Annotated in this window: 50 protein-coding genes and 1 tRNA gene (1 of these 51 cut by a window edge); 25 read left to right on the plus strand and 26 right to left on the minus strand. The window is 68.3% G+C overall.

Translation table 11 applies throughout. The features are described 5' to 3' along the window. The 6 genes from ACWGI2_RS26735 to ACWGI2_RS26760 form a co-directional block, all read left to right on the plus strand. A protein-coding gene (locus ACWGI2_RS26735) for a SpdD-like protein (protein WP_453698070.1) crosses the window boundary here: on the plus strand, positions 1 to 128 show its 3' portion. It extends 199 nt beyond the left edge of the window; the window shows 128 of its 327 coding nt (coding positions 200-327); its start codon lies off the left edge, out of view; it ends in the stop codon at positions 126 to 128. A gap of 91 nt (positions 129 to 219) precedes the next feature. Further along, a complete protein-coding gene (locus ACWGI2_RS26740) occupies positions 220 to 402 on the plus strand; it encodes a hypothetical protein (RefSeq protein WP_453698071.1) in 183 nt (60 codons plus the stop codon). Continuing rightward, the gene (locus ACWGI2_RS26745) at positions 402 to 599 is read left to right on the plus strand and encodes a hypothetical protein (RefSeq protein WP_453698072.1); all 198 of its coding nucleotides are present in this window, start codon (positions 402 to 404) and stop codon (positions 597 to 599) included. The genes ACWGI2_RS26740 and ACWGI2_RS26745 overlap by 1 nt, the downstream gene beginning before the upstream one ends. Continuing rightward, complete coding sequence (locus ACWGI2_RS26750) at positions 596 to 2,080, plus strand: replication initiator (RefSeq protein ID WP_453698073.1); 1,485 nt, start codon at positions 596 to 598, stop codon at positions 2,078 to 2,080. The genes ACWGI2_RS26745 and ACWGI2_RS26750 overlap by 4 nt, the downstream gene beginning before the upstream one ends. After that, entirely contained in the window at positions 2,077 to 2,265 is a 189-nt protein-coding gene (locus ACWGI2_RS26755) for a helix-turn-helix domain-containing protein (RefSeq protein WP_453639487.1), read from the plus strand. The genes ACWGI2_RS26750 and ACWGI2_RS26755 overlap by 4 nt, the downstream gene beginning before the upstream one ends. Continuing rightward, a complete protein-coding gene (locus ACWGI2_RS26760; RefSeq protein WP_453698074.1) occupies positions 2,265 to 3,422 on the plus strand; it encodes a tyrosine-type recombinase/integrase in 1,158 nt (385 codons plus the stop codon). Before ACWGI2_RS26755 ends, ACWGI2_RS26760 begins: the two co-directional genes overlap by 1 nt. A 55-nt stretch (positions 3,423 to 3,477) precedes the next feature. Here ACWGI2_RS26760 and ACWGI2_RS26765 read toward each other — a convergent pair. The 9 genes from ACWGI2_RS26765 to dnaA form a co-directional block, all read right to left on the minus strand. After that, positions 3,478 to 3,554 (minus strand) — tRNA-Ile (locus ACWGI2_RS26765). Between the two features lie 268 nt (positions 3,555 to 3,822). Then, complete coding sequence (locus tag ACWGI2_RS26770) at positions 3,823 to 4,566, minus strand: DUF3566 domain-containing protein (RefSeq protein ID WP_453698075.1); 744 nt, start codon at positions 4,564 to 4,566, stop codon at positions 3,823 to 3,825. 18 nt (positions 4,567 to 4,584) lie between these two features. Beyond that, on the minus strand, positions 4,585 to 7,185 hold the full coding sequence (gene gyrA / locus ACWGI2_RS26775) for a DNA gyrase subunit A (RefSeq protein ID WP_453396746.1): 2,601 nt from the start codon (positions 7,183 to 7,185) through the stop codon (positions 4,585 to 4,587). Positions 7,186 to 7,227: 42 nt separating this feature from the next. After that, the gene (gyrB, locus tag ACWGI2_RS26780; protein ID WP_453396745.1) at positions 7,228 to 9,297 is read right to left on the minus strand and encodes a DNA topoisomerase (ATP-hydrolyzing) subunit B; all 2,070 of its coding nucleotides are present in this window, start codon (positions 9,295 to 9,297) and stop codon (positions 7,228 to 7,230) included. A 265-nt stretch (positions 9,298 to 9,562) separates the two neighbouring features. Then, positions 9,563 to 10,126, minus strand: coding sequence for a DUF721 domain-containing protein (locus ACWGI2_RS26785; protein WP_453698076.1), 564 nt, complete (start codon positions 10,124 to 10,126; stop codon positions 9,563 to 9,565). Positions 10,127 to 10,148: 22 nt separating this feature from the next. After that, entirely contained in the window at positions 10,149 to 11,270 is a 1,122-nt protein-coding gene (gene recF, locus ACWGI2_RS26790; protein WP_453698078.1) for a DNA replication/repair protein RecF, read from the minus strand. Positions 11,271 to 11,351: 81 nt separating this feature from the next. Further along, positions 11,352 to 12,236, minus strand: a complete 885-nt coding sequence (gene gnd / locus ACWGI2_RS26795) for a phosphogluconate dehydrogenase (NAD(+)-dependent, decarboxylating) (RefSeq protein WP_453396742.1) — start codon at positions 12,234 to 12,236, stop codon at positions 11,352 to 11,354. Positions 12,237 to 12,325: 89 nt separating this feature from the next. Then, entirely contained in the window at positions 12,326 to 13,456 is a 1,131-nt protein-coding gene (gene dnaN / locus ACWGI2_RS26800) for a DNA polymerase III subunit beta (RefSeq protein WP_344518427.1), read from the minus strand. 816 nt (positions 13,457 to 14,272) lie between these two features. Beyond that, complete coding sequence (gene dnaA, locus ACWGI2_RS26805) at positions 14,273 to 16,186, minus strand: chromosomal replication initiator protein DnaA (RefSeq protein ID WP_453698079.1); 1,914 nt, start codon at positions 16,184 to 16,186, stop codon at positions 14,273 to 14,275. Positions 16,187 to 16,553: 367 nt separating this feature from the next. On the opposite strand from dnaA, the gene rpmH reads away from it, so the two are divergent. From rpmH to ACWGI2_RS26850, 9 genes are all read left to right on the plus strand, one after another. Further along, positions 16,554 to 16,691 carry a 50S ribosomal protein L34 gene (rpmH, locus tag ACWGI2_RS26810; protein ID WP_006381191.1) on the plus strand — a complete coding sequence of 46 codons (138 nt, stop codon included), beginning with the start codon at positions 16,554 to 16,556 and terminating at the stop codon, positions 16,689 to 16,691. 20 nt (positions 16,692 to 16,711) lie between these two features. Next, a complete protein-coding gene (gene rnpA / locus ACWGI2_RS26815; protein WP_453698080.1) occupies positions 16,712 to 17,083 on the plus strand; it encodes a ribonuclease P protein component in 372 nt (123 codons plus the stop codon). Then, complete coding sequence (gene yidD / locus ACWGI2_RS26820; protein ID WP_453396739.1) at positions 17,080 to 17,439, plus strand: membrane protein insertion efficiency factor YidD; 360 nt, start codon at positions 17,080 to 17,082, stop codon at positions 17,437 to 17,439. The genes rnpA and yidD overlap by 4 nt, the downstream gene beginning before the upstream one ends. 3 nt (positions 17,440 to 17,442) lie before the next feature. Continuing rightward, the gene (yidC, locus tag ACWGI2_RS26825) at positions 17,443 to 18,738 is read left to right on the plus strand and encodes a membrane protein insertase YidC (RefSeq protein ID WP_453396738.1); all 1,296 of its coding nucleotides are present in this window, start codon (positions 17,443 to 17,445) and stop codon (positions 18,736 to 18,738) included. Positions 18,739 to 18,752: 14 nt separating this feature from the next. After that, positions 18,753 to 19,274, plus strand: coding sequence for a Jag family protein (locus tag ACWGI2_RS26830; protein WP_453396737.1), 522 nt, complete (start codon positions 18,753 to 18,755; stop codon positions 19,272 to 19,274). 100 nt (positions 19,275 to 19,374) lie between these two features. Further along, positions 19,375 to 20,091, plus strand: a complete 717-nt coding sequence (rsmG, locus tag ACWGI2_RS26835; protein WP_453396736.1) for a 16S rRNA (guanine(527)-N(7))-methyltransferase RsmG — start codon at positions 19,375 to 19,377, stop codon at positions 20,089 to 20,091. A 353-nt stretch (positions 20,092 to 20,444) separates the two neighbouring features. Further along, the gene (locus ACWGI2_RS26840) at positions 20,445 to 21,521 is read left to right on the plus strand and encodes a ParA family protein (RefSeq protein WP_453396735.1); all 1,077 of its coding nucleotides are present in this window, start codon (positions 20,445 to 20,447) and stop codon (positions 21,519 to 21,521) included. Beyond that, on the plus strand, positions 21,518 to 22,630 hold the full coding sequence (locus tag ACWGI2_RS26845; protein WP_453698081.1) for a ParB/RepB/Spo0J family partition protein: 1,113 nt from the start codon (positions 21,518 to 21,520) through the stop codon (positions 22,628 to 22,630). The genes ACWGI2_RS26840 and ACWGI2_RS26845 overlap by 4 nt, the downstream gene beginning before the upstream one ends. 307 nt (positions 22,631 to 22,937) lie before the next feature. Next, positions 22,938 to 23,555, plus strand: coding sequence for a GNAT family N-acetyltransferase (locus ACWGI2_RS26850; protein WP_160506106.1), 618 nt, complete (start codon positions 22,938 to 22,940; stop codon positions 23,553 to 23,555). A 120-nt stretch (positions 23,556 to 23,675) separates the two neighbouring features. On the opposite strand, the gene trxA is transcribed toward ACWGI2_RS26850, so the two are convergent. The 7 genes from trxA to ACWGI2_RS26885 form a co-directional block, all read right to left on the minus strand. After that, positions 23,676 to 24,008 carry a thioredoxin gene (gene trxA / locus ACWGI2_RS26855; protein ID WP_135332065.1) on the minus strand — a complete coding sequence of 111 codons (333 nt, stop codon included), beginning with the start codon at positions 24,006 to 24,008 and terminating at the stop codon, positions 23,676 to 23,678. 43 nt (positions 24,009 to 24,051) lie between these two features. Beyond that, positions 24,052 to 25,011 (minus strand): thioredoxin-disulfide reductase, encoded by a 960-nt coding sequence (gene trxB, locus ACWGI2_RS26860; RefSeq protein WP_453396733.1) that lies wholly within the window; start codon positions 25,009 to 25,011, stop codon positions 24,052 to 24,054. A gap of 182 nt (positions 25,012 to 25,193) precedes the next feature. Then, positions 25,194 to 26,180, minus strand: coding sequence for a hypothetical protein (locus ACWGI2_RS26865; RefSeq protein ID WP_453698083.1), 987 nt, complete (start codon positions 26,178 to 26,180; stop codon positions 25,194 to 25,196). Continuing rightward, complete coding sequence (gene sigM / locus ACWGI2_RS26870; protein WP_453698085.1) at positions 26,177 to 26,911, minus strand: RNA polymerase sigma factor SigM; 735 nt, start codon at positions 26,909 to 26,911, stop codon at positions 26,177 to 26,179. Before sigM ends, ACWGI2_RS26865 begins: the two co-directional genes overlap by 4 nt. Positions 26,912 to 26,944: 33 nt before the next feature. Then, positions 26,945 to 28,654: a protein kinase family protein gene (locus ACWGI2_RS26875; RefSeq protein ID WP_453698086.1), complete on the minus strand. Its 1,710-nt coding sequence runs from the start codon at positions 28,652 to 28,654 to the stop codon at positions 26,945 to 26,947. A 118-nt stretch (positions 28,655 to 28,772) separates the two neighbouring features. After that, positions 28,773 to 31,034, minus strand: a complete 2,262-nt coding sequence (gene murJ, locus ACWGI2_RS26880; RefSeq protein WP_453698088.1) for a murein biosynthesis integral membrane protein MurJ — start codon at positions 31,032 to 31,034, stop codon at positions 28,773 to 28,775. A 47-nt stretch (positions 31,035 to 31,081) separates the two neighbouring features. After that, positions 31,082 to 33,427, minus strand: coding sequence for a DUF6049 family protein (locus ACWGI2_RS26885; protein ID WP_453698300.1), 2,346 nt, complete (start codon positions 33,425 to 33,427; stop codon positions 31,082 to 31,084). A 193-nt stretch (positions 33,428 to 33,620) separates the two neighbouring features. On the opposite strand from ACWGI2_RS26885, the gene ACWGI2_RS26890 reads away from it, so the two are divergent. After that, the gene (locus tag ACWGI2_RS26890) at positions 33,621 to 35,063 is read left to right on the plus strand and encodes a CCA tRNA nucleotidyltransferase (protein WP_453698090.1); all 1,443 of its coding nucleotides are present in this window, start codon (positions 33,621 to 33,623) and stop codon (positions 35,061 to 35,063) included. A 102-nt stretch (positions 35,064 to 35,165) separates the two neighbouring features. Here the strand turns inward: ACWGI2_RS26890 and ACWGI2_RS26895 are convergent, their stop codons facing one another. The 4 genes from ACWGI2_RS26895 to ACWGI2_RS26910 all read right to left on the minus strand — a co-directional run bounded on the left by ACWGI2_RS26895 (position 35,166) and on the right by ACWGI2_RS26910 (position 38,946). After that, positions 35,166 to 35,645, minus strand: coding sequence for an LppU/SCO3897 family protein (locus tag ACWGI2_RS26895; protein ID WP_453698091.1), 480 nt, complete (start codon positions 35,643 to 35,645; stop codon positions 35,166 to 35,168). 114 nt (positions 35,646 to 35,759) lie between these two features. Beyond that, on the minus strand, positions 35,760 to 37,016 hold the full coding sequence (locus ACWGI2_RS26900; RefSeq protein WP_453396727.1) for an MFS transporter: 1,257 nt from the start codon (positions 37,014 to 37,016) through the stop codon (positions 35,760 to 35,762). Positions 37,017 to 37,117: 101 nt separating this feature from the next. Continuing rightward, a complete protein-coding gene (locus ACWGI2_RS26905; protein WP_453396726.1) occupies positions 37,118 to 38,200 on the minus strand; it encodes an inositol-3-phosphate synthase in 1,083 nt (360 codons plus the stop codon). Between the two features lie 59 nt (positions 38,201 to 38,259). Beyond that, positions 38,260 to 38,946 carry a PadR family transcriptional regulator gene (locus ACWGI2_RS26910; protein WP_453396725.1) on the minus strand — a complete coding sequence of 229 codons (687 nt, stop codon included), beginning with the start codon at positions 38,944 to 38,946 and terminating at the stop codon, positions 38,260 to 38,262. 373 nt (positions 38,947 to 39,319) lie between these two features. Here ACWGI2_RS26910 and ACWGI2_RS26915 point away from each other — a divergent pair, with 373 nt between their 5' ends. Together ACWGI2_RS26915 and ACWGI2_RS26920 are read left to right on the plus strand one after the other, a co-directional pair. Next, positions 39,320 to 42,049 (plus strand): transglycosylase domain-containing protein, encoded by a 2,730-nt coding sequence (locus ACWGI2_RS26915; protein ID WP_453698092.1) that lies wholly within the window; start codon positions 39,320 to 39,322, stop codon positions 42,047 to 42,049. A gap of 134 nt (positions 42,050 to 42,183) precedes the next feature. Beyond that, a complete protein-coding gene (locus ACWGI2_RS26920) occupies positions 42,184 to 43,731 on the plus strand; it encodes a glycosyltransferase family 87 protein (RefSeq protein WP_453698301.1) in 1,548 nt (515 codons plus the stop codon). 130 nt (positions 43,732 to 43,861) lie between these two features. Here the strand turns inward: ACWGI2_RS26920 and ACWGI2_RS26925 are convergent, their stop codons facing one another. The 3 genes from ACWGI2_RS26925 to ACWGI2_RS26935 form a co-directional block, all read right to left on the minus strand. Further along, complete coding sequence (locus tag ACWGI2_RS26925) at positions 43,862 to 44,893, minus strand: alanine racemase (RefSeq protein ID WP_160506093.1); 1,032 nt, start codon at positions 44,891 to 44,893, stop codon at positions 43,862 to 43,864. A gap of 90 nt (positions 44,894 to 44,983) precedes the next feature. Beyond that, complete coding sequence (locus ACWGI2_RS26930) at positions 44,984 to 46,105, minus strand: lipid II:glycine glycyltransferase FemX (protein ID WP_160506092.1); 1,122 nt, start codon at positions 46,103 to 46,105, stop codon at positions 44,984 to 44,986. A gap of 146 nt (positions 46,106 to 46,251) precedes the next feature. Next, the gene (locus ACWGI2_RS26935) at positions 46,252 to 46,563 is read right to left on the minus strand and encodes a hypothetical protein (RefSeq protein ID WP_453396722.1); all 312 of its coding nucleotides are present in this window, start codon (positions 46,561 to 46,563) and stop codon (positions 46,252 to 46,254) included. A 276-nt stretch (positions 46,564 to 46,839) separates the two neighbouring features. Between ACWGI2_RS26935 and rpsF the strand changes: the two genes are divergently transcribed. The 4 genes from rpsF to rplI all read left to right on the plus strand — a co-directional run bounded on the left by rpsF (position 46,840) and on the right by rplI (position 48,575). Further along, a complete protein-coding gene (gene rpsF / locus ACWGI2_RS26940; RefSeq protein ID WP_006604399.1) occupies positions 46,840 to 47,130 on the plus strand; it encodes a 30S ribosomal protein S6 in 291 nt (96 codons plus the stop codon). Positions 47,131 to 47,210: 80 nt separating this feature from the next. Next, positions 47,211 to 47,816: a single-stranded DNA-binding protein gene (locus ACWGI2_RS26945; protein WP_453396721.1), complete on the plus strand. Its 606-nt coding sequence runs from the start codon at positions 47,211 to 47,213 to the stop codon at positions 47,814 to 47,816. A gap of 57 nt (positions 47,817 to 47,873) precedes the next feature. Beyond that, on the plus strand, positions 47,874 to 48,110 hold the full coding sequence (gene rpsR, locus ACWGI2_RS26950) for a 30S ribosomal protein S18 (protein ID WP_003949403.1): 237 nt from the start codon (positions 47,874 to 47,876) through the stop codon (positions 48,108 to 48,110). A gap of 18 nt (positions 48,111 to 48,128) precedes the next feature. Further along, a complete protein-coding gene (gene rplI / locus ACWGI2_RS26955) occupies positions 48,129 to 48,575 on the plus strand; it encodes a 50S ribosomal protein L9 (protein ID WP_453396720.1) in 447 nt (148 codons plus the stop codon). 119 nt (positions 48,576 to 48,694) lie between these two features. Here the strand turns inward: rplI and ACWGI2_RS26960 are convergent, their stop codons facing one another. Continuing rightward, the gene (locus tag ACWGI2_RS26960) at positions 48,695 to 50,032 is read right to left on the minus strand and encodes an MATE family efflux transporter (protein WP_453396719.1); all 1,338 of its coding nucleotides are present in this window, start codon (positions 50,030 to 50,032) and stop codon (positions 48,695 to 48,697) included. A 460-nt stretch (positions 50,033 to 50,492) separates the two neighbouring features. Here ACWGI2_RS26960 and dnaB point away from each other — a divergent pair, with 460 nt between their 5' ends. Next, on the plus strand, positions 50,493 to 51,974 hold the full coding sequence (dnaB, locus tag ACWGI2_RS26965; protein ID WP_453698093.1) for a replicative DNA helicase: 1,482 nt from the start codon (positions 50,493 to 50,495) through the stop codon (positions 51,972 to 51,974). A 31-nt stretch (positions 51,975 to 52,005) separates the two neighbouring features. Here the strand turns inward: dnaB and ACWGI2_RS26970 are convergent, their stop codons facing one another. Then, a complete protein-coding gene (locus ACWGI2_RS26970; RefSeq protein WP_453698094.1) occupies positions 52,006 to 52,569 on the minus strand; it encodes a dihydrofolate reductase family protein in 564 nt (187 codons plus the stop codon). 113 nt (positions 52,570 to 52,682) lie between these two features. Continuing rightward, positions 52,683 to 54,254, minus strand: coding sequence for a MocR-like pyridoxine biosynthesis transcription factor PdxR (pdxR, locus tag ACWGI2_RS26975; protein WP_453698095.1), 1,572 nt, complete (start codon positions 54,252 to 54,254; stop codon positions 52,683 to 52,685). Between the two features lie 28 nt (positions 54,255 to 54,282). Here pdxR and ACWGI2_RS26980 point away from each other — a divergent pair, with 28 nt between their 5' ends. Both ACWGI2_RS26980 and ACWGI2_RS26985 read left to right on the plus strand, forming a co-directional pair. Further along, positions 54,283 to 55,182, plus strand: a complete 900-nt coding sequence (locus tag ACWGI2_RS26980) for a methyltransferase domain-containing protein (protein WP_453698096.1) — start codon at positions 54,283 to 54,285, stop codon at positions 55,180 to 55,182. Positions 55,183 to 55,236: 54 nt separating this feature from the next. After that, the gene (locus tag ACWGI2_RS26985) at positions 55,237 to 56,619 is read left to right on the plus strand and encodes a serine hydrolase domain-containing protein (protein ID WP_453698098.1); all 1,383 of its coding nucleotides are present in this window, start codon (positions 55,237 to 55,239) and stop codon (positions 56,617 to 56,619) included. Positions 56,620 to 56,757: the final 138 nt, after the last annotated feature.

Genomic DNA, 56,757 nt, shown 5'->3' on the forward strand with positions numbered 1-56,757 from the left:
CGGGAGTCCTGGTGATCGGCGCCGTGCTGGTCTCCATGCTCCTCGCCGTCGCCATTACCGCCGGGTCGCTCGCGATCGTCGCGCTTGTCGTCCGCTCGCTCATGAACAGCGAGGCCAAGCGCCGCTGACCGGCCCCGGAGCGGTCTCAACCGCCAAGTCTCGCCCGCTCCGGAGCCGTGCCTCCCACCCGAACCAACAGATCCGGAAGGAAGTCCCATCATGGCCCAGCCCACCCCTGCCCGCGCGCGCATCTGCCGCGACTGCGACGGCTTCGCCACCGTCGCCATCACGACCGGAACCCGCAACCGCGACGGTTCCCGCATCACGCTCCATATCGACTGCCGCACCTGCAACGGCACCGCCCGTGTCGGCCTCTCGGCCAAGCAGGAGGTGAACGCGTAATGGCACGACGTTGGAGCCGCGGAGCAGACCGCACCCTGTCCGATGGACTGGACAGCGACTATGACCGCGCCAAGCAGGTAGGCAGTGCCCACCGGCGCCACGACGCCGACCGCTCGTCACAGCGCTCCACCGGGAAGACCTCCGGGCCGTCCTGTGACTCAGCCAGCACCCCCAAGAAGCGCGGCTGGTTCTCGTGACCAACACCGCCCTCGCGGCGGGCCTGGACCCGGCCACCCTCGCCGATGTGCTCAGGGTGGCCGGGTCCCCCGGCTTCGACCGCCTTCAAGACCAGATCCGCCGAACCGGCGGCTGCTCCGATCCGATCCACCTGCTTGGCAGCACCGTCACCCGTGACCGGGCCTCGGGCCAGGCTCTGTTCTCCTACTCGACTGACACCGAACCTGGCGGCCGTCTCCGGATCGCCTGCGGCAACCGCCGTGCCTCCCGCTGCCCCTCCTGCTCCTGGACCTACGCCGGAGACACGTACCACCTGATCCGCGCCGGACTCACCGGAGATCCGGACAAGGGCACCCCGCACACCGTGCGCGAGCACCCTCGCGTCTTCGCCACCCTCACCGCCCCCAGCTTCGGGCCCGTCCACAACCGCCCCGGAAACAGGCCCTGCCGCTGCGGCACACGCCACCCGGAAGGCTCCCCGGAGTTGGGCACCCCGCTCGACTCGGCCACCTACGACTACGCCGGGGCGGTGTTGTGGAACAACCACGCATCCGACCTGTGGCGCTACTTCACGATCTACCTTCGCCGCGAGATCGCCTCCCGCGCCGGACTGACCCAGAAAGCCGCCCGTGAACAGTCCCGCGTCTCCTTCGGCAAGGTCGCCGAGTATCAGAAGCGCGGGGCCGTCCACTTCCACGCCGTGATCCGCTTCGACGGACCCGAAGGACCCGACACCCCGCCCCCGGCCTGGGCCAGCCGCGACCTGCTCACCGACGCCATCCACGCGGCGGCTTCCCGCGTCCGGGTCGATGTGCCGGCCGTCGGCGACCAGCCCGCCCGCACCCTCGGCTGGGGCACTCAGCTCGATGTCCGCCCCATCAAGGCATTCGGTGACGGCTCCGACATCACCGAACAGGCCGTTGCCTCCTACGTCGCCAAGTACGCCACCAAGGCAGCCGAGGACACCGGGGCCGCTGACGCTCCGGTCCACTGCCGCAAGTGCCAGGGAACCGGCCACTCCTCCGTGTACGCACGCCCCGGATCAGCGCTCAGCCGGTGCGCGGGATGCCAAGGCACCGGGTTAGCAGAAGACCTCTCCCGCCTAGAGATTTCCGCCCACGCCCGGCGTCTGATGACCGCGTGCGTCGACCTCCAGGCGCACTACCCCGAACGGGCCCTGGCGCGCTGGGCCCACATGCTCGGCTTCCGCGGCCACTTCTCCACGAAATCCCGCCGCTACTCCACCACCCTCGGCGCCCTCCGCCAGGTCCGCGCCGACTACCGCGCCGCCCAGCAACGCGCTGCCCTCGGCCTGCCCGACCCCAACGAGAACCCGGAGGCCACCACGCTCACCCTCGCCCACTGGGTCTATGCCGGGCACGGCCACACCCCCGGTGAGTCCTGGCTCGCCGCCAACATCCGCCGCGACATCGCCCAGAACCGCGAACTCGCCCGCGAGGAGAAAGCCACGCTCCTCGACATGGAAGGAGCCGACACGTGACCACCGCCGTCCCCGAGCTGCTGACCGTGCCCGATGTCATGGCGCTCCTCAAGGTGGGCCGGACCAAGGTCTACGACCTGATCCGCACGCACCGTCTGGTGTCCATCAAGGTTGACGGTTGCCGTCGAATCCCTGATCAAGCGGTCCGCGACTTCATAAGCAGTCAGATCGGGGAGGCTGCCTGATGGCCAAGCGACGCCCCAACGGCGGAGGAACGATCACCAAGCGGGCAGACGGCCGCTACCAGGGAGCCGCGTACGTCACCGACTCGGACGGCAACCGCGTCCGTAAGTACGTGTACGGCCGGACGTGGGACGAAGCCAACGAGAAGCTCGGCAAGCTTCAGGACCAGGAACGGAACGGCATCCCGGTGCCGTCTCGCTCGTGGTCGCTCGGCGAGTGGCTGGCGTACTGGCTGGAGCACATCGTGAAGCCGGAGAAGGAGCACAACACGTACGCGAAGTACGAGTCGAAGGTGCGGCTCTACATCGCGCCCCACCTGGGCAAGAAGTCGATGGTCAAGCTCACCCCGGCGCAGCTCCGTGCGTTCATGGGAGCTCTCACGCGTGCCAAGGTCGGTGCGGCTACCCGCTTCGAGGTGCTGCGGACCCTCCGGAACGCGCTGAATCGCGCCGTGAAGGAAGAGATCCTGACGCGGAACGTTGCGCTGCTGGTCGACATGCCCAAGGTCAGCAAGGACAAGGGCAAGGCGTGGAACGCGAGTGAGGCGATCACCTTCCTCCGGGCATCGCGTGCCCACCGCTTCTATGCCGCCTGCGTCCTGGTGCTCGTCCTCGGCCTGCGCCGTAGTGAGGTCCTGGGCCTGCGCTGGCAGGACATCGATTTCGAGACGGGTCAGTTCACGCCGACCAAGCAGGTTCAGCGGGTGAAGGGCGTCGGCCTGGTCCTCAAGGACCTCAAGACCGAGTCGTCACAGGCGGTGCTTCCCCTGCCGGAGTTCTGCGCCCGTGCCCTGGAAGAGCGGCGAACGCTGCAAGAGCTGGAACGGAAGATCGTCGGTGATGCCTGGGCGCAGGAGCCGGATCATGACGTGATCTTCTCGTCCGAGCGCGGCGGGCTCACGGACCCTGTCGGTTTCTCCCGGATGTTCAACGCCCTGGTGAAGCGGGCCGGAGTCCGCCGGATCACGGTGCGGCTCGCGCGGCACACCTGCGGCACCCTGCTCGCGTTCCTGAAGGTGCATCCCAAGGTCGCTCAGGCGATCCTGCGGCATAGCCAGATCAGCATGACCATGGACGTCTATACACACGTTGTGGGCGACGGGGAGCGGGAAGCCGTCTCGCTGCTCGCCGACCTGTTGGAAGATCCACTGATCGGCTGATGTCACCCGTGGATGTCAAAGACCCCCAGTCATGATCGACTGGGGGTCTTTTGGCTGGTGGGGCTAACAGGATTTGAACCTGTGGCCTCATCCTTATCAGGGATGCGCTCTAACCAACTGAGCTATAGCCCCGCCGCGCTGCGGTATGTCCCGCGCGCTGACCTCTGAAGATTAGCGCACGTGCGGGCCAGTCCCAAAATCGATACCTCCGGGGGCACCGGACAGGCCGCGCCAGACCGCGACAGGCCGTGACGCGCAACAGGGCCCCGCCCTGAGTGGGCGGGGCCCTGGCCGCGAGAACCCCCCGGCGCGGAACGCCGGAGGGGTGGTGGAGCGCGGAAGAAAGAACTACGGGAGGGGGAAGAACTGCGGGAGGCGAAGAACTACAGGAGGCGCAGAACTACTCGTCCTCGGCCAGCGTCAGCTCGACGCCGCCCACGAAGCCCGCGGAGAGGTTGTAGATGAAGGCGCCGAGCGTCGCCAGTGCCGTGGCGAGGACCACGTCGATGACCGCGATGATCGTCGTGAACATCAGGACGCGCGGCAGCGACAGGAAGGACTGCAGGTCGAAGCCGTTGGACTCGTTCGAGCCCGTCGCCTCCGAGATCGTGCCGCCCACCGTGGAGAAGACGCCCATGGCGTCCATGACCATCCACAGCACGGCGGCCGCGACGATCGTGCAGATGCCGAGCGCGATGGAGAGCAGGAAGCTGACCTTCATCACCGACCACGGATCGGCCTTGGCCACCCGCAGTCGCGCCTTGCGCGTACGAGGCGTCGTGCGCGCCCCCGTCCGCGGCCTGCGCACGGAGCCCGTCTGGGATCCCTGCTGGTAGGCCTGCGGCGGGTGGTACGGCTGGGACGCCTGCTGCTGGGGCTGGCGCTCACCGGGCAGAGCCCCGGTGGCGCTCGGGGCCCCCTGGGCCCCCTGCCCCGCTTGGGACCCCTGGGCCCCTTGCGTCCCTTGCGCCCCGTCGGCGTACTGCGCTGACTGAGCCGGCTGCGGCCCTCGGGTGTCGGTCACGGTTCCCCCCTGGGATCCACGAGACTCATGCGAGTCGGGAGAATCAGTGGCGGAGCCACGGACACCGTCTGTACCGGCTGAGCCGGTTCCACTCGCTCCGGCGCCCGTGGCTCCACTCACGATGACTCTCTCCTCGCGCTACTCGGCCGTGGACTCCGTGCCCTCGTCCGTACCGGCGGCCGGTTCGCCGTCGGCCGATTCGACGACGATGTCACCGTCGACTTCCTCAGCCTCGCGCCCGGCCTCGGCGTTACGAGCGATACCGACCACGGCATCGCGCTTGCCCAGGTTGATCAGTTGGACGCCCATGGTGTCACGGCCCGTCTCCCTGACCTCGTTGACTCGCGTACGAATCACACCGCCGCCCAGCGTGATGGCGAGGATCTCGTCCGTCTCCTCCGTCACCAGCGCGCCCACGAGTTCGCCGCGGTCCTCCACGATCTTGGCGGCCTTGATCCCGAGGCCACCACGACCCTGGACGCGGTACTCGTCGACGTTGGTCCGCTTCGCGTACCCACCGTCGGTTGCGGTGAACACGAACGTACCTGGCCTGACGACATTCATCGAGAGCAGTTCGTCGCCGCCACGGAAACTCATTCCCTTGACGCCCGAGGTCGCACGGCCCATGGGACGCAGCGCGTCGTCCGTAGCGGTGAACCTGATCGACTGCGCCTTCTTACTGATGAGCAGCAGATCGTCCTCGGCCGACACGAGTTCGGCGCCGATCAGCTCGTCGTCCGAACCGTCGTCCGTCTCGCGGAGGTTGATGGCGATGACGCCACCGGCGCGAGGCGAGTCGTAGTCCTTGAGCGGGGTCTTCTTCACGAGGCCGCCCTTGGTGGCGAGCACCAGGTAGGGCACCGCTTCGTAGTCACGGATCGCCAGGATCTCGGCGATCTTCTCGTCCGGCTGGAAGGCGAGCAGGTTCGCCACGTGCTGGCCACGGGCGTCGCGACCGGCATCCGGGAGTTCGTACGCCTTCGCCCGGTAGACGCGGCCCTTGTTCGTGAAGAACAGCAGCCAGTGGTGGGTCGTCGACACGAAGAAGTGGTCGACGATGTCGTCTTCCTTCAGCTTCGTACCGCGCACGCCCTTGCCGCCGCGCTTCTGTGAGCGGTAATCAACCGTCTTCGTGCGCTTGACGTAACCGCCGCGCGTGATCGTGACGACGATGTCCTCCTCGGCGATCAGGTCCTCCATGGACATGTCGCCGTCGAAGGGCACGAGCGCCGAGCGGCGGTCCTCGCCGAACTTGTCGACGATCGCCGCGAGCTCCTCGCTGATGATCTGGCGCTGCCGCTCGGGCGAGGCCAGGATCGCGTTGTACTCGTTGATCTTCGCCTGCAGTTCGTCGTGCTCGGCGACGATCTTCTGGCGCTCCAGCGCGGCGAGCCGGCGCAGCTGCATCTCGAGGATGGCGTTGGCCTGGATCTCGTCGATCGAGAGCAGGCCCATCAGGCCCTCACGCGCGACGTCGACCGTCTGGCTGGCCCGGATGAGCGCGATGACCTCGTCGATCGCGTCCAGGGCCTTCAGCAGGCCGCGCAGGATGTGGGCCCGCTCCTCGGCCTTGCGCAGCCGGAACTTCGTACGCCGGACGATGACCTCGACCTGGTGCGTCACCCAGTGGCGGATGAACGCGTCCAGGGAGAGGGTGCGCGGCACGCCGTCGACCAGGGCCAGCATGTTGGCGCTGAAGTTCGACTGGAGGTCGGTGTGCTTGTAGAGGTTGTTCAGTACGACCTTGGCGACCGCGTCCCGCTTCAGGACGACGACGAGGCGCTGGCCCGTGCGCGAGGACGTCTCGTCGCGGACGTCGGCGATGCCGCCGACCTTGCCGTCCTTGACCAGGTCGGCGATCTTCTGCGCGAGGTTGTCGGGGTTGGTCTGGTAGGGGAGCTCGGTGACCACCAGGCACTGGCGGTTCTGGATCTCCTCGACCGCGACGACGGCGCGCATCGTGATGGAGCCACGGCCCGTGCGGTACGCCTCCTCGATGCCCTTGCGGCCCACTACTAGTGCGCCGGTCGGGAAATCGGGGCCCTTGATGCGCTCGATGAGAGCGTCGAGCAGCTCCTCGTGCGAGGCCTCGGGGTGTTCGAGCGCCCACTGCGCGCCCGCCGCGACCTCGCGGAGGTTGTGCGGCGGGATGTTGGTGGCCATGCCGACCGCGATGCCCGCCGAGCCGTTGATCAGCAGGTTCGGGAAGCGCGCCGGCAGGACCGTCGGCTCCTGGTTGCGGCCGTCGTAGTTGTCCGTGAAGTCGACGGTCTCCTCGTCGATGTCACGGACCATCTCCATGGCCAGCGGCGCCATCTTGCACTCGGTGTACCGCATGGCGGCGGCCGGGTCGTTGCCCGGGGAGCCGAAGTTGCCGTTGGAGTCCACCAGGGGCATCCGCATCGACCACGGCTGGGCCAGGCGGACCAGGGCGTCGTAGATGGAGGAGTCGCCGTGCGGGTGGTAGGTGCCCATGACGTCGCCGACGACGCGGGCGCACTTGTAGAAGCCCTTCTCGGGGCGGTACCCGCCGTCGTACATCGCGTACAGGACGCGGCGGTGGACGGGCTTCAGACCGTCCCGTACGTCGGGCAGCGCGCGCGACACGATGACGGACATCGCGTAGTCGAGGTACGAGCGCTGCATCTCCGTCTCGAGCCCGACGGGCTCGACACGCATGCCCACGCCGGGGACGGCGGGCTCCTCTTCGGGCATCACAGGGGTGTTCTCGTCGGCCATTGCTGGTCAAAGTCCTTTCGAGGTGCGGCTTGTGCGGCCGACTCAGATGTCGAGGAAGCGGACGTCCTTGGCGTTGCGCTGGATGAACGAGCGCCGTGCCTCGACGTCCTCTCCCATCAGCACCGAGAAGAGGTCGTCGGCCTGCGCCGCGTCGTCCAGGGTCACCTGGCCGAGGACGCGGTGGTCCTGGTCCATCGTCGTGATGCGCAGCTCCTCGGCGTTCATCTCACCGAGACCCTTGAAGCGCTGGACCGAGTCGTCCCGGAAGCGCTTGCCGGCCTGGCGGCCGAGCTCGACCAGCGCGTCGCGCTCGCGGTCCGAGTACGCGTACTGGAAGTCGTCCCGGCTCCACTTGATCTTGTAGAGCGGCGGGCGCGACAGATAGACGTGGCCGGACTCGACGAGCGGCCGCATGAAGCGGAACAGGAACGTCAGGAGCAGGGTGTTGATGTGCTGACCGTCGACGTCGGCGTCCGCCATCAGGATGATCTTGTGATAGCGGAGCTTCTCGATGTCGAAGTCCTCGTGCACGCCCGTGCCGAAGGCCGAGATGAGGGCCTGGACTTCCTGGTTCTGCAGGATCTTGTCGATCCGCGCCTTCTCGACGTTCAGGATCTTGCCTCGGATGGGCAGGATCGCCTGGTACATCGGGTTACGACCGGACTTCGCCGAACCACCGGCGGAGTCACCCTCGACGATGAAGATCTCGCACTTCGTCGGGTCGTTCGACTGGCAGTCGCTGAGCTTTCCGGGCAGCGAGGCCGATTCGAGCAGGCCCTTGCGACGGGTCAGGTCACGCGCCTTGCGGGCAGCGACGCGGGCCGTGGCGGCCTGGATGCCCTTGCGGATGATGTCCGCGGCCTCATTCGGATTGCGGTCGAACCAGTCCGTGAGGTGCTCGTGCACGACCTTCTGCACGAAGGTCTTCGCCTCCGTGTTGCCCAGCTTGGTCTTGGTCTGGCCCTCGAACTGCGGCTCGCCCAGCTTCACCGAGATGATGGCCGTCAGGCCCTCGCGGATGTCCTCACCCGTGAGGTTGTCGTCCTTCTCGCGCAGCAGCTTCTTCTCGCGCGCGTACCGGTTGACCAGGCCCGTGAGCGCGGCCCTGAAGCCCTCCTCGTGCGTACCGCCCTCATGCGTGTGGATCGTGTTCGCGAAGGAGTAGACACCTTCGGTGTACTGCGAGTTCCACTGCATGGCGATCTCGGCCGAGAGCATGCGCTCCTTGTCCTCGGCCTCGACGTCGATGACGGTCGGGTGGATCATCTCTCCCTTGCGGGAGTTGAGGTACTTCACGAAGTCGACGATGCCGCCCTCGTAGTGGTACGTCACCGTGCGGGCCTCGGCGGCCTCGTCGTCGGTGGCCTCGGCCGAGTCCGCACCCGCCGTCGCCTTCGCCGACTCGCGCTCATCAGTGAGTTTGATAGTCAAACCCTTGTTGAGGAACGCCATCTCCTGGAAGCGCCGTGCCAGCGTCTCGAAGGAGTACTCGGTCGTCTCGAAGACGTCCGGGTCGGCCCAGAAGGTGACCGTGGTGCCCGAGTCCTCGACCGGCTCGTGCTTGGCGAGCGGGGCCGTCGGAACACCCAGCTTGTAGTCCTGGGTCCAGCGGTAGCCGTCGGTCCTGATGTCGACGGCGAGCTTCGTCGACAGGGCGTTCACGACGGAGACACCGACGCCGTGCAGACCACCGGAGACCGCGTATCCGCCGCCGCCGAATTTGCCGCCCGCGTGCAGCACGGTGAGCACGACCTCGACGGCCGGCTTCTTCTCGACGGGGTGGATGCCCACCGGGATGCCTCGGCCGTTGTCGGTGACGCGTACACCGCCGTCGGCGAGGATCGTGACGTCGATGGTGTCCGCGTGCCCGGCGAGGGCCTCGTCGACGGAGTTGTCGACGACCTCTTGCACGAGGTGGTGCAGGCCGCGCTCACCGGTCGACCCGATGTACATGCCAGGCCGCTTGCGGACCGCGTCCAGACCCTCGAGGACGGTGATCGCGCTGGCGTCGTACAAGGCTGTGACCTCGCCGTTCTCGCCAGCGACGGTAGACGGGATGTTCTCGTTGGGGTTGCCGGAATCGGCCACGAAGCGCCCTTTCTGGCACAGCACAAGCCAAGCACCCGGCGGTGGCCGGAGCAGCTGCGTCGTTCAGCGATAGTCAGCGTTGTTCTATGCGTCCCACGCGTGGGACGCGATTAGCTTCCAGTCTACCGGTAGCGCCGACAGTGATGGGGGTTTGCCGGTACCTGAGTCCGCATGTGCCGTCCTGAACCGGAGTCGCCCGACTCCCCATATGCGGCCCGGGCCCCTAAGAGGCTCACAGCGGCACTCAGCGCTTCGGGGTGTCAACCTTGAGCTACCACCCGGTACGGCCTCAGCCGTAGGTGTCTCCGGGGCCCGTGCTGCCCGGGGCGCGCAAGGGTCCGAAGCGGCGCGGGGGGCCGCCGGGACCGAGGACTTTGATGAGGCGCACGGTGCCGTGACCGAGGTCCTCGTTGAGGCGCGCGACCAGCTGGGGGGCCAGGAGACGCAGGTTCGTCGCCCAGGCCGTGGAGTCGCACTGGACGGTCAGGACGCGTTCGTTCTCGTCGTACCGCTGCGGGACACAGTGGTTGGCCAGGTCTTCGCCGACGATCTGCGGCCAACGGCCCATCACCCCGCCGACCGCGGCAGGCGTCTCCCAGCCGCGCTCGGTGATCAAGCGGTTGATGGCGGAGCCGAGCGGCTGCGGGTCACGCCCGTCGGCGCGCGCGCCGGAGCGAAGGCCGCCCCTGCGGGCCTGCTTCTTCTGCTGCGCGGCGTCGCCACGCGCGCGTGCCTGCTCTTTGGCGGCACGGAGGGCGACACGGGCGAGGTCGACGCCGGAGGGCTCGGGCGTCTTCGGCGTCTCCTTGGGGGTGCCCTGAGGCGTGTCCTTGGCGGGCTCTTCGGCGCTCATACGCGCTCCCGGCTCAGGCGTGTCATACGCGCTCCACCGCGCCGTCCGCCACCGCGAACCGCGCCCCGGCGAGGGCGCCCGGAACGTCGTCGTCCACCGCGGCCGTGACCAGGACCTGCTCGCCCGGCGCCACCAGCTCCGCGAGCCGCTCCCTGCGGCGCGCGTCGAGCTCCGCGAACACGTCGTCCAGGACGAGCACCGGTTCGTTCCCCTCGGCGCGCAGGAGGTCGTACGAGGCGAGGCGCAGCGCAAGGGCGTACGACCAGGACTCGCCATGGCTCGCGTACCCCTTCGCGGGGAGCTGGCCGAGCTTCAGGAGCAGGTCGTCGCGGTGCGGGCCGACCAGGGTCACGCCCCGCTCGATCTCCTGCTTGCGCGCCTCTTCGAGAGCGGCGATCAGCTGCTCGAACAGGGCCTCACGCGTGTGGCCGTCGCCGGGGGCCGACGGCTTGTAGTCCAGGGTGACCGGGCCGCCGCCGGGTGCCAGCTGCTCGTACGCCTTGTCGGCGAGCGGCTGCAGCGCGGCGATCAGGTCGAGCCGCTGGGTGAGCAGTTCGGCGCCCACGCGCGCGAGGTGCTGGTCCCAGACGTCGAGTGTGGACAGGTCCATGGAGCGTCCGCCGTGCCGCCGCGCGAGGGCCGCCGACTTCAGGAGGGTGTTGCGCTGCTTCAGCACGCGGTCGTAGTCGGACCGCACGCCCGCCATGCGCGGGGAACGCGCCGTGATCAGCTCGTCGAGGAAGCGCCGGCGCTCACCCGGATCGCCCTTGATCAGCGCCAGATCCTCGGGAGCGAACAGCACCGTGCGCACGATTCCGAGTACGTCACGGGGCCTGACCTGCGAGGACCTGTTGATACGGGCACGATTGGCCTTGCCCGGGTTGAGTTCGAGCTCGACCAGCTGCTGGCGCTCGCCCTGCTGGACCGCCGCCCTCACGACGGCACGCTCGGCGCCCATGCGCACCAGCGGGGCGTCCGAGGAGACCCGGTGGCTGCCGAGCGTGGCGAGATAGCCGACCGCCTCCACGAGGTTCGTCTTGCCCTGGCCGTTCGGGCCCACGAACGCGGTGACGCCCGGATCGAGAGGGACCTCGACCCGGGCGTACGAGCGGAAGTCGGCCAGCGACAGATGCGTGACGTGCATGGTGTGCGCCGACCTCCCCCGGCTTGCCTCACTTGCTGAGAGGCCTGTGGGAAACGGCTGGCGTTCCCCACAGGCTGTGGATCAGTGCTCGCTCTTGGACTCCACGGCGTGGCCACCGAACTGGTTGCGCAGCGCCGCGATCATCTTCATCTGCGGGGAGTCGTCCTGCCGCGAGGCGAACCGGGCGAAGAGCGAGGCCGTGATCGCGGGCAGCGGCACGGCGTTGTCGATGGCGGCTTCCACCGTCCAGCGGCCCTCGCCGGAGTCCTGCGCGAAGCCGCGCAGCTTCGCCAGGTGCTCGTCGTCGTCCAGGGCGTTGACCGCGAGGTCGAGCAGCCAGGAACGGATGACCGTGCCCTCCTGCCAGGAGCGGAAGACCTCGCGCACGTCCGTGACGGAGTCGACCTTCTCCAGGAGCTCCCAGCCCTCGGCGTAGGCCTGCATCATGGCGTACTCGATGCCGTTGTGGACCATCTTCGAGAAGTGGCCCGCGCCGACCTTGCCGGCGTGCACGGAACCGAAGTCACCCTCGGGCTTGAGGGCGTCGAAGATCGGCTGGACCTTCGCGATGTTCTCGGCGTCGCCGCCGTACATCAGTGCGTAGCCGTTCTGGAGGCCCCAGACGCCGCCGGAGACGCCGCAGTCGACGAACCCGATGCCCTTGGCCGCGAGCTCCTCGGCGTGCTTCTCGTCGTCCGTCCAGCGGGAGTTGCCGCCGTCCACGACGACGTCGCCGGGCTGGAGCAGCTCGGCGAGCTCGTCGACGGTGGACTGGGTCGCGGCTCCGGCCGGAACCATCACCCATACGACACGCGGACCCTTGAGCTTGCCCACAAGCTCTTCGAGGCTGTGGACATCCGCGACGTCCTGGTTGCGGTCGTATCCGATGACGGTGTGGCCTGCGCGGCGGATGCGCTCGCGCATGTTGCCGCCCATCTTGCCGAGGCCGACGAGACCGAGCTCCATCAGTGGTTCCTTAAGTAGCGATGTGGCGTGGAGGCACCTTCGTACCCGCGTCCGAGCCTACGCCCGGACGCACGCTCACACCTGTGGGCTCAGCCGCTCAGACGTACAGGCATGATCAGGTACTTGTAGGCCTCGTCGGCCTCCGCGTCCACGGCCGGCCTGCCGCTCAGGAGCGCGGGCTTCGTCGACGTCGTGAACGACAGCTGAGCGACCGGGGAGTCGATCGCGCTCAGGCCGTCGAGCAGGAACGTCGGGTTGAAGGCGATCGAGACGTCGTCGCCCTCGAGCTGGGCGTCGACCCTTTCCACAGCCTGTGCGTCGTCGCTCGAACCGGCTTCCAGGATCAGCACGCCCTGCTCGAAGCTGAGCCGCACCGGAGTGTTCCGCTCGGCCACCAGGGCCACGCGCTTCACGGCCTCGACGAACGGGGCGGTCTCGATGACCGCGATCGAGTTGAACTCCGTGGGGAAGAGCGTCTTGTACTTCGGCAGGTCGCCCTCGAGGAGACGCGTGGTCGTACGCCGTCCTGCGCCCTCGAAACCGATCAGACCCTCACCGGCACCGGAACCGGAGAGCGCCAGGGTGACCGTGTCGCCGCTCGTGAGCGCCTTGGCGGTGTCCAGGAGCGTCTTGGCGGGCACCAGGGCGACAGCGGACGCCTCGGGGTTCTCCGGCTTCCACAGGAACTCGCGGACCGCGAAGCGGTAGCGGTCGGTGGAGGCCAGCGTGACGGTGTCGCCCTCGATCTCGATGCGTACGCCGGTCAGGACGGGCAACGTGTCGTCGCGGCCCGCGGCGATGGCTACCTGGGCGGCCGCGGAGGCGAAGACCTCACCGGGCACCGTGCCGGTCGCGGTGGGCATCTGCGGCAGCGCGGGGTACTCCTCCACAGGAAGTGTGTGGAGTGTGAATCGCGAGGAGCCGCAGACCACCGTGGCCCGCACACCGTCTGTGGAGATCTCCACCGGACGGTTGGGAAGGGCGCGGCAGATGTCGGCGAGCAGCCGGCCGGAGACGAGGACCGTGCCCTCGTCGTCGATCTCGGCGTCTACGGAGACACGGGCCGAGACCTCGTAGTCAAAGCTGGAAAGGCTCAGTGCGCCTTCCTCGGCCTTCAGCAGCAGGCCCGCGAGGACAGGTGCCGGTGGCCGGGCCGGGAGACTGCGCGCCGCCCACGCCACCGCCTCCGCGAGTACGTCGCGTTCCACCCGGATCTTCACTTAGCCGCCCTCCTGCTGTTGCTGGCACTGGGGACCAGTCTGACGCACTGCACTGACAGTGGGTGCCCGTCGGGGTCAAGTCGTGACGAGCCGCGTCGGAGGTCCGGAGCGCGAGTTGTGCACAGGCCCCTCTTCCAAGCGAATTTCCCGGTGACTCTAAGTGGGAGTAGTAGTAGGGCCTGTGGAAACCGTGGATAACCCCGTTTTCGCAGGTCAGTGCCGGTTTTTTATCCACTGAGCCTGTGGGCGGAGCCGGTGGACAACCGGTGGTTTCTGTGGACGGGCGAAAGTTCTGCACACCCGATGCACAGGCAGGGGGTACTTCTCCCCAGCGCTGTCCCCAGCTTTACCCACCTTCCCCACAGGCCAACCGACCACCTTGGTGTGACGCCTTTCACTCGGCACGGTGACGGGGCGCGTTGCGTTGCCGAACAGTGGACAGCCGTGTGGAGAAGCTGGGGAAAGCTGGGGACAACCGGCCCGAGCCTGTGGGTTGCCGGTGGACAAGTTCATGCACACCCTGTGGACGAGGTTTTCCTCCACAGCCTGTGGAGGGCCGTCGTCCACCAATCCACAACCACCTGACCTGGCTTGATGATCCTTCAGCAGGATCCCCTGTGGACATCATCTGGACAACTTCCGGGTCCCCAGGGTGTGGAAGGAAAAAAGGACACACATCTGTGGAGAACACGCCTCTCAGCTGGGGAAATCGAACAGTGGAGAGGGACAGACGAGCTCCACGCGCGCGTGCACAACGGCAAAGGGCGCCCCGGAAGTTGCTCCGGGACGCCCTTCAGAGGTGTTTCTCGGCGTCTGTCAGCCGTTCTTGATGCGGTTGGTGAGCTCGGTGACCTGGTTGTAGATCGAGCGCCGCTCGGCCATCAGCGCGCGGATCTTGCGGTCCGCGTGCATGACCGTCGTGTGGTCGCGGCCGCCGAACTGCGCGCCGATCTTGGGCAGGGAGAGGTCCGTCAGCTCGCGGCAGAGGTACATCGCGATCTGGCGGGCCGTCACCAGTACGCGGCTGCGCGAGGATCCGCAGAGGTCGTCCACCGTGAGGCCGAAGTAGTCCGCGGTCGCGGCCATGATGGCCGTCGCCGTGATCTCCGGAGCCGCGTCCTCGCCGCCCGGGATCAGGTCCTTCAGGACGATCTCCGTCAGACCCAGGTCCACCGGCTGCCGGTTGAGCGAGGCGAAGGCCGTGACCCGGATCAGCGCGCCCTCGAGCTCACGGATGTTGCGTGAGATGCGGGACGCGATGAACTCCAGGACCTCCGGCGGGGCGTTGAGCTGCTCCTGCACCGCCTTCTTACGAAGGATGGCGATACGCGTCTCCAGCTCCGGCGGCTGGACGTCGGTGATCAGTCCCCACTCGAAGCGGTTGCGCAGCCGGTCCTCCAGGGTCACCAGCTGCTTGGGCGGCCGGTCGCTGGAGAGCACGATCTGCTTGTTCGCGTTGTGGAGCGTATTGAAGGTGTGGAAGAACTCCTCCTGCGTCGACTCCTTGCTCGCGAGGAACTGGATGTCGTCGACGAGCAGGATGTCCATCTCGCGGTACCGCTTGCGGAAGGTGTCGCCCTTGCCGTCGCGGATGGAGTTGATGAACTCGTTCGTGAACTCCTCCGAGCTCACGTAGCGCACGCGCGTGCCGGGGTAGAGGCTGCGGGCGTAGTGCCCGATGGCGTGCAGAAGATGCGTTTTGCCAAGCCCCGACTCTCCGTAGATGAAGAGGGGGTTGTACGCCTTGGCGGGTGCCTCGGCCACGGCGACGGCCGCCGCGTGCGCGAAGCGGTTCGAGGCGCCGATCACGAAGGTGTCGAAGAGGTACTTCGGGTTGAGGCGCGCGGTGGGCTCGCCCGGGGCCGACGCGGGGGCCGGCTGAGCTGCCAGCGGGCCGGGGGCGCCGCTGCCGTGGACGCCGTGGCCGTTGCCACCGCCGCCCCTGGGGTCGTGGCCTCCGGCGCCCGGGGACTGCTCGTGTCGCTCCCGCCGGTCGTGTCTGTCGTGTCTGTCGTGGCGGTCCTGCTGGTCCTGCCGGTCCTGGCGCTCCTGCCGGTCCTGGCGGTGCTGGTCGTACGGGGAGTGCCCCTGCGGAGGCTGCGACCGGTAGTCGTGCTGGGGCTGCTGGGGGCTCGCGTACGGGTCCCGCTCGGGGAAGCCGAGCCGCGGCTGCTGCCAGCCGTAGTCGTCCTGCTGCTGGGGCTGCTGCTGCGGCCAGGCGCCGGGCGCGGGGCGCTGGTAGTCGGGGTACGCGGGGCGGGCGGTCGGCAGCTGGTCGGAGCCCCGGCCCGGGGAGTGCTCGTCCGGGGCTCGGCGGCCGTAACCGTCGTACGACTCATGGCCCTGACCGGGGCCGGGGTGCTGCTCGGGCTCCTCATAGCGCTGCTGCTGTTGCTGGCCAGGCTGCTGCTGGAGCGGCGGCGCCGGCGGGGTGGGCCGGTCCATGGGGTCGCCGACCGAGTCGTCCACCGTGATGGCGATACGGATCGGGCGGCCGCACTCGCGGCTCAGCGACTCGCTGACGATGGGGGCCAGGCGCCCCTCGAGCACGCCCTTGGCGAACTCGTTCGGTACGGCCAGCAGAGCTGTATCGGCGACCAGTGCCAGCGGCTGGCAGCGTTTGATCCAGCGCTCGTCCTTCGCGTCTACACCGTGCCCCCGCCCCTCACCCAGCAGCTGCTCCAGAACTCGTGGCCACACTGCGGCAAGATCGGCAGGTACGTCAGCCACAAGGCACGCTCTCTCACGGGGTCCCACGAAGGTGTGGTTCTTGGGACGGAAATCGGGATGGGCAGGGAGAAGGGAATGAATCGGAGTTTGGCCACGGTAGTCAGGGCAACGGCTGCGGTTCAAGTTGTTGTCCACAGGCTGTGCACAGTGTCTCTCCCTGACGGTCGGTTTGACCGGATGGCGTAGCCCCGCGTACCGTGACCAGGTCGAGTTGTCGATGGCTGCTGCCGCCTGCCTCCGATGGGCAAAGATCACGATCTGTGATTGTGAAGCGGTGCACTCGGTGCGTATTCGCGAGCTTCTCGTGGGCGCACGGTGACAGCCAGGCGATGTCCCGCCACCACACAATCATTTCTGGAGCCCCCGAGTGAGCAAGCGCACCTTCCAGCCGAACAACCGCCGTCGCGCCAAGACCCACGGCTTCCGCCTGCGGATGCGCACCCGCGCCGGCCGCGCGATTCTCGCGAACCGTCGTGGCAAGGGTCGCGCCAGCCTTTCCGCCTAATCGCATCAGGTCATGACGTCGTGCTGCCTACCGAGCATCGGCTGAGGCGGCGCGAAGACTTCGCGGCCGCGGTACGCCGAGGACGACGGGCCGGACGCCCGCTTCTCGTCGTCCATCTTCGTAGCGGTGCAACGGACCCGCACGTGCCTGGGGAGAGCGTTCCCCCGACGCGTGCGGGTTTCGTCGTGAGCAAGGCCGTCGGCGGAGCCGTCGTACGCAACACGGTGAAGCGCAGGCTTCGCCATCTGATGCGCGACCGGGTGGGCCAGCTGCCCCCCGGTAGCCTGGTAGTCGTACGAGCGTTGCCCGGGTCGGGCGACGCCGCCCATGCACAGCTGGCCCAAGACCTGGATGCCGCTCTTCAGCGGCTGCTGGGAGGGGGCGCTCGATGAAGTACCCACTGCTGGCTCTGATCAAGCTGTATCAGTGGACGATCAGTCCGTTGCTTGGTCCGGTGTGCAAGTACTACCCGTCGTGCTCCCGCTACGGCTATCTGGCCATCGACCGGCACGGTGCGATCAAGGGAACGGCGCTGACGGCCTGGCGCATCCTGCGGTGCAATCCGTGGTCGCTCGGTGGTGTCGACCATGTCCCGCCGCGCAAGCGTCCGCGGTGGCACGAGATGCTGCGCGCCATGTGGCGCGAGCGCAAGGGCGGGCCCTCCGCCGCTGGCGTGCCCTCCGGGGAGGTCTCCCCGGATACCCCTAACCCGGCCGCCGAGACCCCGTCCCATGCTCAAGGAGCCTGATTAGTGGACACGATTGCCAGTCTGTTCAGCTTCATCACGACACCCGTTTCCTGGGTCATCGTCCAGTTCCACTCGCTGTACGGGGCCATTTTCGGTCCTGACACGGGCTGGGCCTGGGGCTTGTCCATCGTGTCCCTGGTGATCCTGATCCGTATCTGCCTGATCCCGCTCTTCGTGAAGCAGATCAAGGCGACCCGGGCGATGCAGACGCTGCAGCCCGAGATGAAGAAGATCCAGGAGCGCTACAAGAGCGACAAGCAGCGTCAGTCCGAAGAGATGATGAAGCTGTACAAGGAGTCGGGTACGAACCCGCTCTCCTCGTGCCTTCCCATCCTGGCGCAGTCGCCGTTCTTCTTCGCCCTGTACCACGTGCTCTCCGGCATCGCGTCGAACGACACCATCGGCGTCATCGACAAGCCGCTGCTCGAGAGCGCGCAGAAGGCGCACATCTTCGGCGCCCCGCTGGCCGCGAAGTTCATGGACAGCGAGGAAAAGGTCCAGGCGCTCCACGCCTCGCTGACCGATGTCCGCGTCGTCACCGCGATCATGATCATCCTGATGTCGGCGTCGCAGTTCTTCACGCAGCGCCAGCTGATGACGAAGAACGTGGACACGACGGTCAAGACGCCGTTCATGCAGCAGCAGAAGATGCTGATGTACGTCTTCCCGATCATGTTCGCCGTGTTCGGCATCAACTTCCCCGTCGGTGTCCTCGTCTACTGGCTGACCACCAACGTGTGGACCATGGGTCAGCAGATGTTCGTGATCCGCCGGAACCCGACTCCCGGCTCCAAGGCCCAGGCCGCGTTCCTGGAGCGTCTGCAGAAGCAGGTCACGCACCACAACAAGGTGCGGGGCCGCGGCAATGTGAACGTCATCAAGGCGATCGTCGCCAAGGGCCGTGACCGCAATGAGTTCGAGCGCAAGTTCATCAACGGTCTGAGCAAGGCGGGCCTGGTGGCCCAGGCCGACGGCTCCGTCGCGCAGAGCGACTCCACTGTCGCCACGGAGACCGAGGACGGCGCCACCGCCGCCGGCGGCGGTGCCCCGAAGCGGCAGCAGCCCAAGCGCCAGAGCAAGTCGCAGCGCCAGTCCGCCGCCGCACACAGCAAGGCGGAGAGCGACTCGGAGACGGCTTCGGATGCGAAGACGTCACTGGAGAAGACTCAGGACGAGCCTGAGGACGCCGCTCCCAAGGGCAAGCCCGCGGGCGGCAAGTCCGGGTCAGGTAACGCACGCCAAGCCAAGTCGGGGCAGCGCAAGGGCCAGCAGCGGCCCAAGCACCCGTCCAAGAAGTAGAAGGAGTCCATCCCGTGACGGAAGGCACCACCGCCCCCGCCGAGGTCGAGGTCGAGGCCGGCGACACTCTCACCCGTCTTGAGCAGGAGGGCGAGATCGCGGCGGACTACCTCGAGGGTCTGCTGGACATCGCCGATCTCGACGGCGACATCGACATGGACGTCGAGGCCGACCGCGCCGCTGTCTCGATCATCAGCGACTCGAACAGCCGCGATCTGCAGAAGCTCGTCGGCCGTGACGGTGAGGTCCTGGAGGCGCTCCAGGAGCTGACGCGTCTCGCGGTGCACCGCGAGACCGGTGACCGCAGCCGCCTCATGCTGGACGTCGCGGGATACCGCGCCAAGAAGCGCGAGGAGCTCTCCGAGCTGGGTGCCAAGGCCGCGGCCGAGGTGAAGAGCTCCGGTGAGCCGGTCAACCTCAAGCCGATGACGCCCTTCGAGCGCAAGGTCGTGCATGATGCGGTCAAGGCCGCCGGTCTGCGCAGCGAGTCCGAGGGCGAGGAGCCGCAGCGCTTCGTCGTCGTGCTTCCCGCCTGATCGCACGTCGTTTCCCCGGCCCCGTCTGTTCGCAGGCGGGGCCGGTCTTTGTCAGCCTGATAGTCAGCCACCCCCAGTGCGGTACGGAAGGACGGTCCCCGTGACGGAGGCAGCGGAGCTCCCCTCGGCGCCCGAAGAGGCCCGGGCGGTATTCGGTGAGCGCTTCTCGGACGCGGTCCGGTACGCGGAGTTGCTGGCCGACGCGGGAGTGCAGCGCGGCCTGATCGGCCCTCGCGAAGTGCCTCGGCTGTGGGAGCGGCATCTGCTGAACTGCGCGGTCCTCTCCGAGGTCGTGCCCGAGAACGTGATCGTGTGCGATGTCGGCTCGGGGGCGGGTCTGCCGGGCATTCCGCTGGCTCTCGTCCGGCCGGACCTGAAGATCACGCTGCTTGAACCGCTGCTGCGGCGGACCACCTTCCTCACCGAAGTGGTCGAGCTGCTCGGACTCGACCACGTGACCGTCGTGCGGGGGCGGGCCGAGGAGGTCCTTGGCAAGCTGCCTCCCGTCCACGTGGTGACCGCGCGGGCCGTGGCGCCACTGGACCGGCTCGCGGCCTGGGGGGTGCCGCTCCTGCGCCCCTACGGGGAGATGCTGTTGCTCAAGGGCGACACGGCCGAGGAAGAGGTCAAGGCCGCGGGGGCCGCGCTGAGCAAGCTCGGCGCGGTGACCACCTCGGTGCTGCATGTCGGTGAGGGCGTGGTGGACCCGCTGTCCACGGTCGTGCGGGTCGAGGTCGGGGAGAGCCCCGGCGGTGTTCGCTTCGCGGCCAAGCGCGCGAAGGCTGCCCGTACGGGGCGGACGCGGCGTCGCCGCTGAGCGACCGCGCCCTCTTCGGTGAGCGGTTCCAGCCCTCCTTGGGGAGAGCCCCCGACCCTCGTTGGGGAGCGTCCCCAACTCTCGTCGTTGATCCGTCCTGACGACGACCCGTACTCCACAAAAGCTGCCAAACGTACGCATACCGGGGTGTCGCGCAAGCGGCACCCCGGCTGCCGTGCATCGTGTTTCACGTGAAACGTCGCTCACTGCTGCATGGCATCATCAGTCGCGGCCGCGCTGCGGAACCTCGCGAGCGTCGGCCACTCGGTTCCCTCGATAAGGGAACGGAGTTGTCCACAGAGGTGGATTCGTCCACAGAAGACCGGGCCTCGCTGGTTCACGACCCTCAAAGCATGGGAGGCTCTGTTCATTGCGAGCCTGAAGTCGAGGAGAGTGAATCCTTGCGGTCCGACGCCAACATCGCGGGACCGATGACCGATCCGGTCCCCGGTCCCCGTACCGAGTCGGCGGGGGAGGATGTTTCACGTGAAACACCGCCCCCGATGGACGACACCCCTATCGGTCGTGCTGCCCAACTGGCGGTGGAAGCCCTGGGCCGTGCAGGCGAAGGCCTGCCACGACCCGAGCAGACCCGAGTCATGGTGGTTGCCAACCAGAAGGGTGGAGTGGGCAAGACGACGACAACCGTCAACCTCGCCGCTTCACTCGCTCTGCACGGCGCGCGCGTCCTGGTCGTCGACCTCGACCCGCAGGGCAACGCCTCCACGGCTCTGGGTATCGACCACCACGCCGAAGTACCGTCCATCTACGACGTGTTGGTCGAGAGTAAGCCGCTCTCCGAAGTCGTACAGCCGGTCCCCGATGTCGAGGGACTCTTCTGCGCCCCGGCCACCATCGATCTCGCCGGTGCGGAGATCGAGCTGGTGTCGCTGGTGGCTCGGGAGAGCCGACTGCAGCGGGCGATCCAGGCGTACGAGCAGCCGCTGGACTACATCCTCATCGACTGCCCGCCGTCGCTCGGTCTGCTGACGGTCAACGCCCTGGTTGCCGGCGCGGAGGTGCTGATCCCCATCCAGTGCGAGTACTACGCACTGGAGGGGCTCGGTCAGCTCCTGCGCAACGTCGACCTGGTGCGGGGGCACCTCAACCCCCATCTGCACGTCTCGACCATCCTGCTCACCATGTACGACGGCCGGACCCGGCTCGCCTCACAGGTGGCGGACGAGGTGCGCAGCCACTTCGGCGAAGAGGTCCTGCGGACGAGCATTCCCCGCTCCGTCCGTATCTCCGAGGCGCCGAGCTATGGGCAGACCGTGCTGACCTACGATCCGGGATCGAGCGGTGCCCTCTCGTACTTCGAGGCGGCACGGGAGATCGCGCTCCGCGGCGTCGGCATTCGCTACGACGTACAGCACGCCCAGATGGGCGCTCAGAATGATCAGCACAGTATGACGGAGGGGATGCAGTGAGCGAGCGACGGAGAGGGCTGGGTCGTGGCCTCGGCGCCCTGATCCCTGCGGCCCCGACGGAGAAGTCGGCCGCCCAGGCCATGGGCGGAGCTTCGGCCTCGCCCAGCGCTGTACCGGTACTCGCGGCCGAGCGGGGGGTGGCGGCCGCGAAGGTGGCGGCGCTCCCGCAGAGCCCCGTTTCACATGAAACGGAACAGCCGCTGAACGGAGCGGTGGAGGCCGAGGAGAGTCCGGTCGGCGCGCACTTCGCCGAGCTGCCTCTCGACTTCATCACGCCCAACCCGAGGCAGCCTCGTGAGGTCTTCGACGAGGACGCTCTCGCCGAGCTGGTGACCTCCATCAAGGAGGTCGGGCTTCTCCAGCCTGTCGTCGTACGGCAGGTAGGGCCTTCGCGCTACGAGCTCATCATGGGCGAGCGGCGCTGGCGGGCTTGCCGTGAGGCAGGACTCGAGCGCATCCCGTCGATCGTCCGCGCGACGGACGACGAGAAGCTCCTCCTGGACGCGCTCCTGGAGAACCTGCACCGTGCGCAGCTGAACCCGCTGGAAGAGGCTGCGGCCTACGACCAGCTGCTCAAGGACTTCAACTGCACGCACGACCAGCTGGCGGACCGGATCGGCCGCTCCCGCCCGCAGGTATCGAACACGCTCCGGCTGCTGAAGCTGTCGCCGGCGGTTCAGCGCAGGGTCGCTGCCGGGGTGCTCTCCGCGGGCCATGCCCGTGCTCTGCTGTCCGTGGAGGACTCGGAGGAGCAGGACCGTCTGGCGCATCGGATCGTGGCCGAGGGGCTCTCGGTGCGGGCCGTCGAGGAGATCGTGACCCTCATGGGGTCGCGGCCGCAGAGCACTCCGCGGGCCAAGGGGCCGCGGGCGGGTGCTCGGGTGTCGCCGTCGCTGACCAGCCTCGCCACTCGTCTCTCCGACCGGTTCGAAACCCGGGTGAGGGTGGACCTGGGGCAGAAGAAGGGCAAGATCGTCGTCGACTTCGCCTCGCTGGAGGACCTGGAGCGCATCCTCGCGACGCTTGCCCCGGGTGAAGGGCCGGTCCTGAAGAACGGGCTCGCCGAGGACTCCGCCGAGGACGACACGTCCGAAGGCGAAGAGGCCTGAGCCTCAGCAATCAGTCCGCCTAGAGCGGGCCGTGTCCGGTCTGTGCCGGAACACGGCCCGCTCTTTGCTTTCCTACGGTATCGGTGCAATCGCATCGTGGATACGATGCGATTGGGTATGGCACATCCAGCTGACGGCACCTCATTGGGGAGGGGAGGGCCATGCGATCGGTGAGCCGCACCGGACTGATGACTGCGGGCCTTGGGCTGGGAGCCGTCGGCGGATTCGTCGGCAGCCTGCTGAAGGAACGGAGCGCTCTGACTGCCGCCCGTGATGCGGCGGGCGAAGGAAGTGAGGAACAGCCTTCATGGGGCGTCGGCTCGTACCGCTCACGCTGGACAACCTTCCGGACCTTCCCCAGCGTTGCCGGACGTGTGTCTTCTGGGAGCTGGACCCGGTCAGCGGCCAGGCCGCGGTAAAGGCCGGTACGCCGGAGCTCGAGAAGGAGGCGTGGATCTCCGCCGTCCTACTGGAGTGGGGGTCCTGCGGTCGAGTCGTCTACGTCGATGATGTACCGGTGGGCTTCGTGCTGTACGCCCCGCCGGCGTACGTGCCTCGGGCCACCGCCTTCCCGACGAGCCCGGTGTCCCCCGATGCCGTGCAGCTGATGACCGCCTGGATCATGCCGGGCTATCAGGGCCAGGGGATCGGCAGGGTCATCGTCCAGACAGTCGCGAAGGACCTGCTGCGTCGGGGGTTCAAGGCGATCGAAGCCTTCGGGGATGCCCGATGGGAGAAGCCCGCCTGTGTGCTGCCCGCCGATCATCTGCTGGCGGTGGGCTTCAAGACGGTCCGTCCGCACCCCTCGTACCCACGGCTGAGGCTCGAACTGCGTACGACGCTCTCCTGGAAGGAGGACGTCGAGTTGGCGCTCGACCGGCTGCTGGGGGCGGTGCAGAAAGAACCTGTGCTTCGGCCGCTCTGACTCACGCCGGGCCGCGCACTGCCTCACCCTCGCCCTAGTCATGCGAATGGGCCAGCCCAGGAGGGCTGGCCCATTCGTGTTTCACGTGAAACAACGCGTCGCTTGTCGCGGCGCCGCTCGTTACTCGGCGATGAAGTCCGCGAGGTCGCGCTCCAGCGCGGCCTTCGGCTTGGCACCGACGATCGTCTTGGCCACCTCGCCGCCCTGGTACACGTTCAGGGTCGGGATGGACATGACGCCGTACTTGGCTGCGATGCCCGGGTTCTCGTCGATGTTGAGCTTGACGATCTCGATCTTGTCGCCGTGCTCGGCCGCGATCGCCTCGAGGGAAGGCGCGATCTGGCGGCACGGTCCGCACCAAGCGGCCCAGAAGTCCACCAGGACGGGCTTGTCGTTCTTCAGGACGTCTTCCTCGAAGGAGGCGTCGGTCACGTTCTTCAGAGTGCCGGCCACGGCGGGCTCCTTAACTCGGTGGTGCGGTAGGGAGGATGGGATGTCAGACGGTGGCTGCGGCCGTCTCGCTGTCCACGAGGGCAGCGAGGAACCGCTCGGAGTCCAGGGCAGCGGAGCAGCCGGTACCGGCCGCAGTGATCGCCTGGCGGTACGTGTGGTCGACGACGTCACCGGCGGCGAAGACGCCGGGCACGTTCGTCCGGGTCGAGGGCGCGTCGACCGTCAGGTAGCCCTCGTCGTCCAACGTGAGCTGACCCTTGAAGAGCTCTGTGCGCGGGTCGTGGCCGATGGCGATGAACAGGCCGGTCACGGGCAGCTCGGAGGTCTCGCCCGTCTTCAGGTTGCGCAGCGTCAGGCCGGAGAGCTTCTGCTCGCCCTTGATCTCGGCGACCTCGCTGTCCCAGACGAAGCTGATCTTCGGGTCGGCGAAGGCGCGCTCCTGCATCGCCTTGGAGGCACGCAGGCTGTCGCGGCGGTGCACGATCGTCACGGACTTGGCGAAGCGCGAGAGGAAGGTGGCCTCCTCCATCGCGGTGTCGCCGCCGCCGATCACGGCGATGTCCTGGTCCTTGAAGAAGAAGCCGTCACAGGTCGCGCACCAGGAAACGCCGCGGCCGGAGAGCGCGTCCTCGTTCGGCAGGCCGAGCTTGCGGTGCTGGGAGCCCGTCGTCACGATGACGGACTTCGCGCGGTGGACGGTGCCCGCCGTGTCCGTCACGGTCTTGATCTCGCCACTGAGGTCGACGGCGATCACGTCGTCCGGCACCAGCTCGGCGCCGAAGCGCTCGGCCTGGGCCCGCATGTTGTCCATGAGCTCGGGGCCCATGACGCCGTCCTGGAAGCCGGGGAAGTTCTCCACCTCGGTGGTGTTCATCAGCGCACCGCCCGCGGTGACGGCGCCCTCGAACACCAGGGGCTTCAGCGACGCTCGCGCGGTGTAGAGCGCCGCCGTGTAGCCGGCGGGCCCGGAGCCGATGATGATCACGTTACGGACGTCGGTCACGGCTTGATTCCTCGTCTCTGGAGACTGCTGCGTACTGCTGGCGGGTGCCTGTCTCAGGTCTCTCACCCCACCCAACGGATCCTACGGGGCATGCATTCCCGACGTGTCCGAGCGCACGGAAGCATGTCAGGGACGTCAGGATGCCACGCTGAGCCGAGTCTCCCGCCGCAGTGGTGAGAGGGTCAGGGCCGCGCGTAGGAGTTGGTCAGCAGTACCTTGCCCGCGGCCGTGGCCGACGACGCCTTGTCCACGCACGTCGCGTCGATGACATAGGCGGAGACCTTCGTGGCGTCGGAGTCGTGGGACGCCACGACGAGGTAGGCGTCCTTCCCCTGATAGGTGCCCTCTTCGGCGGCGAGCGGTGTCCTGTCGCCGATGCCGAGCTGGATGCACTTCGGGACGGTGACCGTGGCCTCGCGCAGCTTCTGGTCCTTCGGGGACTCCGGGCTGGACCGCACGCCGAAGGACGGCTCGTCGCTGCCGGAGGAGTCGGGTCCCTTGGTGGGCGCCTTGGAGAGCAGGTCCGTCACCTGGCCCTTGAGCGTGCCTTCGGAGAAGGCGCGCGCGGAGTCGGTGTGGCCCGAAGCTGTGTCGTCCCTCCCGGCCGAGTCGTTGCCCACGTTGTGAATCAACAAGGAACCGAGACCGATGGCGGCCGCTGTGAAGACGGCGCCGAGCACTACGTTGCGTCGACGGCCGCCCCTGAATCGGCTCCTGCGTCCGGGTCCCGTGGAGGCGCGGGGGTGTCCCGCGGGCCGGTCAGCGGGCTCGGGGCGTTCCACGGAGGCGGGGCGTTCCACGGAGGCGGGCGTTGTTTCACGTGAAACACGCGCGGCGGCTGTCGGCTGTGGCGCTGGATCCGGATCGACCGACTCGACGGAGCCGGGCGCGATCTCGACGGAGCCGGGTGCGATGGAGTCCAGCAGCGCTTCCGCCGCCAGTGCCGCGTCGATACGCCCGGCGACATCGGCCGGCATCCGTGGCGGTCCCGGCAGAGTGCCGAGCATGCCGCGGATCTCCTCCAGGGAGTCGTAGACGTCAGCACAGAGCGAGCAGTCATCAAGATGCCGCCGCACATCGGCGGTGCGGGACGGGGTGAGCAGACCCTCCGTGAGGTCGGAGATCTCAGCGACTTCTGGGTGCCCGGCCGAGTCGGTCGTGGTTGTCACGCTCGCCCACCTCCGCCCTTCACAGCAGCTGAATCGCTTGGTCCCGCATCCCGTGGTCCCGCTGCAGGTGGGACGGATGTCCCCTGCGTCCGGTTCCTTTCCGGGTCCGACTTCTTGCCTTCGTCGTCGTCGCCGCTGTCTCCGCGCTGCTTACGGGGTTCCGTACGCAGGTGGGTGAGCAGCGGCAGCAGTCTGGCTCTGCCGCGTGCGCAGCGGCTCTTCACGGTGCCGGTGGGTACCTCGAGCACGCGGGCCGCCTCGGCCACCGGATAGCCCTGCATGTCCACGAGGACGAGGGCGGCGCGCTGGTCGTACGGCAGGGTGCCGAGCGCCTCGACGAGCTCGCGATGCAGATCGCCGCGCTCTACAGGGGCCGCCGCTGACTCGTGCGGTTCGAGGAGCTGCTCGAGCCGTTCGGTGTCGTCGATGGGAGAGGTCTTGCGGGACGCCGCCTTGCGTGCCCGGTCGAGGCAGGCGTTCACGGTGATCCGGTGCAGCCACGTAGTGACGGCTGACTGTCCGCGGAAGGTGTGGGCGGCGCGGTAGGCGGAGACCAGAGCGTCCTGGACGGCGTCAGCGGCTTCCTCGCGGTCGCCCAGCGTGCGCAGGGCCACGGCCCACAGGCGGTCGCGATGGCGCCGGACGAGCTCGCCGAAGGCGTCCTTGTCCCCAGCCACGTGGCGGGCCAGGAGGTCCTGATCGCTCATCTCGCCGTGCGTGGTGTCGTCCACCGTTCGAACCCCCCTCCCCCGTGAGCCTCGGCCTCAGCCTGTGAACTTCACATCCGTGATGGCCTGCTTGTACCCAGGGCTGCTGTACTCATCACGCGGTGACTGCGGTACCTCGGTGAGCCAGACCAGTACGTACCGCGTCGAGACGGGCTTCTTCGCCTTGATCTTCGCGCTCTGACCCGTGGTCGTGACGGTGCCGATCTTCTTCATCGAGCTCGGAGGCGTCGACGAGGACATCGAGTCCGCGGCGTACAGCTCGATCGTCGTGTGGTCGCCGGGGTAGCGGAGACCGAGCGACGCGGTCGAGACGTCCTGCTCCTTGCCGAGGTCGTAGACGATACCGACGCCGGGCTTGTACGGAGCGAGCTTGGGGCCCTCTATGAAGCTCTTGGACCGCCAGTACGTGGAGTCGTCGCCGTCGTACGTGTTGGGGACGCCCTGCAGATCCTGGGGGCCGCCCTCGAGGACATACTCCGCGCCGTCCTCGATCTTGATCGGGTGCGTGGGCTTCGGCTTGTTCTTGTCGCCCTCGTCCGAGGTGTCCGCGTTTCCGGGGTCATCGGAGTTCTTCCGGTCCATCAGCGCGTCCGCGAGCTGCCAGCTGCCGAGCCCCAAGGCCGCGATGAGCAGTGCGGACACGGCCCACTTGAGGGCCTTGCCGGTGCGGCTCTGCAGCGGGGGCGGCGGGGTCGGAACCGGCTGGGTGACGCCCGGACGGGGCGCGGTACGGCCGTACGTGCCCTGCTGATAGGTCGTGCGCTGGTACTCGGGCGGTGCGGTGAACGCGGGCTCCGGCGGGCGGATACGGGGCATCTCACCGATCGCCTTGACCAGCTCCTCCGGCGTCGTGCACGGCGGCTCCTGGCGAGAGGCTGTCGCGCCCTCGTTCACGAGCGCGCGCATGGCGAGCTCGGAGAGGCCCCTGTGCACGCCTGCGCGCACCTGGTCGGGGGCGATCAGGCCGACGCCCTTGGGCAGCCCTGAGAGGCCGTACGCGTCGTCCTCGTAGGGCCAGCGCTGGGTCAGCGAGGCGTACAGGAGCGCGCCGACCGCTTCGGTGTCCGTGCGCTGCGGGGTGTCGGAGTTGATGCCGCGCAGCGCCGCGTTCACGGCGAGGCCGCGGATGCGGTACTGACCGGAGGACGTCCGCAGCACCGCGCTCGGGGTCAGCCGCAGGTGGGCGAGGCCCTCGCGGTGGGCGGCCGCCATGGCCTGGGCGACCTGGGTGACGAGCTGGTACGCGTCGTGCGCCTCGAGAGGGCCCGCGGCGAGCAGCGCGGTCAGTTCCGTGGCGTCGGGCAACCACTCGTGCACCACGTAGACGAGGTCGTTCTCCTCGACCGCGTCCAGGACGTGGACGAAGCGGGGGTCGCCGAGCAGCGCCGACGAGCGGGCCGCGGCCAGCACCGATCGTGCCCGCGGATGGTCGGCCGGCAGGAGATGCACACCGACGGCCCGGCGGAGCTTCTCGTCCACCGCACGCCAGCTGCTGAAACCGTCCAGACGGGTGACGCACTCTTCGAGTCGATAGCGTCTGGCGAGCTTGTGACCGCTGTGCAGCTCGGGGGGTGATGCCGCCCCCGGGCTCGTGGGCTCCTCGGTCTCCGCTGTGCCTTCTTCTGCCGTTTCCCGCTCCCGGGTCTGGGCCACCCCGTCGGCCGTGGCCTCGTCCGCCTTCGCGGTCAGCGGCTCATCGCCGCTGTTGTCTGCCACGTCGACGGCAGCCGTGCTCCGTTCCGCCACCGTCGTTCCTGCCTCCCCATCCGTTGCGCTTCGTCAGACGCCAAAGCCAATTGTGCCCACAGTCCGGCGCTATGCACGACACGCGGTGGCCGGTGATGGTTGTGCGAACCCCTGGATCTCACCGTCCGAGACGGCCGCGGACCATTCCGACCATGGAATTGAGCTCCGCAATCCGCATCTTTCGGGCGGCCACGAAGAAGACACCGCCGAGAATGATTCCACCGGCGACCAAGGCGATCAGGGAACCGCCGGCGCCGTCGCCCAGAGCCTTGAGGATTCCGTAGCCCGCGGCGCCGCCGAGGATCGCCGCCGGAATGCACGCCATGGCGAGCCGGGCGTACGTACGCAGGACGTGGGTGCCGTCCAGATCGCCGCCGAGGCGGTTGCGCAGCCTGCGCCAGGCGACACCGACGCCGACCGCGTAGGCGAGGCCGTACGAGGCGGCCATGCCGACCACAGCCCACTGGGCGGGCAGGAGAACGTAGGCGAGGGCGCTCGCCGCCGCGTTGACGGCGGCCACGATGACCGTGTTGTAGAAGGGCGTCCGGGTGTCCTCGTAGGCGTAGAAGCCACGCAGGATGACGTACTGCACCGAGTACGGGATCAGCCCCAGGCCGAACGCCATCAGGACGAAGCCCATGGACTGGGCGGCCTGGCTGCCGCTGGAGGCGAACAGCAGGGTGCACATCGGGACGCCGAGGGCGACGAACGCGAAGGCGACCGGGACGATCGCCACCGCGGAGGTGCGCAGGCCCTGTGAGATGTCGTCGCGGACCGCGCCGGGGTCGTTGTCGTGGGCCGCCCGCGAGATGCGGGGCAGCATGGCCGCCATGACGGAAACGGTGATGATGGCCTGTGGCATGCCCCAGATCAGCTGGGCGTTGGAGTAGGCCATGATGCCCGTGCCGTCCTTGCCGGAGGCCTTGCCCGCGGCGGTGGCCAGCTGGGTGACGACGAGCACGCCGGCCTGGTTGGCGAGGACGAAGAGCACCGTCCACTTGGCGAGCTTGACCGCCTTGCCGAGGCCGTGGCCCTTCCAGTCGAAGCGGGGCCGGAACCGGAACCCCGTCTCGCGCAGATACGGGATCATCGCCAGGGCCTGGACGATCAGACCGAGCAGGGTGCCGATGCCCAGGAGACGGACACCGTCCGCCGGGATGTTCTCGACCCGCATGCCCGAGTCACCGGACGTTCCGTAGACCCAGATGAACAGGCCGAACGTGAAGATCATGACGATGTTGTTGAGGACCGGGGTCCACATCATCGCGCCGAACTTCCCACGGGCGTTGAGGATCTGGCCCATCACCACGTGCACGCCCATGAAGAAGATGGTGGGCAGGCAGTAGCGGGCGAAGGTGACCGCGACGTTGTTGGCCGGTGGGTTGTTCGCGATGGGGGTCGACATCAGCTTGACCAGCAGCGGCGCCGCGAAGACGGCCAGGGCCACGATGAGACCGAGCGCGACCATGACGAGGGTCAGCAGTCGGTTGGCGTATGCCTCGCCGCCGTCCTTGTCGTCCTTCATGGCGCGCACCAGCTGCGGCACGAAGACCGAGTTGAGGCCACCGCCGACGGTCAGGATGTAGATCATCGTCGGCAGCGTGTACGCGACGGTCCAGGCGTCACCGAGTGTCGCGGCGCCGAGGGCCGCGGTGATCACCATGGTGCGTACGAAACCGGTGAGCCGGGAGACCATCGTGCCCGCGGCCATCACCGCGCTCGACTTCAGCAGGCTCGCCGCCCGTCCGCCGCCGCCCGACTTCGGGGCCGGGGCGGGGGCCGGGGGAGCTGCCGGGGCCGGGACCATCGGAGGCTCGGGGGGCTGGTAGCCGCCGGGCTGCTGGTAGCCGTTGCCCTGGGGGTATCCGTTGCTCTGGGGGTATCCGTCCTGCTGGTAGCCGCCGGGCTGCTCGCTGTAGCCGCCCGGCTGCTGGTCCCGGAAGAGGTGAGCGAAGGCGTCCGGCTCGTGGCGCTCCTCGCCGGAATGGGTGACCAGGTCGTCGACGCCCACGAACTGCGTCGTACGGGCGTCGTCGCCGTACGGGAGGTGCCGGGTCGGGCCTTCGGGTTCGGGGGCCGGGGTCTGTGCCCACACGCGGGGGTCCGGGGCGTGCTGGGGGGACGGCGGCTGGGCGTAGAGCGGCTGGGGGTCCTGGTAGTAGCCGGGCGGCGGCGGGGGGTGCGCGGCGCGGTCGTAGAGCGCCTCGGTCACCGGGTCCTGGGCGGCGAGGTCCTGTGCGCGGTAGGGGTCCTGGTCGTAGGCGTCCTGGAGGTACACATCCGGGGCATCCGAGGCAGGCTGGGGTGGCACCTGCCCGTCCTCGGGGGGACCGGAACCGCCCGCGCCCTGGCCACGGTCACCGTCGTACGGCGCGTTCATGGATTACCCCACCTCATCGTCCCCGGGCCCACCGGCCACGACATCGCTCAACGGTCCACTCTCTCACCCGTGTCCGACGGGTCGGTGCTTTCCGGAGCGGTGTCCGGTGTCGGGTCACTCGGCTGCTCGGGGTCGTCCTCCCCCGACTCCGGGCCGGACTCGCCGTCGGGTCCGTCGTCCGGGCCCTCCTCGGCCTGCTGCCGGGCGGCCCGCTTGCGCTGCGTGTACATGCGGAACCCGGCGAGCACGAGGAGCAGCACGCCGCCCGCGATGACCAGCATCACCGTGAGGGTGATCTCGGTGACGTTCACGTCGAACTTGACCCGTTCGCCGTACGGCTGGCCGTCCTCGGTGTAGAGCTGGGCGTAGACCGGGACCGGGCCGTTGGCGTTGGCCGTGGTGGTGAACTTCACCGACTGGGCGTGGCCGCCCGCGACCTTGACCGGCTGTTCGTAGTAGGCCTTGCCACCGATCTTCAGGCGTGTGGGGTTCTCCGACGTCAGGCGCAGAACCATGTGGTCGACGCCCTGGACCAGGTTGTTCTGCACCGTCACCGGGATCGTCGCGCTGCGCCCCGAGAGCTTCGCGTCGGACTTCTTGATCAGCGCCACTTGCTCGATGAGCGTGGTCAGGTAGTTCTCCACGCCCTGGCGGAATGTCGCCGCCTCGGCTGCCCTGCCCCGCCAGGACGTCGACATCTCGCGGTCTATGGCCCGCCCGAAGGGCGTGATGACGCGGTCGGGCTCGCTGAGGATCGTCTGGAAGCGGTTGAGCTTGCTCTGGGTGTTCTGAATGGACTTGAAGGCCGACTGCGGCAGCTCCTGCTTGCGCAGCGATGCCGGATAGGACTTGGCCGACGGCACTTGGGTCGTGGCCGATGGGTCCGGCTTCGCCTTCGCCGCCGTCGACAGGCCCTGCGGCTCCGACCAGCGCTCGTCGGAGAGTGTGGTCATCGCCTTCGCCATCGACTGGGCCTGGCTGGCGGACGGCATGCGCTGCGGGGCGACGACGATGCTGCGCTGCCTGTCCGGGTCCTGCAGCGTGACCATCAGACTCTGGGCGAGGAACTGCTGAACGGCGAGCGTGGAGTTCTCGGCCCCCGTCATGTCGCCCTGGAAGGCCGTGGAGAGGCGTGCGTCGGCCACCACGGCCGTCGTGCCGCCGCCGATGGGCCGGGCGGCGTTGGGCGTGTACGGCAGCGCGTCGCCCTCACGCAGGCTGTCGCTGCGGGCGATCACCGAGTGGGCGCCCGCCGAGGTGGAGACATCGACGATCGACGGATCGAGTGCGCCGTCCACGGGCCACGCAAAGTCCGACTGCGGCTTGACGTGGAGGATGACCTCCACGGCCTCCGCACCCACATCGGTGGCGTCCTTGAGCTGGCCGAGGTATCCGGTGACGGCCTTGCCGTTGTGGGCGAGCGAGGCCAGGTCGGGGTCGGCGAAGGGCAGCGCGACGACCTTCTTGTCCTTCACGGTCTGCTCGAGCTTGTTGAGCCACTCCTTGGCGACCGCCTGGTTCTTGCCCGCCGTGGTGCTCTTGCCGTCGGCGGTCTGCACCCGGTAGTTCCGCGTCATCGCGTCGACCGAGGCGAGCAGGTCGGGATCGATGACCCAGGTGACATCGAGCTTGCTGCCCAGGGACAGCATCTGCTCCAGGCGGCCGCCCGGCGCGAGCTCCTTGGCCAGGTCGTCGTCCGTGAAGACGGGCGTCTGCTGCTCGTCCGAGCCGGTCTCCGCCGTGAGGTGCGCGGTGGAGATGAGCGGCCACAGATAGGTCGTCTTGGTCTTCGTGCCGGCGGCGCCCGGCTGCCAGGGCAGGAAGGTCCGCTCGAAGCCGAGCACCTGGGACCACGGCTGGGCGGCGGTCCGGCCCGTGAGGGAGACACCGAGCTGGTAGACGCCGTCGGCGCCGAGGTCCAGGGCCTTGACTGGGACGGAGATGCTGAACTCCTGGCGGGCGCCGGGGGCCAGCTTGGAGAACTTCTTGACGTACTTGCCGCCGACCTCCGTGCCGTCGGCTCCCGGCTGGTAGCCGGTGCGCTTGGCGGCGGAGTCGATCTGGCTCCGGCCGTTCAGGGTCGGCCCCAGTCGCAGCCCGGCCTCGGCCCCTGTCACCGCCTGCTTGCCCTCGTTGGTGACCGTGCCGGAAACGGTGAGCGTGTCACCTTCCGACGGGGCGGTCGGTGTGAGTTTGTTGAGTGAGACGTCGACGGTGTTCGAACCGGTGGCGTCCGCCGGCGCGCTCGGCGTCGCGGCGTGCGCGGTCGGCTCCGCCGACAGCTGCAGCATGCCGGCCAGCAATGGGGCGCCGGCCAGCAACGCTGCCGTACGCCGCAGCCACCGGCGGGCAGGTGAGGGACTGGTCCCCGGGAAGTCTGCCGCCTCGGCCACGCGTTGCCCGTCCTCGTCGTCGTCAGTGGTCGTCGGTTGTGCGTCCACGCATGGTAACGAGGTGCGCTGTGGCGAAGTGCCGCGGACTGCTCCACATGATCGGAAGACCTGGCCGGAGAGGGGCGCGCGGCCTCGGAGGCCCCGCCGAAAACGGGGCGGCTGGGGGCGTCCGGGGCACGTACCCTTTTCTGTTGTGCCGAACGCCAATGAAGAAAATTCCAGCGCACTGAGCCAGGTGCAGCGCCGCGCGGTCAGTGAACTGCTGCGTGTGTCCCCTGTCGCGGACGACCTTGCCCGCCGATTCCAGGAGGCCGGGTTCTCCCTTGCCCTGGTCGGTGGGTCGGTCAGAGACGCGCTCCTTGGCCGGCTCGGCAATGACCTGGACTTCACGACCGATGCCCGCCCTGAGGACGTACTGAAGATCGTCAGGCCGTGGGCGGACTCGGTGTGGGAGGTCGGGATCGCCTTCGGCACGGTCGGGAGCCAGAAGGACGGCTATCAGATCGAAGTCACGACATATCGGTCCGAGGCGTACGACAGGGCCTCGCGCAAGCCCGAGGTGTCGTACGGCGACTCCATCGAGGAAGACCTCGTACGCCGCGACTTCACCGTCAACGCGATGGCCGTCGCTCTCCCGGAGAAGGAGTTCATCGACCCGCACGGAGGGCTCGATGACCTGGCGGAGCGGGTCCTGCGTACTCCTGGCACCCCGGAGGACTCCTTCTCCGACGACCCGCTGCGAATGATGCGGGCCGCGCGGTTCGCCGCGCAGCTCGATTTCGAGGTGGCTCCGGAGGTCGTCGCCGCGATGAAGGCGATGGCCGAGCGGATCGACATCGTTTCCGCGGAGCGTGTCCGTGACGAACTGAACAAGCTGATCCTCTCGCCGTACCCGGCGAAGGGACTGGCTCTACTTGTCGACACAGGCATCGCCGAGCACGTGCTGCCCGAGCTCCCGGCGCTGCGTCTGGAGAGTGACGAGCACCACCGCCACAAGGACGTCTACGACCACTCGCTGATCGTCCTTGAACAGGCCATGGCGCTGGAGGAGGACGGCCCGGATCTGACGCTGCGGCTCGCGGCGCTGCTGCATGACATCGGGAAGCCGCGGACGCGGCGCTTCGAGGACGACGGCCGGGTCTCCTTCCACCACCACGAGGTGGTGGGCGCCAAGATGACCAAGAAGCGGATGACGGAGCTCAAGTACTCGAACGAGCTCGTGAAGGACGTCTCGCGCCTGGTGGAGCTGCACCTGCGCTTCCACGGCTACGGAACGGGCGAGTGGACGGACTCGGCCGTACGCCGCTACGTGCGCGACGGGGGCCCTCTCCTCGATCGGCTGCACAAGCTGACCCGGTCCGACTGCACGACGCGCAACAAGCGCAAGGCCAATGCGCTGTCGCGTGCGTACGACGGCCTTGAGGAGCGCATCGCGCGGCTCCAGGAGCAGGAGGAGCTGGACTCGATCCGCCCCGACCTGGACGGCAACGAGATCATGGAGATCTTGGATGTGCGGCCGGGCCCGGTGATCGGCCAGGCCTACAAGTTCCTGCTGGAGCTGCGGCTGGAGAACGGGCCGATGGAGCGCGACGCGGCGATCGCGGCGCTCAGGGAGTGGTGGGCCGCACAGGAGTGAGATGAGGCACGGTGCGATGTTTCACGTGAAACATCGCACCGGATCCGGACATGCGAAGGGGGCACTGTTTCACGTGAAACAGTGCCCCCTTCGCGTACGTCGTTACTTCGCGGACTTCAAGCAGAGCACGACATCGTGGCTGCCGCCGGTCTGGTAGTAGGAGACCTCGGTCCCCTTGACCGTCTCGCACTTGCTGACGCTGCTCGTGTCGTCGAACTTCTCGATGACCTTGAACTCGGCGTCGCTGGAGGAGCAGTCGGTGTTCTTCAGATCCGGCTGCGACTGGGTGCCCTTGTTGTGCAGGCAGTCGCCGACAGCGGTGGTCTCGGCGTCGCTCTGGCCGAAGTACCACTTACCGGCAGCGATGAGGATGGCGACAACGATGAAGCCGCCGATGCGCAGCATGAGCTTCTTGCCGCGCCCACCACCGCTCGGCGCGGCCGGAGGAGGAACTGGCGCCCCCTGGTTGTACGGCGGGTAGGGCTGCTGCGGAACGCCGGGCTGGCCCGGCTGTCCCGGCTGGCCGGGGTGCGGCTGCACGCCCTGGCCGTACGGATTCTGGCCCTGGGGCGGAGTAGTCACTTTGGGGGTCCCCCTCGAACGGAAGCGCTATGGCGCGGATACGACGTCCGTAAGTTATAGGGACGCAGCGACAACTCTGTAGCCCAGAGGGGCTCTGTGGCATTGATGTGACACTTACTGCGCGTCAAATCTGGCCATAGCGGCAGCAATTGCTGCGTAGATAACGGCCACCGTGACCACCAGCGGCACCGATCGCCCGTCAGGCGGCAGCATCAGCGCGGCTACTCCCGCCGCGCCGACGAAGGCGACGTTGAACAGGACGTCGTAGACCGAGAAGATCCGGCCACGGAAGCTGTCGTCCACCGCCGACTGCACCACCGTGTCCGTGGCGATCTTCGCCCCCTGTGTCGTCAGCCCCAGCAGGAACGCGGCGATGAGTAGCGGGGTCGGTGTGAAGGGGAGGGCGAGCGCCGGTACCAGGATTGCCGCGGCGCCCGCGCAGGTGACGATCCAGCCGCCGGCCGTCAGCCGGTTCACCGCCCAGGGAGTCACCACGGCCGCCGCGAAGAAGCCCGCCCCGGAGACGCCCACCGCGAGCCCGAGCAGGGCGAGCCCGTCGGACTCCGAGGACGACCAGGCGTACCGGCAGAGCATCAGGACCATGACCGTCAGGGCGCCGTAGCAGAACCGCATGAGTGTCATCGCGAGGAGCGCGCGGGCGGCCGGGCGCCGCTGCGACAGATGCCGCACCCCGGCCATCAGGTCCCGCGCCGTACCGGAGAGCGCCGCGCCGAGCCGTGGCCGCACCAACTCAGGGTCCGGGCCGAGGAGGTCACGCGCCATCCGCAGCGAGGCGAGCGCCGCGCAGAGGTACAGGGCGGCCCCGAGCAGGACGACCGCCGCGTCCGAGTCTGAGCCCGCCAGGCGTACGACGAACGCGAGGCCGCCGCCCACGGTGGCGGCCAGCGTCCCCGCGGTCGGTGAGAGGGAGTTGGCCATCACCAGGCGCTCGTCGTCGACCACGCGCGGCAGCGCCGCCGAGAGCCCGGCGAGGACGAAACGGTTGACGGCCGTGACGCAGAGCGCGGAGGCGTAGAAGAGCCAGTCCGGCACGCCGCTCAGCATCAGCACCGCGGTCACCGAGGCAAGGGCGGTCCGCAGCAGGTTGCCGTACAGAAAGACCTGACGGCGTGGCCAGCGGTCGAGGAGCACGCCGGCGAAGGGGCCGATCAGTGAGTACGGCAGGAGCAGCACCGCCATCGCGGAGGCGATCGCGCCCGGCGAGGTCTGCTTCTCCGGCGAGAAGACGACGTACGTGGCGAGGGCCACCTGATAGACGCCGTCCGCGCCCTGGGAGATCAGCCGCACGGCGAGCAGGCGCCGGAAGTCCCGCAGGCGCAGCAGTATGCGCAGGTCACCGACGACAGCCATGGGGCACAGCCTCACATACGAGGAGGGTCCCCGGGCGGATTGCCCGAGGACCCTCAACAGCTGTTCAAGCGGCGGGCTTTAGCGCGCCCCTCTGTGTCTCGCTAGCGCTCGACCTCGCCCTTGATGAACTTCTCGACGTTCTCGTACGCCTCGTCGTCGAAGTACTGCACCGGCGGGGACTTCATGAAGTACGAGGACGCGGAGAGGATCGGGCCGCCGATGCCGCGGTCCTTGGCGATCTTCGCGGCGCGCAGGGCGTCGATGATGACACCCGCCGAGTTCGGGGAGTCCCAGACCTCGAGCTTGTACTCCAGGTTCAGCGGGACGTCACCGAAGGCGCGGCCCTCGAGGCGGACGTACGCCCACTTGCGGTCGTCGAGCCACGCGACGTAGTCGGACGGGCCGATGTGGACGTTGTCGGCGCCCATGTCACGGTCGCGGATCTGCGAGGTGACGGACTGCGTCTTCGAGATCTTCTTGGACTCGAGGCGGTCGCGCTCCAACATGTTCTTGAAGTCCATGTTGCCGCCGACGTTGAGCTGCATCGTGCGCTCGAGACGGACACCGCGGTCCTCGAACAGCTTCGCCATCACGCGGTGCGTGATGGTGGCGCCGACCTGCGACTTGATGTCGTCGCCGACGATCGGGACGCCCGCCTCGGTGAACTTGTCGGCCCACTCCTTGGTGCCGGCGATGAAGACCGGGAGAGCGTTGACGAAGGCGACCTTGGCGTCGATGGCGCACTGCGCGTAGAACTTCGCGGCGTCCTCGGAACCCACCGGCAGGTAGCAGACGAGGACGTCGACCTGCTTGTCCTTGAGGATCTGGACGACGTCGACGGGGGCCTCGGCGGACTCTTCGATCGTCTCGCGGTAGTACTTGCCCAGACCGTCGTGGGTGTGGCCGCGCTGGACGGTGACGCCCTTGTTCGGCACGTCGCAGATCTTGATGGTGTTGTTCTCGCTGGCGCCGATGGCGTCAGAGAGGTCGAGCCCGACCTTCTTGGCGTCCACGTCGAACGCGGCGACGAACTCGACATCGCCGACGTGATACTCGCCGAACTGGACGTGCATCAGGCCCGGGACCTTGGTGTCCGGGTCTGCGTCCTTGTAGTACTCGACGCCCTGGACCAGCGAGGCGGCGCAGTTGCCCACGCCGACGATGGCTACGCGAACCGAACCCATTCCGGTTGCTCCCTGTGTGATCTGTGTATTCCGGATGAGACCCTGCGGACCGCGGGGCCTCACTTGGCGGTGTCATCGGACGGATCCGGCGGCGGGTTCAAGTCCCGCCGCCGGGGCAGGCCGCCCGACTCCCCAGATGTGCTGTCGTGCTGAGCGGAGCTGTCCGGGGCGGACCGTTGCTGGTCCCGCCCCGCGCGCTCGCTCTCGATGAGCTCGTTCAGCCAGCGCACTTCGCGCTCCACGGACTCCATTCCGTGCCGCTGCAGCTCAAGCGTGTAGTCGTCCAGGCGCTCCCGGGTACGGGCCAGGGAGGCGCGCATCTTCTCCAGACGCTCCTCGAGGCGGCTGCGACGCCCCTCGAGCACCCGCATGCGTACGTCCCGCGAGGTCTGCCCGAAGAAGGCGAAGCGGGCGGCGAAGTGTTCGTCCTCGTACGCGTCGGGGCCGGTCTGTGAGAGCAGCTCCTCGAAGTGCTCCTTACCTTCCGCCGTCAGCCGATAGACGATCTTGGCGCGGCGCCCGGAGAGGGGGGCCGCGAGGGCCTCCTCCGGGGTGCCGCCCGATTCCTCGATCAACCAGCCGTTGGCGACCAGCGTCTTGAGGCAGGGGTAGAGCGTCCCGTAGCTGAAGGCGCGGAACACTCCCAGCGATGTATTGAGCCGTTTACGCAGCTCATAGCCGTGCATCGGGGACTCGCGCAGCAGGCCGAGCACGGCGAACTCGAGGATGCCGGAGCGTCTGCTCATCTTCGCCTCCCGTCTGCCAGCGTCTGTCGACACGGTCTTTATGCCGAGCTGATGTATCGACTCGATACATCGAGACGATAGAACGGCCTTCCTGCTGGGGCAAGGGGGGAAACGGTGAACGGCGTCACATCACCGATTCGTAGGAAGTAACTTGCCTGATTTGGGGTGAACTTCTGCCCTAAGAGGGTTTTGACGGTGCGTAGTCTGTGCGCCATGCAGACCGCCGGGAACCAAGTGACGCGTGAGGGCGTCGTTGTCCCTGGTGTAGTGCGGATGAGCGCTGAGAAGGGCGCATCCGTACTTCGGGGGGACCGGAAACCAGCCGCCGTTTCCAGGCGCGGATACCTGCGCCTGCCCGAGGAGTAATCGTTCGATGAGCGAGCACCGTCGCAAACCGCCGCAGCCGCAGGGCGGCGGACGCGCCGCGGCCAGACGCGGCGTCCCAGGCGCGTCGTCGGGTCGCCGCGCGGCACCGCGTGGCGCCACTGGATCGCCCACTTCCTCAACCGGCTCGCACGGATCAGGGGCCCCTGACGACGGGGACCGGTCCTACGGCGGCCGTGCCGAGGCCCGTCGTGCCGCGCAGCGCAGTGGTGCTGTCGGCGCGGGCGGAGGCCGCCGCAGAGCGGCCGAAGGAGCCGGTGGCGGCGGTCGGCGCGGCGGTGGTGGCCCGAACGGGCCGGGCCGCGGCCGAGGCCGTGGCGGTCACGAGCCCCGCAAGAAGCGGTTCATCGACTACCCGCGTGCGAACAAGGATGGTCTGCGGCGCTGGGTTCCGTCCTGGCGTCTGGTCACCGGCCTGTTCGTCGGCTTCCTCGGCAGCCTGATGGCGATCACCGGGATCGCGTACGCCTTGGTGGAGGTGCCGAAGGTCGACGAAGCGGCCAAGGCGCAGAACAACGTCTACTACTGGGCCGACGGCAAGCAGATGGTCGCGACCGGCGGTGAGACGAACCGCCAGATCATCGACTACGACAAGATCCCCGAGGCGATGCGCACCGCCGTCATCTCGGCCGAGAACAAGACGTTCGAGGACGACAAGGGCGTCGACCCCATGGGCATCACGCGTGCCCTGGTCAACATGGCCAAGGGCGGCGAGACCCAGGGTGGCTCGACCATCACTCAGCAGTACGTGAAGAACGCACGCCTGGGAGACCAGTCGCAGACGTTCACGCGTAAGTTCAAAGAGCTCTTCATCTCCATAAAGGTCGGCCGGACGGTCCCCAAGGAAGAGATCATGGCGGGGTACCTCAACACCGCCTACTACGGCCGTGGGGCCTATGGCATCCAGGCCGCCGCCCGCGCCTACTTCGACAAGGACGCCGCCGACCTGAACCCCAGCCAGTGCGCGCTCCTGGCGACGGTCCTCAAGGGCGCCACGTACTACGACCCGGCGGGTGCCCCCGAGGTCGACCCGGCGGCCTCGCCGCAGGCAAACCGCGATCGTGCCACCAAGCGTTGGAACTGGATCCTCGACGAAGAGGTCAAGGACGGGCACCTGACCGCCGAGGTCCGGAACAAGTACAGGGAATTCCCGAGGCTGCACAACCCTCGCTCCAACGCTCAGCTGGGTGGTCAGGTCGGATACCTGGTCGACCTGGCCAAGGCCTACGTGATCAACAACAGCAACGGCGAGATCACGGCCAACGACCTCCAGCAGGGCGGCTACGAGATCCACACGACCTTCGACAGGACGAAGGTCAAGGAGCTCGAGAAATCCGTGGAGAAGGTCCGCAAGGCCAAGATCAAACCCAATCTGCGTAAGGACAAGGACACCCACGTCCAGTTCGGTGGCGCGTCCGTGGATCCGAAGAACGGGGCGATCGAGGCCATCTACGGCGGTGAGGACGCGACCAAGCACTTCACCAACAACGCGGACCAGACCGGTGCGCAGGTCGGCTCGACGTTCAAGCCCTTCGTGCTGGCAGCGGCGTTCAAGGACGGAACGCGCGCCAAGGACGGGCCGGAAGTCCAGGACGAGACTCAGCGCACGATCGTCAATCCCAAGAGCCTCTACAGCGGCAAGAACAAGCTCAAGATCAAGAACTACAACGACAGCATCTGGACGGACCGAGAAGGCAAGGAGTGGCTGCAGACCAACGACGGTGACCAGTCGTACAACGCGCCGACCTACCAGATCGACCTCCGTGAAGCGATGCGGGAGTCCGTCAACTCGGCCTATGTGCAGCTCGGCATGGACGTCGGCCTGGACAAGGTGAAGGAGGCTGCCATCGCCTCCGGCATCAAGGAGAACAGCCTGGCCAGCGCCAATTACCCGTCCTTCTCGCTCGGTACGTCCTCTCCGAGCGCGATCCGCATGGCCGGCGCGTACTCCACCTTCGCGTCCAGCGGCAAGCAGAACGATCCGTACTCGGTCAAGAAGGTCGAGCACAAGGGCAGCACCGTCTACCAGCACGACCCGCAGCCCAAGCGTGCCTTCGACGAATCGGTCGCCGACAACGTCACCGACGTGCTCAGGACCGTCGTCGAGAAGGGCACTGGCACGTCGGCTCAGCTGAGCGGCCGCCAGGTGGCGGGCAAGACCGGTACGACCGACGGCAACAAGTCCGCCTGGTTCGTCGGGTACACCCCGCAGCTTTCCACCGCGATCAGCATGTACCGCCTCGACGACAACGAAGGGAACAAGAAGCGCGAGTTCCTGGAGATGTTCGGAACGGGTGGCGAGGAGAAGATCCACGGCGCTTCGTTCCCGGCGCAGATCTGGAAGGACTACATGGAGCAGGCCCTGAAGGGCGAGCGCGTGATCAACTTCCCGGTCCCCCAGCCGATCGGTTCGGTCGTCGGCGAGACCCCGCCGCCCGCCCCGAGCCCGACCCCGTCGAAGACCGAAGAGCCGGAGAAGTCTCCCTCACCGACCCCCTCGGACACCGGACCGTCCCCGACGCCCTCGGACAGCCCCGATCCCGGTGAGTCCTGTGCCGACTGGGACTGGCAGTGCAACAACAACGGCGGCCAGGCGGACGGTGGCACCACCGACGGGAGTACCGGCGGGGAGTCACCACCGGCCACGGACGAACCAACGGGCGGTGGAAACAGCAACGGCAACGGCAACGGAGGCATCTTCGGCGGCCCGTCAGGCTGATCGAGCTCCCCGTGAGTGTGTTTCACGTGAAACGCACTGTTTCACGTGAAACATGCGCCGCTGAGCGCTGACGAGGGCCGCCACACCGCACCGGTGTGGCGGCCCTCGTCGTCTTCTCAGGCGCGTACGGCAGGATGTGCGGCATGCCCAGTGCAGAGACGACGCGCACGAGCGTGCACAAGACCACCAGTGCGCAACAGCCGGAACCCGTACGGCCGACCAAGGAGGATGAGGTCGCCGCGGCCGGCAGTGAGCTGATCGGGGGACCCATCGGCCGCAGAGTGCTGTACGCGGCGACATGGTGGACCCCCGTACGCGTCATCGCGCTCGTGGCCATCGGGATGTTCGCGCTCGGCATGGTGCAGAAGATGCCGTGCTACGACGGCGCCTGGTTCCAGGGCGCGAGCTCGCAGTACACGCACGCCTGTTACTCCGACATCCCGCACCTCTACCAGGGGCGTGGTTTCGCCGACGGGCTCGTGCCCTACTTCGACAAGCTGCCCGGCGACATGGAGTACCTCGAGTACCCGGTGCTGACCGGTGTGTTCATGGAGGTGGCCTCCTGGCTGACCCCTGGCAGCGGCAGCATCCAGCACCAGGAGAAGTTCTACTGGATGGTCAATGCCGGGATGCTGATGGCCTGTACGGCGGTCATCGCCGTCTGTGTCGCCCGCACTCACAGGCGCCGCCCCTGGGACGGCCTGATGGTCGCCCTGGCGCCCGCCTTCGCGTTGACGGCCACCATCAACTGGGACCTGTTCGCCGTTGCTCTCACGGCTGCCGCGATGCTGATGTGGGCGCGCGGGGGGACGTTCTCCGCGGGCGTCCTGCTGGGCCTGGCGACCGCCGCGAAGCTTTACCCGGCGCTGCTCCTGGGGCCGCTGCTCATCCTGTGCTGGCGGGCAGGGCGCTGGCGGCCGTTCCTCATGACGGCCGGGGCCGCGGTGGGGGCCTGGCTCGTGGTGAACCTGCCGGTGATGATCGCGCATGACGCGACGGGCTTCCACATCCGCGAGGGCTGGGCGAAGTTCTACACCTTCAGCCAGGAGCGGGGCGTCGACTTCGGCTCGTTCTGGCTGATCCTCTCGCAGCGCATGGACGACCCGCTGTCCACGGACACGGTCAACACCTTGGCGACGGCCCTGATGCTGCTTGCCTGCCTCGGAGTCGGCGCGCTGGGGCTGACCGCGCCGCGCCGCCCGCGCTTCGCGCAGCTCGCCTTTCTGGTGGTCGCCGCGTTCATCCTCACCAACAAGGTCTACTCGCCGCAGTACGTACTGTGGCTGATCCCCCTCGCAGCGCTGGCCCGGCCGCGCTGGCGTGACTTCCTGATCTGGCAGGCCTGCGAGGTCGGGTACTTCCTGGGGATCTGGCTGTACCTCGCGTACACGACAAGCGGAGACGCTCACAAGGGCCTGCCGACCGAGGGCTATCAACTCGCCATCGTGGTCCACCTGCTGGGGACGCTGTACCTGTGTGCCGTGGTCGTACGCGACATCCTGATGCCGGAGAGGGACCCGGTACGGCGGTCCGGGGACGATGACCCCTCAGGGGGCGTCCTGGACGGCGCACAGGACGTCTTCGTCCTCGGTCAGGCGGCGCATCCGCCGCGGCACGCGGTGCACGCCACCGAGGCGCCTCAGGTGCGATGGGGGACGACGTCGGGCGACGTTTCGCCCTGAGCGAACAGGCCGCTGAGGTGGCCGGGAACGACTGAAGGCCAGGAACGGCTGAAGGGCCGGGAACGACAGTTGTCGCTCCCGGCCCTTCAGTCTGTTCAGCCTGTTCGGCCTGTGGTCGTTCCGGCCGCGATCAGCGGTCGACGATGCGGTCGAACTGCGTGGTGGTGTGCCGCAGATGGGCCACCAGCTCTTCGCCCACCTTCGGCTCGGGCGCGTCCGAGGGTACGAAGAGGATGGAGACCTGCATGTGCGGCGGCTCCGCGAACCAGCGCTGCTTGCCACCCCAGACGAAGGGCGAGAGGTTGCGGTTGACGGTCGCGAGGCCCGCGCGGGCCACGCCCTTCGCCCGCGGCACCATGCCGTGCAGCGCCTTCGGCGCCTCCAGGCCGACGCCGTGCGACGTGCCGCCCGCGACGACGACCAGCCAGCCGTCGGACGCGACCTTCTGCTGGCGGTAGCCGAAGCGGTCGCCCTTGGTCACCTGCGTGACGTCCAGGACGGCGCCGCGGTACTCGGTGGCCTCGTGGTCACCCAGCCACAGATGCGTACCAATGCGTGCGCGGAAGCGCGTCTGCGGGAACTGCTGCTGCAGGCGGGCGAGTTCGTTGGCCTTGAGGTGGCTGACGAACATCGTGTGCAGCGGAAGACGGGCGGCACGCAGCCGGTCCATCCAGCCGATGACCTCCTCGACGGCGTCCGAGCCGTCGGTGCGGTCCAGCGGCAGGTGGATCGCGAAGCCCTCGAGCCGCACGTCCTCGATGGCCGCGTGCAGCTGTGAGAGCTCCTGCTCGCTCACGCCGTGCCGCTTCATCGAGGACATGACCTCGATGACGACGCGGGCGCCCACGAGGCCGTGTACGCCGTCCAGGGACGACACGGAGCGGATGACGCGGTCGGGCAGCGGCACGGGCTCCTCGCCCCGCCGGAACGGGGTCAGGACCAGCAGGTCACCGCTGAACCAGTCCTTGATCCGGGCGGCTTCGTACGTGGTGCCGACGGCGAGGACGTCGGAGCCGAAGCGGGTCGCTTCTTCCGCGAGGCGCTCATGACCGAAGCCGTAGCCGTTGCCCTTGCAGACCGGGACGATTCCCGGGAACTGCTCCAGCACGTGCTTGTGGTGTGCCCGCCAGCGCGCGGTGTCGACATAGAGCGTGAGCGCCATGGCCGGATCCCGGAACCTTTCTCGTGGCTGCGGTGTATCAGAGGTATGAAGACTATTCGGGGTTGCGCGAATTGTGCCGGGGCGGTGCGGTCAGCGGCGCGACATGTAGATGTCGAGCGCCTTGTGGAGCAGCTTGTTGAGCGGGAAGTCCCACTCGCCGATGTACTCGACAGCCTCTCCACCCGTGCCCACCTTGAACTGAATCAGTCCGAAGAGGTGGTCCGTCTCGTCCAGAGAGTCGGAGATGCCCCGCAAGTCATAGACGGTGGCGCCGAGCGCGTAGGCGTCCCGGAGCATCCGCCACTGCATCGCGTTCGAGGGCCTGACCTCACGGCCGATGTTGTCCGACGCGCCGTAGGAGTACCAGACGTGGCCGCCGACGACGAGCATCGTCGCCGCGGACAGGTTCACGCCGTTGTGCCGCGCGAAGTACAGCCGCATGCGGTTGGGGTCCTCGGAGTTGAGGGCCCGCCACATCTGCTGGAAGTAACCCAGCGGCCGCGGACGGAACTTGTCGCGGACCGCGGTGATCTCGTAAAGGCGCTGCCATTCGGCGAGGTCCTCGTAACCGCCCTGGACGACCTCGACGCCGGCCTTCTCGGCCTTCTTGATATTGCGTCGCCACAGCTGGTTGAAGCCCTTGAGGACCTCGTCCAAGGAGCGGTTGGCCAGCGGGACTTGGAAGACATAACGCGGCTGTACGTCACCGAATCCGGCGCCGCCGTCCTCGCCCTGCTGCCAGCCCATCTTGCGCAGCCGGTCGGAGACTTCGAAGGCACGCGGCTCGATGTGCGTGGCCTCGACGTCCCGCAGGCGCTTCACGTCCGGGTTCTGGATGCCCGACTTGATCGCGGGAGCGTCCCAGCGCCGGATGACGACCGGCGGGCCCATCTTCACGGAGAAGGCGCCCTGCCGCTTCAGATGCGCGAGCATCGGCTGCAGCCAGTCGTCCAGGTTCGGGGCGTACCAATTGATGACCGGGCCCTCGGGAAGGTACGCGAGGTAGCGCTTCACCTTGGGCAGCTGTCGGTAGAGCACCAGGCCCGCGCCGACGAGTTCGCCGGTCCGGTCGTCGAACCAGCCCAGGTTCTCCGAACGCCATTCACTCTTCACATCCGCCCATGCCGGGACCTGGCAATGACTTGCCGACGGCAGGCTCTGGATATACGCCAGATGCTGCTCGCGACTGATGGTCCTCAGGGTCAGACTCATTCGGGGCGCTCCTCGGGCTGGTGTGTCCCCATGGGTACAGGGGCTCCGGCTCTCGCGCCGAAGCCTACTGTGCCCCGAGAGCGCCCCGTCTGGGCGTACGGAACCTTGACCCCCGCCCTGTGCGCGGCGGGGGCGTCGAGGGGTGGCTACCAGAGCCCGCCGAAGAGTCCGCCGTGGGCCATACCCAGGAAGAATCCGACCGCCGATGCTCCGAGGCCGAGGATCAGGCCGAAGCGTTCGCGGGTCGTCTCGGAGATGAACTGTCCCCAGGCACCCGTGGCGATCCCCACCAGGCCGGCCCAGGAGCTGAGCAGGTGGAGATTGTGGAACATCGCCGAGACGAAGGCGATCGCACCCAGGATCAGGGTCACGCCGAGCAGCGTGTCCTGCACGGGATGGGCCTTGCCGTCGGTGGCGAAGAGAGAACCGGCGGTGTTCGGTCGCAATGTCTGTGCCATAAGGCACCTCCTGCGGAAAGCGGCGCACTGTAGCGCCATACACACCCGATGTGTACAGATTCTGCCCTTCCGCGGCCGGATTTCAACCGGAAGCCCAGGTGCGGGTACTCTGTACCGTCTGCACCGGTGTCTGCCCAGGCCATGGCAGGGACTCCCGATCGGTCTACTGATCGGGAAGCCCGATTGTCAGTGGCTGCCGATATCGTTGCGTACGCATCACGACCCTCCTGCCACGGAACGACCGTGGCCGCTGAGTCCAAAGGAGGTGGGTTCCACATGCGTCACTACGAAGTGATGGTCATCCTCGACCCCGATCTCGAGGAGCGCGCTGTCTCCCCGTTGATCGAGAACTTCCTCTCCGTCGTCCGTGAGGGCAACGGAAAGGTTGAGAAGGTCGACACCTGGGGCCGTCGTCGTCTCTCGTACGAGATCAAGAAGAAGCCCGAGGGCATCTACTCGGTCATCGACCTGCAGGCCGAGCCTGCGGTCGTCAAGGAGCTCGACCGCCAGATGAACCTGAACGAGTCGGTCCTCCGGACCAAGGTCCTCCGTCCCGAGACCCACTGAGCTCCGTAGCTCAGCGGTACTCGGGATCCGAGTAGCAGCAGCAAAAGCAGCCAGCAGCAAACCCGCCGAGAGGTTCCCCCATGGCAGGCGAGACCGTCATCACGGTAGTCGGCAATCTTGTCGACGACCCCGAGCTGCGCTTCACCCCGTCCGGTGCGGCGGTCGCGAAGTTCCGTGTCGCGTCCACTCCCCGCACCTTCGACCGTCAGACCAATGAGTGGAAGGACGGCGAGAGCCTCTTCCTCACCTGCTCGGTCTGGCGTCAGGCGGCGGAGAACGTCGCGGAGTCGCTTCAGCGAGGCATGCGCGTCGTCGTGCAGGGCCGGTTGAAGCAGCGGTCCTACGAGGACCGTGAGGGCATCAAGCGCACGGTCTACGAGCTGGACGTCGAGGAAGTCGGCGCCAGCTTGAAGAACGCCACGGCCAAGGTCACCAAGACCACCGGCCGAGGCGGCCAGGGCGGCGGATTCGGCGGCGGTGGCGGCGGCCAGCAGGGCGGCGGCAACTGGGGCGGCGGCTCCGGTGGCGGTCAGCAGCAGGGCGGCGGCGGTGCTCCCGCCGACGACCCCTGGGCGACCGGTGCGCCGGCCGGCGGCGGCCAGCAGGGCGGCGGCGGTGGCTGGGGCGGAAGCTCCGGCGGCTCCGGCGGCTCTGGCGGCGGCTACTCGGACGAGCCTCCCTTCTAGGCCTCAGGGCCAAGGGTGGGCCGTTCCCACACTTCTTGATCACACAGGAGAAACACCATGGCGAAGCCGCCTGTGCGCAAGCCTAAGAAGAAGGTCTGCGCATTCTGCAAGGACAAGGTCACGTACGTGGACTACAAGGACACGAACATGCTGCGGAAGTTCATTTCCGACCGCGGCAAGATCCGTGCCCGCCGCGTGACCGGCAACTGCACGCAGCACCAGCGTGACGTCGCCACGGCCGTGAAGAACAGCCGTGAGATGGCGCTGCTGCCCTACACGTCCACCGCGCGATAAGGGAAGGGTGACTGACTAATGAAGATCATCCTCACCCACGAGGTCTCCGGCCTCGGTGCCGCCGGCGAGGTCGTAGACGTCAAGGACGGCTACGCCCGCAACTACCTGATCCCGCGGAACTTTGCGATCCGCTGGACCAAGGGTGGCGAAAAGGACGTCGAGCAGATCCGTCGTGCTCGCAAGATCCACGAGATCGCGACCATCGAGCAGGCCAACGAGGTCAAGGCCAAGCTCGAGGGCGTCAAGGTCCGTCTGGCCGTCCGCTCCGGCGACGCCGGTCGTCTCTTCGGTTCCGTCACCCCGGCTGACGTCGCTTCGGCGATCGAGGCTGCCGGTGGTCCGAAGATCGACAAGCGCCGTGTCGAGCTGGGCTCGCCGATCAAGACGCTGGGCGCCCACGCGACGTCCGTGCGTCTGCACCCCGAGGTTGCCGCTGAGGTCAACATCGAGGTCGTCTCCGCCTAAGCACTGCGCTTGGCAGGGCTGAAGCAACCGTTGGGCCGCACCCTCAGGGTGCGGCCCAACGTGTTTCACGGACACCGCTGTTTCACGCAGGCTGTTTCACGTGAAACAGCGGGTCAGGTTCAGCGGGTGGCGCCGGTGACGATCCAGTGGCCGGAGCGTGTGCGCAGCCAGAGGGTCACCATGCGGACCGCCATCATCAGGGTCATCGCTGCCCAGACGGCGGTCAGTCCGCCGCCGAGGGTCGGTACGAGGAGCGCCGCTGGAGCGAAGACCGCCAGCGTGGCCAGCATCGCCCAGGCCAGATACGGGCCGTCTCCCGCGCCCATCAGGACGCCGTCGAGGACGTAGACGATGCCGCAGATCGGCTGGGAGATGGCGACCACCACGAGTGCGGGCAGGGCCGCGTCCTGGACGACGGAGTCGCTGGAGAAGAGCGGGATGAACAGCGGCCGGGCGAGGACGACAAGGACACCGAGCACGACCCCCGATGCGATGCCCCACTGCACCATGCGGCGGCAGACGTCGCGCGCGCCCTGGGGATCGTTCGCGCCCAGGTAGCGGCCGATGATCGCCTGGCCGGCGATGGCGATGGCGTCGAGTGCGAAGGCCAGCAGGCTCCACAGGGACAGGATGATCTGGTGGGCGGCCACATCGGCGTCGCCGAGGCGGGCCGCCACCGCGGTCGCGATCATCAGGATGGCCCGCAGCGAGAGCGTACGGACGAGGAGTGGTGCGCCCGCTTGGGCGCAGGCCCTGATGCCGGCGGCGTCGGGGCGCAGGGAGGCGCCGTGCCGTCTGGCTCCGCGGACGACGACGAAGAGGTACACGGCGGCCATCGCGCACTGGGCGATGACGGTGCCCCAGGCGGAGCCTGCGATGCCCCAGCCGGCGCCGTAGACGAGGGCCACGTTCAGGACGCCGTTGGCGACGAAGCCGCCGAGCGCCACGTACAGCGGGGTCTTCGTGTCCTGCAGTCCGCGCAGGACACCGGTGGAGGCGAGCACGACGAGCATGGCGGGGATGCCGAGCGAGGAGATGCGGAGGTACGTGATCGCGTACGGTGCCGCGGTGTCCGATGCGCCGAAGAGCTCCACGAGCGCGGGCGCGGTGGGAAGGACGACGGCGATGACGGCGGCGCCGAGCAGGAGGGCGAGCCAGATGCCGTCCATGCCCTGGCGGATGGCGGCCTGGAGATCTCCGGCGCCGACCCGGCGGGCGACGGCGGCCGTGGTCGCGTAGGCGAGGAAGACAAAGACGCTCACGGCGGTGGTGAGGAGCGCCGAGGCGACGCCGAGTCCGGCCAGTTGTGCGGTGCCGAGATGGCCCACGATGGCGCTGTCGGCCATCACGAAGAGAGGCTCGGCGACGAGTGCGCCGAAGGCGGGAACGGCGAGGGCGATGATCTCTCGGTCATGCTGTCGCCGAGCGGCCTTGGTCGCCGCGGGAGCCTGTGTCATGGACACCAATCTAATCTTCCACAGGTAAGAGATGCAATGTCCTTAAGACCCTTACCTGGTCTCGAGTCGGACGCTCATCGGGGCGCTGTTCGGCAGGATCTTGGGCCGACTGGGGAAGTTTTTCTTCTGCACAGCCGGTGGATGTGAAACGCGCAGGTCAGGGCGTGTTTGTAGAGAAGGCTGAGTGCTTGTTCACAGGGCTGTCCACCGAGCCGTGCACAGGTTTGGCGGGGTTCTCCACAGCAACGCGCCCGTCATCCACACCGCCTGTGGATAACCAGATTGGCTGACGGTGGCCACGGGCCTACCGTAGGGCGGCGCCCCCCTCGTGATCCTGCCTCGGAAAGCCCGTAAATCCGACGCGTCAGAACCGGAGTTGGGCCGCTTATTTGTCAGTGTCGTGCCGTAAGAAAGAGGGGCACGGCTAGGTCCGCGCGGCGGACGTGAGGGAGGTGGCCCGGTGAGTATTTCCGAGCCCTTGGACGACCCCTGGGCCGACAGCGGTCCCAGTGACCGTCTGCCCGCCTCCCGACAGCGCCGCGACGGAGGCCGAGGCCGCGACGAGCAGCACGAGCGTGGCCGTGAAGGCGGGGGCTGGGACGGCGGCGGCGGAACCGCCTTCGAGCGCGTACCGCCGCAGGACCTCGATGCCGAGCAGTCGGTGCTCGGCGGCATGCTGCTCTCCAAGGACGCCATCGCCGATGTCGTCGAGGTGCTCAAGGGCCACGATTTCTACCGACCCGCGCACGAGACGATCTACACGGCGATCCTCGACCTGTACGCCAAGGGGGAGCCGGCCGACCCGATCACCGCGGCGGCCGAGCTCACCAAGCGCGGCGAGATCACCAAGGTCGGCGGGGCCTCGTATCTGCACACGCTGGTGCAGACGGTGCCGACGGCGGCGAACGCCGAGTACTACGCGGAGATCGTCCACGAGCGGGCGGTCCTGCGCCGCCTCGTCGAGGCGGGCACGCGCATCACACAGATGGGATACGCGGCCGACGGCGACGTCGACGAGATCGTCAACAGCGCCCAGGCCGAGATCTACGCGGTCACCGAGCAGCGCACCAGCGAGGACTATCTGCCGCTCGGCGACATCATGGAGGGCGCGCTCGACGAGATCGAGGCGATCGGTTCGCGCAGCGGTGAGATGACGGGCGTGCCGACGGGCTTCACCGACTTCGACTCGCTGACGAACGGTCTGCACCCCGGCCAGATGATCGTCATCGCGGCCCGTCCCGCCATGGGTAAGTCCACGCTGGCGCTCGACTTCGCGCGCGCCGCGTCCATCAAGCACAACCTGCCCAGCGTCATCTTCTCCCTGGAAATGGGGCGCAACGAGATCGCGATGCGCCTGCTGTCCGCGGAGGCACGGGTGGCGCTGCACCACATGCGCTCCGGCACGATGACGGACGAGGACTGGACGCGGCTCGCGCGCCGGATGCCCGAGGTCTCGGCGGCCCCGCTCTACATCGACGACTCCCCGAACCTGTCGATGATGGAGATCCGCGCCAAGTGCCGCCGCCTCAAGCAGCGCAGCGACATCAAGATGGTGATCATCGACTATCTGCAGCTGATGCAGTCCGGTGGTTCCAAGCGCGCCGAGAGCCGCCAGCAAGAGGTCTCGGACATGTCGCGAAACCTGAAGCTGCTCGCCAAGGAGCTCGAGGTCCCGGTCATCGCGCTCTCGCAGCTGAACCGTGGCCCCGAGCAGCGCACGGACAAGAAGCCCCAGGTCTCCGACCTGCGTGAATCCGGCTCGATCGAGCAGGACGCGGACATGGTGATCCTGCTGCACCGCGAGGACGCGTACGAGAAGGAGTCTCCGCGCGCGGGCGAGGCGGACATCATCGTGGGCAAGCACCGTAACGGTCCGACGGCGACGATCACGGTCGCCTTCCAGGGCCACTACTCGCGCTTCGTGGACATGGCGCAGACGTAGCGGTTCCGGGCCCGTGACTTCCGGACGGCGCTCAGTGCCTCGTCTCGTACCTGGTCAGGATCACGCCGCAGGGAAACGTCCGCGTCTCCACCAGGTTCAGGTTCACCCAGTTGTCCAGCGCGGCGAAGAACGGTGTGCCGCCGCCCACCAGGACCGGCGCGGTGGCCAGCACGTACTCGTCGATCAGCCCGGCCCGCATGGCCGCCCGGGCGAGTGTCGCGCCGCCGATGTCCATCGGGCCGCCGTCCTCGGCCTTGAGCCGGGTGATCTCGGCGACCGCGTCGCCGGAGACCAGGCGGGTGTTCCAGTCGACCTTGTCGATCGTCGAGGAGAACACCACCTTCGACATGTCCCGCCAGCGGTGCGCGAACTCGATCTCCGCCGGGGTGGCGCCCGGTTGCTGGTCGCCGGTCGGCCAGTAGGAGCTCATCGTCTGCCACAGCTTGCGCCCGTACAGCGTCAGCTCGGTCGCCCGCAGCTGGTCGGACCAGAACTGGAACAGCTCGTCGCTCGGCACGCTCCAGCCGATGTCGTCGCCGGGCGCGGCGATGTAGCCGTCCAGGGACAGGTTCATGCCGTAGATCAATTTCCGCATGGCGCCAGCCTTCCGTGAATCGGTCTCCCACGTACAGACCGGCGCGGCGCGGGAAACTCATCGGCGGCGAGACCCATCGGCGGCGAGACCCCACCAACGGTTTCAGCGGTACGTCAGGACAGGTGCCGCAAGGTCTTGCCGAGGGCTGCCATGCCCTCGGCGATGTCGGTGGCGGTGGGAGCGGCGTAGCCGAGGACCAGGCCGGGGCGGTGCGGCCGTTGGCTGTGCCAGGACAGGGGCTGGACCTTCACACCGCGGGCCAGGGCCGCCGCCGCGAGGTCGGTGTCGCGGAAGCCGTCGTCGAAGGTGATCGTCAGGTGCAGGCCCGCCGCGGCGCCGTGCACGACGGCCTGGGGCAGATGAGTTCTCACCGCGGCGATCATCGCGTCCCGGCGGCGGCGGTGGCGGCCGCGCAGGAGACGCAACTGGCGTTCCAGGGCGCCCGATTCCATCAGCTGGGCCAGGACGATCTGGGGCAGTACGGCGTTGCCGAGGTCGGCGAAGCGCTTGGCGGCGACCAGCGCGTCCCGGTACCTCGGCGGCGCGAGGACCCAGCCGATGCGCAGCGCGGGAGCCAGCAGCTTGGACACGCTCCCGGCGTAGCAGACGTGCTCGGCGAGCAGGGAGCGCAGGGCGGGGACCGGAGCGCGGTCGTAGCGGTGCTCGGCGTCGTAGTCGTCCTCGATGATGAGCCCGCCCCGCTCAGTGGCCCAGCGCATCAGGTCACGCCGCCGTTCACCGCCGAGCACCACGCCCGTCGGGAACTGGTGCGCCGGAGTCAGCAGTACCGCGGGGGCGTCCGTGGCACGCAGCTCGTCGACGCGGATGCCCTCGGCGTCGACCGGAACCGGTGGGGTGGCGAGGCCACCGTTGCGCAGATGCTGGCGGGCGCCGAGCGAGCCGGGGTCCTCCACGGCCACCGCGCGGATGCCGTCGCCGTGCAGCACCTGGCCGAGCAGGGTGAGGGTCTGGGCGGTGCCCGCGGCGATGACCACGTCGCCCGGGTCGGCGCGGATGCCTCGGTTGCGGGCCAGCCAGTCCGCGACGGCGATCCGCAGCGCCAGGGTCCCGCGCGGGTCTCCGTAACCGAAGTCGGACGCCGAGAGCTCCTTGAGTACGGCGCGTTCGGCGCGCAGCCACGCGGTGCGGGGGAAGGCGGCGAGATCGGGCATGCCGGGCGAGAGATCGATCCGGGCCGGGGCGGATCGCAGCGCGTCGAATACGTCCGTGCCGGGCGGGGCGGCGAACAGGGCGCTCGGGGGCGGCGGAGGCGGGCCCGCGGGCGCCTCGGGCCGGGCTTTCGCCGGTGCGGCGACCACCACCGTGCCGTTTCGCCCCCGCCCGGCGACGTGTCCGTCCTCGTTCAGGCGCTGGTAGGCCTCGGTGACGACGCCGCGGGACACGCGGAGTTCGCCCGCGAGGACGCGGGTGGCCGGGAGCCTGCTGCCCACCGGCAGGCGGCCGTCCGCTATCGCGAGGCGCAGGTGCCGGGCCAGCCAGTCCGCACGGCCACCCGCCGGGGCGTCGTCGATGTTCAGCTGGAGGAAGTCGGCGCCGGCCGGCGCCGCGTACGTCGCGGATCCTTGGGCCGGGGACTCTGCCGCGGCGGTTGCGGATCCCGGGGCCGGGGACCCTGTCCCGTTCGATATGGACCGGTCAGTGGCGCTGTCATTGGACCTGTTCACCGGGCCATAGTGGCAGCAGGGTGAGGTCATGCAGACAGCAGCCGCAGCAGCCGACACCACCACAACGACACCGGATCCCGCCGCGCGACCGGCAGTTGACTACGTCCACGGATACTCGCACCGTGAGGCCCGCAGGCTGGGGGACCAGGCGGACACTCTCGCCGCGCTGTTGCACGCCGGCACGGCGTATCCGGCGGGGAGCCGGATCCTGGAGGTCGGATGCGGGGTCGGCGCCCAGACCGTCCACCTGATCGACTCAAGCCCCGGGGCCCGTTTCGTCGCCGTCGACCGGTCCGCGGAATCCCTGGCGAAGGCCGGCGCCCGCGTGACGGCGCACGCGCCCGACGCGCACGTGCAGTGGTGCCGTGCGGATCTCTTCGCTCTCCCTTTCCCGGACGCCGAGTTCGACCACATCTTCGTCTGCTTCGTCCTGGAGCATCTGGCGGCGGCCCAGCGGGCGCTCGCCGGACTGCGACGGCTGCTGCGGCCAGGCGGGACCGTCACCGTGATCGAAGGGGACCACGGGTCGGCGTTCTTCCATCCCGACAGCGCCTACGCCCGTGCGGCGATCGACTGCCTGGTTCAGCTCCAGGCCGACGGCGGGGGAAACGCCCTGGTCGGGCGGCAGTTGCAACCGCTACTCACGCAGGCGGGCTACGAAGGCGTCCGGGTGCGGCCCTGCACCGTCTACGCGGACCGGACCCGGCCCAAGCTCGTCGAAGGCTTCACCCGCAGCACGTTCATCGCCATGATCGAATCCGTCAGGGGCGACGCGCTGGCCTCGTCCCTCATCACCGAGGCCGACTGGGACCGCGGGATCGCCGATCTGCGCAGGACCGCGGACGACGACGGGGCCTTCCACTACACGTTCTTCAAGGCCACGGCTACGCGTTCCGACGAGCGTGGTCGATCTACGAGCTCCGCGTAGCGCGCCCGGCGGAATTCGCTCGACGCGCGGCGTCTCCGAAGGTGGACTGGGGCCATGACATCACCGCGTGAAGAGTTGTTGCCCACCACCCGTCGAGCCCTGCTGCACCGAGTCGCCACAGCTCAGGCGGAGGGGAGGGCGCCCTCGCTCGTCGCCTCGGTGCTCAGGGACGGCGAGTTGGTGTGGACCGAGGGGCGCACCTGCGTCGACGGGCATGCACCGGACGAGAACGTCCAGTACCGCATCGGCTCGATCACCAAGACGTTCACTGCCGTACTGGTGATGCGGCTGCGCGACGAGGGTGCCCTCGACCTCTCCGACCCCCTGGAGAAGCACCTCTCGGGAACGGCCGCGGGCGACGTCACCATCGCGGAACTCCTTGCGCACACCAGCGGGTTGGCGGCCGAGACCCCAGGTGAGTGGTGGGAGCGTACGCCGGCCTCGCAGCGCCCCGAGCTCGAGGACGTACTCGGTGAGCAGGCTTTCAAGCACCCCACCGGGCGCCGGTTCCACTACTCCAACCCCGGTTACACGCTGCTCGGTTCGCTGATCGAGGAGCTGCGGCAGGACTCCTGGGAAGCCGTGCTGCGCCGCGAGGTCCTGGAGCCGCTGGGCCTGGACCGTACGAGTGCGCAGCCGCAGGCCCCGCATGCGGGTGGCTGGGCCGTCCATCCGTGGGCGGACGTGATGATGCCCGAACCCGCCGAGGACCTGGGGCTCATGGCTCCGGCCGGGCAGCTGTGGTCCACGACGGCGGACCTGGGGCGTTTTGCCGCCTTCCTCCTGGAGGGCGACGACCGGGTCCTGTGCGCCGATACGGTGCGGGAGATGCGGGCGCCGGCGGCGCCTCTGCTCCCGGGGGACTGGGACGTGACGTACGGCCTGGGGACGCAGCTGATCCGTGGGGAAGGGCGCGCCTTTGCCGGGCACGGGGGCTCGCTGCCGGGCTTCATGGCCGGGCTGTGGGCGAGCGAGGAGGACGGCCTGGTGGCGGTCACGCTGACCAACTGCACCTCTGGCCCTGCCGTGACGGCGCTGGCTCTCGACCTGCTGAAGATCGTGGCCGAGGCAGAGCCTCGTATCCCGGCGGCGTGGCGTCCCCTTCCCGAGCTCGATGAGGGACTGCTGGAGCTGGCGGGGCCCTGGTACTGGGGGACGAGCACCTTCGTACTGCGGCCGCAGGCCGAGGGAGCACTCGACCTGTCGCCCATCGAGGGCCGGGGCCGCGGATCGCGATTCCTGCCGAACGGCGACGGCGTCTGGACCGGGCTCGACGGCTACTTCGCCGGGGAGCAGCTGCGAGCGGTGCGGCGGCCCGACGGGACGGTGAGCCATCTCGACCTGGGGTCGTTCTTCTTCACCCGGGAGCCGTACGACGCGGGGGCTCCCGTGCCGGGCGGGGTGGACCGGGAGGGGTGGCGCGGGCTTCCCTTGTAAGGGCTTCTAGAAGCTCTGCAATTCGGTGGGGGCGGGGGGGTTTACCTGAAAAAACACGCCCCCCCCCCGGCCCGTCACAAAAGGCCACGGTAAATCGGGAGCGGGTACCCCCCAAGCGCGGGCCGGGATACGAGCCCC

This window comes from Streptomyces sp. NPDC054866 (genome assembly GCF_053610745.1).

What these genes read in the sequence shown, in the direction of transcription:
- ACWGI2_RS26945 (WP_453396721.1), top strand. Translation starts at nt 47,211, where the DNA reads ATGGCAGGCGAGACCGTCATCACGGTAGTCGGCAATCTTGTCGACGAC.
- ACWGI2_RS26850 (WP_160506106.1), top strand. Translation starts at nt 22,938, where the DNA reads ATGGGGCGTCGGCTCGTACCGCTCACGCTGGACAACCTTCCGGACCTT.
- rplI (WP_453396720.1), top strand. Translation starts at nt 48,129, where the DNA reads ATGAAGATCATCCTCACCCACGAGGTCTCCGGCCTCGGTGCCGCCGGC.
- ACWGI2_RS26900 (WP_453396727.1), bottom strand. Translation starts at nt 37,016, where the DNA reads ATGGCTGTCGTCGGTGACCTGCGCATACTGCTGCGCCTGCGGGACTTC.
- ACWGI2_RS26785 (WP_453698076.1), bottom strand. Translation starts at nt 10,126, where the DNA reads ATGAGCGCCGAAGAGCCCGCCAAGGACACGCCTCAGGGCACCCCCAAG.
- ACWGI2_RS26925 (WP_160506093.1), bottom strand. Translation starts at nt 44,893, where the DNA reads ATGGCGCTCACGCTCTATGTCGACACCGCGCGCTGGCGGGCACACCAC.
- ACWGI2_RS26970 (WP_453698094.1), bottom strand. Translation starts at nt 52,569, where the DNA reads ATGCGGAAATTGATCTACGGCATGAACCTGTCCCTGGACGGCTACATC.
- ACWGI2_RS26745 (WP_453698072.1), top strand. Translation starts at nt 402, where the DNA reads ATGGCACGACGTTGGAGCCGCGGAGCAGACCGCACCCTGTCCGATGGA.
- rpsR (WP_003949403.1), top strand. Translation starts at nt 47,874, where the DNA reads ATGGCGAAGCCGCCTGTGCGCAAGCCTAAGAAGAAGGTCTGCGCATTC.
- ACWGI2_RS26930 (WP_160506092.1), bottom strand. Translation starts at nt 46,105, where the DNA reads ATGAGTCTGACCCTGAGGACCATCAGTCGCGAGCAGCATCTGGCGTAT.
- ACWGI2_RS26935 (WP_453396722.1), bottom strand. Translation starts at nt 46,563, where the DNA reads ATGGCACAGACATTGCGACCGAACACCGCCGGTTCTCTCTTCGCCACC.
- gnd (WP_453396742.1), bottom strand. Translation starts at nt 12,236, where the DNA reads ATGGAGCTCGGTCTCGTCGGCCTCGGCAAGATGGGCGGCAACATGCGC.
- ACWGI2_RS26840 (WP_453396735.1), top strand. Translation starts at nt 20,445, where the DNA reads ATGGGAGGCTCTGTTCATTGCGAGCCTGAAGTCGAGGAGAGTGAATCC.
- ACWGI2_RS26760 (WP_453698074.1), top strand. Translation starts at nt 2,265, where the DNA reads ATGGCCAAGCGACGCCCCAACGGCGGAGGAACGATCACCAAGCGGGCA.
- ACWGI2_RS26905 (WP_453396726.1), bottom strand. Translation starts at nt 38,200, where the DNA reads ATGGGTTCGGTTCGCGTAGCCATCGTCGGCGTGGGCAACTGCGCCGCC.
- ACWGI2_RS26910 (WP_453396725.1), bottom strand. Translation starts at nt 38,946, where the DNA reads ATGAGCAGACGCTCCGGCATCCTCGAGTTCGCCGTGCTCGGCCTGCTG.
- ACWGI2_RS26920 (WP_453698301.1), top strand. Translation starts at nt 42,184, where the DNA reads ATGTGCGGCATGCCCAGTGCAGAGACGACGCGCACGAGCGTGCACAAG.
- recF (WP_453698078.1), bottom strand. Translation starts at nt 11,270, where the DNA reads ATGCACGTCACGCATCTGTCGCTGGCCGACTTCCGCTCGTACGCCCGG.
- ACWGI2_RS26960 (WP_453396719.1), bottom strand. Translation starts at nt 50,032, where the DNA reads ATGACACAGGCTCCCGCGGCGACCAAGGCCGCTCGGCGACAGCATGAC.
- murJ (WP_453698088.1), bottom strand. Translation starts at nt 31,034, where the DNA reads ATGAACGCGCCGTACGACGGTGACCGTGGCCAGGGCGCGGGCGGTTCC.
- ACWGI2_RS26740 (WP_453698071.1), top strand. Translation starts at nt 220, where the DNA reads ATGGCCCAGCCCACCCCTGCCCGCGCGCGCATCTGCCGCGACTGCGAC.
- ACWGI2_RS26915 (WP_453698092.1), top strand. Translation starts at nt 39,320, where the DNA reads ATGAGCGAGCACCGTCGCAAACCGCCGCAGCCGCAGGGCGGCGGACGC.
- yidD (WP_453396739.1), top strand. Translation starts at nt 17,080, where the DNA reads ATGAAGTACCCACTGCTGGCTCTGATCAAGCTGTATCAGTGGACGATC.
- rpsF (WP_006604399.1), top strand. Translation starts at nt 46,840, where the DNA reads ATGCGTCACTACGAAGTGATGGTCATCCTCGACCCCGATCTCGAGGAG.
- gyrA (WP_453396746.1), bottom strand. Translation starts at nt 7,185, where the DNA reads ATGGCCGACGAGAACACCCCTGTGATGCCCGAAGAGGAGCCCGCCGTC.
- ACWGI2_RS26980 (WP_453698096.1), top strand. Translation starts at nt 54,283, where the DNA reads ATGCAGACAGCAGCCGCAGCAGCCGACACCACCACAACGACACCGGAT.
- ACWGI2_RS26985 (WP_453698098.1), top strand. Translation starts at nt 55,237, where the DNA reads ATGACATCACCGCGTGAAGAGTTGTTGCCCACCACCCGTCGAGCCCTG.